We start from the raw sequence: 57,671 nt of genomic DNA, 5'->3' as shown, positions 1-57,671 counted from the left end.
TTTGGAGCCTTCGAAATCTCTCGGTTTCATGTGAGCAGCTAGGCAAGTTGGGATCAGATCAGCTTTGGTTTCTGAATTTGCTTCTTGTATTGCGCGAAGCATTTTGATTTCTTCAGCTACAGTTAGCCCGTAGCCGCTTTTCACTTCAATGGTGGTAACTCCTTCGCTGAGATGTCGATTTGCATTTGTAACGGTTCTTTCTGCAAGTTTTTCCTGGCTTAAATTTCTGGTTTGAATAACGGTATCCCAAATTCCGCCACCGGCTTCGGCGATTTCCAAATAGGATTTCCCTGCATTTCGCATTGCAAAATCCTGTGCCCGACTTCCTCCAAAACAAATATGTGTATGACAATCTATCCATCCGGGGAGAGCTACAAAATCTCCTTTCAACTCAATTACCTCGGTATTTAAAGTTTGTGCTTTTGCCAACAAATCATTGTAATTGCCAACTTCCAGAATCTTTTCATCTTCAATCAGAATCCCTGCATTTTCCAGAATTTCCAATTGCTCATCTTTCAACGCTCCCTTTAGTGGGACTTTATCAAGCGTGAGTAGCTGGGTAATTGGGCCGATTAGTTTATACATGATTAGTTAGTGTAGGATTGATTTTGGAAAAGAATATTGAAGTACAATTTATTGAGCTTTCAACTGAATGACCTAAACACTAAAAAGCTCACTCCATTCGGTCTGGTATTGTAAACCTTCCTCTTTGGCTACTTGATTTGCGATTTCGATCAACTCACCACTTTGTATCATCTCGATTGACGCTTCCATGTCTTCAGTCATCACTCGATCATTGATGACAGGCGTGATGCTTTTTCTTACATGGGCATGAATAGCTGTCATTACCTTTCCAGATTTCAGAGGAGCATGGAAATCCATCGCCTGGGCAGCATAAAACAACTCAATTCCTAAGATTTTCTCCACATTCCCAATGACTTGCAAAGCTTTTCTTGCACCAATCGAACCCATACTCACGTGATCTTCCTGACCAAGTGACGTTGGAATGCTGTCTGCAGAAGCAGGAAAGCAAAGTCCTTTATTTTCCGAAGCCAAAGCAGCTGTAGTGTATTGTGGAATCATCAAACCTGAGTTGAGACCAGTTTCTTTCATCAGCAATTTTGGCACTCCTGGAGTATCTCCTCCAAGAGAAAGATAGATTCGTCTATCTGAAATGTTTCCCAATTCCGAAGCAGCAAGGCAGGCATAATCTAAGGGCAACGCGATTGGCTGTCCATGGAAACTACCTCCGGAAATCGTGTGATCTTCGCTGAACACAACGGGATTGTCGGTTACGGAATTGATCTCAGTTTCGATGGCATCTTTCAGGTGAAGCCAGGCATTTCGGGAAGCGCCGTGAACCTGTGGCATGCAGCGTAAAGAATACGGATCCTGAACCCTGGCACAATTCAAATGCGAATTGACTATTTCCGAACCATGTAGCAAATTCAGAATAGTCTGCGCTACATGTTTATTTCCTGCAAATGGCCTCAATTGATGCAATTCAGGAGAGAAAGGTTTGATCGAACCCATTAAGCCTTCGATCATCATAGCTCCAGTGATATCTGCGTGGACGAGCAAATTATGCAAGCGGTCCACGACTTTCACTCCGTAGGCAGCCATAAATTGGGTGCCGTTGATTAGCGCCAGACCTTCTTTTGGTCCGAGAGAAAGAGGTGATATTCCCAGCTTTTCAAATACAATTGAGGTGCGATGAATTTCTCCCTCGAAATGTACTTTTCCTGAACCTAGTAGTGGCAAAAATAAATGGGAGAGTGGGGCCAAATCTCCAGATGCACCCACTGAGCCTTGGATTGGAACGACAGGTATGACGTCATTCTCGAGCATCCAACCCATTCTCTCTAGGGTCTCCAATTTAATCCCCGAAAATCCCTGAGCCAAAGCCTGAAGTTTCAGCACCAGCATCAGTTTGGAGATTTCTATAGGAACTGGCTCACCCAAACCAACAGCGTGACTTTTTAAGAGGTTTTCCTGCAAAGTCTGCGTGTCAGCAGCTGAAATTTTGCTGGTACATAGTGGGCCGAAACCCGTGTTAATTCCATATACAGCTTTTTCACCTTTGGCAATGTTAGCCACAGCTACCGCAGATGCTTGGACTTTGTCACGAGTCTCAGGGCTTAATGCTCCTTTGATCTCTTTTCTAGCGAGTTGCAAAGCTGTGCCTACTGTCAGTTGGTCTTGGCCGTATTGGAAAGTATTCATAACTATTTGGGTCTCAATTCTAGGGTCTTGCCAAAGGTACCTAGCATTAATGATAAGTTTTGATATCAATTATGTCATGATTTGATACCTTTAAGGCATCATGGAATTAAGACATTTAAGTTATTTCAAAGCAGTTGCTGAGGAGTTGAATTTCCGAAAGGCAGCCGAGCGACTATTTATTTCCCAACCAGGTTTGAGTAGACAAATTAAGAACCTGGAGGAAATGCTGGAGGTGAAACTCTTTGAACGTGATCAAAAGCATGTGGAGCTCACAGCTGCAGGATCATTTTTCAAAAATGAAGTTGACTTCGTTCTAAATCATCTGGATCTCACGAGAAGCCAATTAAAATTGATTGCCGCAGGGAAAATCGGGGAGCTGAGAATTGGGTTTTTAGGCTCTGCTTCCAATCAGGTTTTACCGGATTTACTAGCCAAGTTGAATGCAGATCAGCCTTTGATCAGCACTAGTTTGGAAGAGTTGAGCAATTCTGTTCAGGTGGAAATGATCGAAAAGGACAAGTTGGATTTGGGGTTTGTACGGTTGGCTTCTGTGCCAAGTGATCTCGAAATGAAGGTTGTTCTGAGAGATAGTTTTTCGCTGGTAGTGCCAAAAAATCATCCGCTTCAGGAACGAGATTTTATTTCGGTAAATCAGTTTAAGGATGAGTCATTTGTACTTTTTTCCTCTGATTACAGCAATCTCTATTACGAGCAGATCATTGGTATTTGTCGAGATGCAGGCTTTTCTCCCAAGATCAGGCATAAGTCCGTTCATGCGCTGACGATCTTCAAGTTGGTAGAAAATGGGATGGGCGTGGCGATAGTTCCTACTTCCTTGAAGGAAGGATATGAATTGAATGTGCGATTTATGGAGATTCCGAATATTTTGCAGTTCACGGAGCTTTCTGCTATCTGGAAAGGAGAGAATCGCAATCCGGCATTGAAGCAGGTTTTGCCACTGCTGTAGAAAAAGGGAATTAGTGTTTTCCTGAGTAATAATTTTAGCAAATTCGACTATGCGGGTAATTCAAAAGAATGAGAATGGGAAAGGATGAAAACAGTGCTGACAGGCTGACCCAAACTTTATTACTAATTTATTTGATCGTCTTGGGTTGGATCATTTTGCTTAAGCTAGGAGTGCAATTTTCTTATTTGGAAGAGAGGAAAATCAACCTGATCCCTTTTGCAAATGGCTATTATAGCATAATGGAAACCGCTTTGAATGTGGTGATTTTTATTCCACTGGGAATTTATGCGGGAATCTTATTTAGAAAACGGACTTTTGGATTTAATCTACTTTTCTTTTTTCTGACAAGTTTGATGTTAGAAGGACTTCAGTATGTATTTAAATTTGGGACATTTGATATCACTGATTTATTGACAAATACAACTGGTGGAATCATTGGATATTTGCTGATTTTGGCGTTTCAAAAATTTATCATCGACCCTCTAAAGGCGCAGAAGTACATTAATATTATTGCAGCTATTGGTACATTTCTTATTGTTTTGCTCCTCGTCCTTCTCAAATTAAATCTATTGCCAATAAGATATCAATAAGGCTTAATCAGTTTTACTGGTCCCTTTAGATCTTCTAATAGCGATTTTTAGGTTTGGTAAATTCAAGAGATTTAGTTACAAAACGCTTATTTTTAGCTCTTTAACAAAATGTCGGGTGAATGTCGGGTCAAAACCGACCTTGTTTCGGCTTAAGTCACAATCCAATCCGAGAAATTGCCATGGTAAATCAAAAACTATTCACAATGAAGCAACCAGAACTTGGCAAAAAAATCTCTGAAATGAGAAAGGCAAAAGGACTGACTCAGGAGGAGTTGGTAGAACTATGCAACCTAAATGTACGGACCATCCAGCGCATCGAGGCAGGGGAGGTAACTCCACGGAGTTATACTATTAAAGCATTATTTGAGGCTTTGGGAATCCAATTGGATGAAAAAATAAACGTCCCAAGTGAAAATGTTTCCACACTACCGGAATCTTTCAAAAAGCTGTTATATCTCTGTTTTGGAGCAGGTTTATTATACATGATTAGCTCTATTGTTGAGTTTCCCATGGATTACAGCATATTCGAAGGAAATAAAGATATAGACCTAAACTTATACTTTGGATTAAAATTGGCATCCCTGATTTTCTTTTCAGGTTTCATGTTAGCATTTTATAAGATTGCTGATTTCTTCAATAATTTTATGCTCAAAATTGCTGCTTGGATAATGATTTTGGTAAATGCAGCAGGTGTTAGCGTAGAAGTCTATTTTGCGATGATTGAAGATTTACCAAATTTTTTATTCATAATTCCATATGTTATTTCAACTGGTGCAGTATTTATAATATTCGGGATTAGTTTTTTACAATTTAAGTCACCTTTAAAATCAATAGCAGTCCCAATTGGTGTTTTAGGAATTGTAACCGGTGTCTTATTTGTAACTGTTATTGGAGCAGTTTTAGGTATAATAACCCAATTGGTATTCGAAATAGGCTTATTGTATTTCTTGTTTTGGTTTGTTAATAAATCTGGGAGAAGTTCTTCTCCCGATTCTAGTTTTACTGCTGAATTGCAGTCTTGATTGTTTTCGTTTCCATAGTAGGGCCATTTTTGTCGGTATTCAGAATTTAAAAAAGGGTATTTATTTCTTTTTTATAGACTAGATTGCTAGCGTTTTCTTACCCTATTTGAAATATATGAAAACCTTAAAGAGTACTTTGATTCTAGTTGTTACAATATGCTTTTTGGCTTCCTGCACTTCATCTAGCGAGGTGGCTCCTACGCCTGTGACACCCAACAACATTATCTTGACGATTGTGCAATTAGGAAATGGAGAAGTTAAAGCTACTTTTTCAGCTACTAATGCAAGTTTTTTTAAAATTAGTTTTGGCCTGCCTGGCGAGATCCCACAAAGGGTAGATGGTAACTCAGCCAATTACACTTACAAAGAAAAAGGTGATTATAAAATTACTCTTCAGGCTCATGCCACTGAGTTGATATATGTGGTGGATACTAAAGTGGTGAATATGAATGCAGTTGCTTTGGGTTTAGATCCAAATGCAGGGTATACCAGTCCAGAGTCTTATGCAGGGTATAAATTAACTTGGGCAGATGAATTCAATTCCTCCTCAATTTCCGAAAATTGGACTTTCGAACTTGGTGATGGCTGTCCTGAATTATGTGGTTGGGGAAATGAAGAATTAGAATACTACAAAAAAGAGAATACCTCCCTAGCTGATGGAAAGCTTATCATTACAGCAAAGCAAGAAAGTGAAGGAGGAAAAAGTTATACTTCATCCAGGATGATAACAAAGGGAAAGCAATCTTTCACTTATGGTCGAATTGATATACGTGCGATCTTACCTAAAGGACAAGGCCTTTGGCCTGCTCTATGGATGCTTGGTGCTAATATCGATGAGGTGAGCTGGCCTAAATGTGGAGAAATCGATATCATGGAAATGATCGGCGGATCCACTGAAGATCGTGATAGAACTACTCATGGCACTGTACATTGGGACAATGGAGGAAGCTATGCGAATTATGGAGGAAGTACGAAACTAGCTTCAGGTATTTTCAATGACGAATTTCATGTGTTTTCCATTGATTGGGATTCTGAGAAAATCGTTTGGCTTCTTGATGGTGAAGCGTTTCATGTAATTGATATTCGTCCAGCTGGTTTGGATGAATTCCACAAGCCAATGTTCTTTATTTTCAATGTCGCTGTAGGAGGGAAATGGCCGGGTAGACCTGATGGTTCTACTGTTTTCCCACAAGAAATGAAAGTAGATTATGTTCGTGTTTTTCAGAAAGAATAGTTGATTTTACTTTACACTTAAGGTTTCTGTAACCCTTACTTTGATCAGTTTTAATAGGTCGGCATTACTTTTACTTTCCGTTTCGATTTCCAGGATTTTCGGATGAATACTCGGGGAGTAAAAATCTTCTAAAGCCAGTTCCAACTCATTCTGATTGATCACTTTCACATAGAAAAAGCCAAACTCAGTTGCCAGGTGCTGTGCAGATAAATTCTGTTTGGTTTCGAAATACTCTTCTAATTCAGGCTGATTTGCCGGCCCTTCGATCATTCGAAAAATCCCACCTGCATGATTATTCAGCAAAATTATCCGAAGGTTTGGCATCGCGTAATTATGCCAAAAAGCATTGCGATCATAGAAGAAAGCCATGTCGCCAGTAATAAGCGTGACGGTATCCTTGGTTGTAAAGGTGCAACCGACAGCAGTGGAATTTGATCCATCGATGCCAGAAGTTCCACGGTTACAGCTTATTTCTTGTTCTCTTTTTCCCAGCAAATTCAAGTATCGCACCGCCATACTATTGGCTACATGAATTTTGGAAAGTGAAGGAGTTTTGCTTAGGCAAAATGCCAAAGCAGAATATTCGCCGAATTCACTTGTTTTGAATACTTCTGCAAGTGCTGACTGAGTCTTTTGCTCCAATTCTATCCAGCTATTTTGGAAGTCTTGATTCTGAGGTTTAAGCGCTATTGCAAGCCAATTGAAAAATGAAACTGGACTACTTGGTATCGTCCGAGAAAGTCTTTGAAATGTGTCTTTTGCTTTCCCGTCTTCCTGCACATGCCAGTGTGACGCTTGAGTCTTTCGCAGAAATAGTTTCAGTGATTTTGAAATCACCGACTTCCCAAATGAAATAATCAATTCAGGCTCTAGTTCTTGACTCAGAGCCGGGTTTCCTAACCAGTGATCGTGTAGCGAAATTGTTTGATCTGACTGCAAATTACTAATCGTGTCAGTGACAATGACCACTTTTTTCTCTTTCGAAAGCTTATCTAAAACAGCTTGAAGAACCTCGTTTGGTTTCTGCTGCCCTGCGACTATTAGAATCTTGCTGAAGGACTGAAGGCGATTATTGAGTCTGATCAAACTTTCCTCAGAAAGCTGAACAGAAGAATGTTCCTGATTGAAAACTTTCGGATTCCCAGGGAATTCTATTTTTTCACCATGCTCAGGATAGAACGGCTCCCGAAGTGGAATATTGATATGGACTGGGCCAGCTGGAAATTGCTTGGAGAGATTAATAGCCTCATTCACGACCCGTGATGAGTGCCAAAGCTGATCAGAATTGCGTGTAGAATCGGGCAATTGAAAGCTTCCCTTCACATGCTTTCCGTAAACTTCTGGCTGGAAAATCGTTTGTCCGTCGTATTGATCGATCCATTCAGTAGGTCGGTCTGCGGTTAAAATCAATAGAGGGATTTGCTGGAAAAATGCTTCAGCTACAGCTGGGTAGTAATTCAAAGCTGCTGATCCGCTGGTGCAAACCAAAGCCACAGGTTCTTCCATTTGCTGAGCCATACCCAAGGCCATGAATGCGGCCGAACGCTCGTCAGAGATAGTTCTAGTGTGGATGTGAGGGTGTCTGGCAAAGGCAAGCGTCAATGGAGCGCAGCGTGAGCCGGGAGAAAGAATAGCATTTTGGATGCCCTTTTTGGCGCAAATCGCCACTAAATCAACAACTGATTGAAGTATCAAGCGCTTGGGTTTTGAATGAATTTACCGATGATTTCACACTTGAGTTCTGTTTCTTCCCATTCTTTTTCAGGATCAGAATCCTCAGTCACGCCAGCTCCGGCGTAAAGTGTTGCTTCGTTGTCATGAAGGCTCGCTGTTCTCAAATTGACATAAATAGAAGTGCTGCCCTGAATATTCACTGGCCCAAGAAATCCTGAGAAAAATGAGCGGTCAAAGCCTTCAAATTCCTGAAGAAAATCATGTGCTTCGCGCCTAGGCATTCCACAAACAGCAGAGGTTGGATGAAGGAGACCTAGCATGATAGATCCAAGTTCTGGAAAGCCAGTTTCCTTCATGTTGATTCTGAAATCAGATCGCAGGTGCAGAAGATTGCCGGCAAGTACTGTTTTCGGACCATGTTCCTCGTATTCTCGAAGGCGTATTTTCTTGAAGCAGGAAACGATGTAACGACTTACTAAGGCTTGCTCTTCTATTTCTTTCTGAGTCCAAGCCACTGATTTGAGCGGATTGTCTCCTGTTGCTTTTTGAGTACCAGCTAGAGACATGGTGTAAAACGTATCACCTTTGGTTTCTATCAAAGTCTCCGGCGAAGCACCTATCCAAGTGCCTACATGAGGCAAATGGAAGAAGTTAATAAATGCATTCGGATATGCGTCCATCATACTCAATAGGGTACAGCTTAAGCTGAAACTTGAAGGAATTGAGATGGTTTTTGTTCGGGCAGGAACTACTTTTTCGAGTTGATTTTCTTTAATGGCTTTTATGCCTTCTTTGACTAGCTGGATGAAGTGAGCTTTGTCCTCACTCAGTTTGGAGGTTTGTACTTTGCAGACCAATGTTTGATTAATCAGTAATTCCCGGATTTCTGCTGGAGAAAGCCTTTCCTGATTTTTCAATTGAACTTTAGCCCACTCAGGAAGTTCATCTGTGTCCAGTGGCCTGTCAAGCTCAAAGGAAAAGTACTTGTTAGCCTTTATGAAATAGGCTTTTTTATCTGCTTGGTCAGCGAAAGGATGAACAATAAACCCTGGTTCAAGACTTTCAATGGATAAATCAACTTTAATCGGCTCAGATGTGTCATCTAAAACAATTTCAACGGTATTGGATTTTGGCTTTCGCCAGATGGCAAATGAACCACCAGAAGTCAAACCTAGTTGAAGCAGGAGTTGAAGAATTTCTGTTTTCGTATGATTCGTAGCTACGTTGGTATGCATTACTTTTTGTCTAAAATCGCCATGGTGATTCTGCTTATGCAGCAGAGTTGACCTTGCTCATTTGTGATTTTTATTTCCCAAACCTGTGTGCTTTTTCCGATATGAATAGGAGATGTAGTTCCTGTTACCAATCCTGATTTAACACCTTTCAGATGATTTGCGTTGATTTCAAGACCTACACAAATTTGTTTATTTAGGTCAATCGTAAGTGAAGATGCTACACTTCCCAGTGTCTCAGCAAGTACTACATTTGCTCCTCCGTGTAACAAACCCATCGGCTGTTTTGTTCTCTCGTCTACCGGCATGGTTGCGATCAGATGATTATCTCCGATTTCGGTAAATACAATTCCCAGATGTGCAGTCATTGTATTATTACCGTTCTGGTTGATTTGATCCAATGAAGGCTTTTGGGAGAATACCATGAAATTTAAAGTAAATGAGTTTTCTTTGGGGTGCAGACAAAAATAGATAATCTTGAATCGAAAAAAAATTTACCTCGTAAGACACGGACAAACTGATTTTAACCTGAAAGGCGTAGTGCAGGGGAGTGGAATCGATGCTCCGATCAATGAAAACGGTAGAAAGCAGGCTGCGGCTTTTTTTGAAGCGTACAAAAATATTCCATTTGATCAGGCGTATTACACAGGACTTCAACGGACCAAACAATCAATACAGTCTTTTTTGGACTTAGGTATTCCTGCTATTTCTACTACGGACCTTAACGAGATCTCCTGGGGAGATTATGAAGGGCTCCCGATGTCACCTGAAGAAAGTCAGTATTATCAGCACATGCTGGACCAATGGCAAAAAGGGAATCTCGATTATTGTATAGCAGGGGGAGAAAGCCCTAATATAGTGGCTAAGCGAATGCAAAGGGGAATTGATGCGATAATATCCGGACCGGGCGATACGATTTTAGTTTGTATGCACGGGCGTGCGATGCGTATATTTTTGAGCTTGATTATGAAGCAAGACTTGTGTCACATGGATATGTTTGAACACAGAAATCTTTGCCTGTATCTACTCGAACAAAAAGAAGAGGGGACTTTTGAATTGTTAAAAAGAAACGATACCGAGCATCTTAAGGAGCTGGGGTAGGGCGTTTATCGTTTTTATTTTTTTGCTGACTTGCTTCAAAAGCGATTAAGTAGTTGTCCAAGGACTTTTTGTTGGCGGTCATATCCACTAGTCGGAAGGCGATTTCCTGCAGTTTCATCTCTTCACCTTTTTCGAGTGACACTAGAAATTGGCCGAGAAAACAGGCGTCAAATTCGCATTCTGGAATATTAATAATCATCGCAAGCTCAGAATTGCCAGCATATGACCTTATTTTGAAAGCAGAAGAAAATTGGGACTGTATGTCTTTCAGTGAGGTATTAAGCGATTTTAATTCCTTTGATTTGAACAAGACCAAAAAAGTTTTGGATTCAGTCTCAGCTGCAAAAGCAGAAAGAGAGAGAAATAGAACAATAGTTAGAATTCCAAGACTTTTCATAGCTCTCAATATAGAAAAATTAATACGTTGAAAGCAAAAAAATATATAAAAAGAAACCCCGAACTGAATGTCCGAGGTTTCTTTTTATATATAAACTCGTATGATCTTCTTTCTTAAGCTTGGGTGGCTTTAGTAGCCTTAGTAGCTCTTTTTTTCTTTGGAGCTACTTCTTCTACTACCTCATCTTCAACTCCAGCGAGGATTCTACCGCAATGCTCACAAACAATCAGTTTTTTCTTCTCACGAATGTCAGCCTGTCTTTGTGGCGGAACAGTGTTAAAGCATCCACCGCAAGCACCTCTTTTAACCATTACCACTGCTAGGCCATTTTTGGCATTAGCTCTGATTTTGGTGTATGATTTTAGAAGACGTTCGTCAACTTTCTTTGTGGCTTTTTCACGATCAGTGCTAAGTTTCGCTTCATCAGATTCGCTTTCAGAGACAATCGAAGTTAATTCGCTGTTTTTCTGTTCTAAATCTTTTTGACGATCTTTTTTCACTGCACTTAATTCCTCCAAGTCCACTTTTTTGGTATCAATTCGATATCCAGCTTCAGTGATCTTTTTCTTCGCAACCTGAATCTCTAGATCCTGAAGTTCAAGTTCCTTGGTGATAGCATCATATTCGCGGTTGTTGCGAACATTCATCTGCTGCTCCTGGTACTTTTTGATCAGTTTCTCAGAGTCCTTGATGCTTTCTTTAAGCGCCTTTATTTCGTTATCAAAAGAATCTATTTCACTTTGAAATTTCTCCAATCGAGTTTCATATCCAGCTATTTCATCTTCTAAGTCCTGAACCTCTTCTGGAAGAGCTCCGCGAACCTTAATGATGGCGTCTAGTTTTGAATCTAAAAGTTGAAGGTTGTGAATAGCTTCGAGTTTCTGTGCTACTGTACTTTCCATGTACTATCGGTAGGATGTGGGATTTGTAACTACTTTTGTCAAATAGAGTGCAATATTAGGAAAATTTTGTGACAATAACTCCCGGAGTAGTTCTTTTGTAAAAATTTCACTCTCATAATGTCCGATGTCACAGAGAATTAATGCTCCATCGGCATCAAAAAACTCGTGGTATTTCACGTCTGCGGTCACAAAGACATCTGCCTCTGCACGAATAGCGTCTCCAAGCAGGAAAATACCTGCCCCACCACAAACAGCTACTTTATTTATTTTTCGTGGAATAATTGATGTGTGCTTGATCACTTCCAGATTCATTTTGGCTTTCAGATGATCCAAAAATTCTTCACCATCCATTTCTTGCGTAAGTGTACCAATCATACCTGCACCCACTTCTTGGTTTTCATTTTCAAGGCTTTGCACGTAAAACGCTACCTCCTCGTAAGAATGGGCTTCACGCATTTTGCGTAATACTTTTGGGAGTACATGATTGGCAACTAAAACCTCTACTCGGATCTCTTGTTCTTCTTGAGCTTTGCTTCGCTCACCTAATGTAGGGTTTGCTTTTGCCGAAGGCGTAAAAGTTCCTGTGCCTTTTAACTGGAACGAACAATCTGAGTATTCACCAATTTGGCCTGCGCCAGCAGCATAGACCGCCTGAAGGACCTTGTCTTTCTCTGGTTCTGGCACAAAAAACACCAGCTTGCTGAGTAATTGTTTTTTTGGCTTTAAAATTTTAGTGTTTAGAAGACCCAATCGATCTGAAATTCGCTTATTCACTCCGTGTGCTACGTGGTCCAGATTGGTGTGAATAGCATAGATCGCGATATCATTTTTGATCGCTTTGATGATCGTTCGCTCCACATAATTTTTCCCTGTGAGGCTCTTCAGTCCTTTAAAAACTATAGGATGATGAGCTACGATCATGTTGGCGCCTAGTTCTATAGCTTCTTCTACGGTAGCTTCTATACAGTCAAGTGAGCATACAATCCCCGACACTTCGGAATTGCTGTTTCCTGTAATCAAAGTAGCGTTGTCGTACGACTCCTGATAGGATGGAGGGGCGATTTGCTCCAAGTAGGAAATCACATCGCTAATCTTGTATCCCATAATTTTTCTGTTTATTTGATCAAAAATACTAATTCTGGAATGCTCTGGTACGCTTTTTTGCTTTATCCTTTTGCTTTATTGTATGATTTGGTCACGAGACTTCGAAATTGGTTTTTCGATTTGGGCTGGCTGAAAAGTACGTCATCTAAGATACCAAGTATCGTAGTAGGGAATCTGAGTGTAGGAGGGACAGGGAAAACTCCCATGGTGGAATTTTTGATTCGTATGCAGCACAAAGAGTATCGTGTGGCCACGCTGAGTAGAGGATATGGTCGAAAAACCAAAGGATTTCTAGAAGCTGGTCCACAGGTTTCCCCCGACCAGATAGGTGATGAGCCATTTCAGATTTATCAAAAGTTTGGTCAAGAGATTTCCGTGTTCGTAGGGGAAGATCGGGTAAATGCACTAGAGAAGATATCCCTAATTTCAGATGCTCCGGAGCTGATTATTTTAGATGATGCCTTTCAGCATCGCTACGTGAAGGGTGATTTGAATATTCTTTTGACTACTTATCAGAAACCTTTTTATTCTGATTTTTTGCTGCCCATGGGTAGACTCAGAGAAAATAGAGCTGGAGCAAAAAGAGCTGATCTGATCATCGTTACCAAATGCCCCGAAGATCTAGGCACACCACAGAAAGCTAAAATAAAAGGACTAGTAGCTACTTATAGTAAAGCCAATACACCTGTGTTGTTTTCATCTATTTCTTATGGGGAACCAACGCCATTGGACGATTCGTTTTCTTTTTCGTCTAAAATTATACTGCTTACAGGCCTCGCAAACGATCAACCGCTGATAGAATATGTAAGTGGGAATTTCGAGCTAGTAGAGGTGATGAGCTATCCGGATCATCATGAGTATTCTGAGGCTGATTTCGATAGAGTACGGAGTACAATGAAGCAACATGCATCGCAGAATCCCGTTGTTGTTACGACCGAAAAAGATGCAGTGAAAGTTAAATCCAACGCGCCCAAAGGATTTCTGGAAGAAATTCCGATTTTTGTGCTTGCTATAGAAGTGAAATTTTCACCAGCTGATGAGTTAGCTTTGGCACAATTAATCAATCAAAAGGTCTATAAAAAGGACAATATCTAAGTGAATAAACGGTTTCTCGGTTTCTTATTTTTCCTCACGATTGCGAGTGTCCAATTCGCTTTTGCACAGCGTACTATTCCCAGAACTGGCCAAAATACAAATCAGCAAGGAAATAGGGAAGTGACTGACCCAGATGAAGAAGAGGAAGGCATAGTGGGGAGAAGATCCCTATTGGATGACAGTACGAAGATGGTTTATGGGCCTAAAACCAGTTTGTACTTCTATGAGAAAGACATCAAGCGAAATAACCTGATTCTCTATCCTCAGGACACGGCTCTGACTAATTTTCACAACTATGATCCAGTAGGTAAAAGCAATTGGAAATATCAGGATTTAGGGAATATAGGAAGCGCTACTAAGTCAATCTACTATGAAATCCCTGATGTCATAGGTGCTAGATCTGGATTCTCCGCCTATGATTTGTATTATCACGCACCGGAGAACAACAAGTATTTCGATACCAAATCTCCCTTCACTGAGATGTCAGCTTTCTTCGGAGGAGGACAACGAAACATGCTGGATTTGGCATTTGCCCGAAACATTAATTCTAGATGGAATGTAGGGTTTAATTTGCATACGATAAAAGCACGAAAGACACTGAATCCAGTGGCTAGGGATGATAATATGGTGTCACAAACTTCCTATTCCCTTCATACTAATTACCGTTCGGAAAACGGGAAATATTGGTTTTTGGGTAATTTTTCCCGGATGCTACATAAGGTCAATGAAATAGGGGGTATCATTCCTCCGGGGGTTGATAGCACTTCGGTGTATTTTACCTACGAAGATGCTAAAGTGTGGCTGAGTAATACGCAAGCGAGTGATTTGAGACAAGAATACAGGTTCTATCACGAGTATAGCGTTAGGGATGAGTTGCAGATCTATCATATTTTTGATCAAAAGAATAAGGACTTCACTTTAACTGCGCCTTTGACAAGAAGTGATTCCCTTTTCTATCCAAGCACTAGACTTAATGATCAGCTGGATACCACAAGGAATTACAGTGATTTCAAAGAGTGGGGAAACGAAGTTGGCTTTAAGGGCAGTTTCAAGGGATTCTATTATAATGCTCACGCAAAATTTAGGGCAGGTAGGATGAAAAGCACTTTTTATCCAGATAAAAATAACTTCAACGAGGTTTATTTGGGTGGAGAGTTGATAGGTAAAATTTCTGACAAGTGGTCAATCAGTGCCGATGGGGAATATTTGATTCCTGGAGCATTCAAGCTACATGGGTTGTTTATTTCTCCTTGGCTTGAGGTGGATTATACGAAGGCTGTTTACAAACCTACTGCTATGCAGCAAATGTATTATGGCAATCACTACCAGTGGGATAATGATTTTGGTAACATAGGAGTGGATCAGATTCGCGGAGTATTTAAACTCGATTTTAATAAAATCCAGCTTCGCCCTTCTGTGACAATCAATAGAGTGAATAATTACGTTTATTTCAACGAAGAGCGTAAAGTAGAGCAAGCTAGTGGAGAGGCATTTATGTTGATTCCTGGGCTGAAAGCCAAAGTGCGTATCGGGCGGAAATTCCAGTGGGATACTGAGGTGATATACACTCAGATTTCAGGTGAGGCAAGTGATAAATTTAGAATTCCTAAATTCTATGGAAACACCAAGTTTTACTTTGATAGTCCAATGTTCAATGAGAATGTCTATGTTCAACTTGGATTGGATATCCGCTATCATTCCGATTATTTTGCGGAAGCTTATTTCCCATCTACTCAGCAGTTTTACCTTCAGAATAGCTTTAATGTCTATGCATATCCTGTAGCTGATATTTTCCTTGATTTCCGTATCAATCGAACTCGTGTATTGCTCAAATACAATCACCTCAATAGTGGTTTGATGAATAAGGAAGGATATTTTATAACTCCAGATTACACAGGCTACAAGTCATTCATCGATCTGGGAATCACCTGGTATTTATTTGATTAATGATGAGTTGGGAGGAAAGTACAAGACAGAAGATGTTGCATTTGAAACTGCCGACCGATCCACGGTGGGCCAGTATAGCAGAGATGCAATTGGGGGATGTGTTGACCGATCATGCTTACTGTGAGCAAAAAGCAGCTTCTTCATGCATCAGCATCATTGTGAGATTCAATGATAAAGAGGAAGTGGTGAATACGCTTACGCCAATTGTTGCAGAAGAGTGGGGACATTTTGAGCGAGTGCTTGAGCAGCTTCGTAAGCGAGGCCTGAAGCTAGGATTTGTTAGAAAGGATGAATATGCTCTTCAACTTAAGAATTTTTCAAAAAAAGGTGGAAGTAGAATTCAACAGCTGACGGAACAATTGCTGATGAATGCCTTGATTGAAGCAAGAAGTTGTGAGCGATTTAAGTTGCTCTCAACTCAATTGGAAGATCCAGAGCTACAAAAGTTTTACTATGAGTTGATGGTTTCGGAGGCTGGACATTTCGTGACTTTTATAGAGCTAGCCAAAAAATATGAAGATCCTCAGGTAGTGACTAAGAGGTGGCAGGAATGGTTAGACTTTGAGGCAGAAGTGATGAAGAACCTAGAAGTTCGAGGTGATAGAATTCATTGAGGGGATCTTAAATTTTCTTACTGAATAGTCATTTTCCTCGTAATTATTTATACTTGACTTATCTAGCTGCGATTGCGCAAGAAAGTCGTTCTAATATGAACACACTATGAATTTGATCGAAAATGTACGGGAGGCTGTCCGCTCCGTAAAAGTAAATTTGTTGAGGACAATCCTGACGGGTGCCATCATTGCAATTGGTATCTCATCACTTGTAGGTATGCTGACAGCTATTGATGGGATCAAAGCTCAAATAGCAGATAGTTTCTCAGGTTTGGGAGCTAACTCATTCGACATAAGAAATAAGGGATTTAGTGGAGGTAGAGCAATTCAGGATGGTAAGTCAGAGAAAACTTATCCTAAGCTTACTTTTCGGGAAGTGATGAACTTCAAGGAGAAATATAATAGTGTAGGAATTTCAACTGTATTTGTTTCCGTGACAGGGAATGCAGAGATCAAGAGAGGCTCTAAAACTACCAATCCAAATGTACGAGTAAGAGGTGGTGATGATAATTATTTGAACATTAAAGCTATGACGCTTGAGTCAGGTAGGAATTTCAGTAGCATGGAAATTCAAAATGGTTATAATGTATGCATCATAGGGAAAGAACTTGGAACTACGCTTTTTGAAGCAAGTGAAGATCCTTTGAATCAAAAAATCACTGTTTTAGGTAGACCTTATACTATTGTAGGGATACTTGAAGAGCAAGGAGGAGTAGGTCAGGATTCGGGTGCGGATAGACAGATTTTGGTTCCGATAGAAAACGCCAGTCGTTTGGATAAAAGAGGAAATTTTAGTTATAGCATTACCGGTGTAGCTTCGGGCCCTGAGCGAATAGATTATGAAATGGGACAGGCGATAGGAATGATGAGAGAAATCCGTCAAGATCGAGTGGCACAAGACGATTCATTTGACTTGACCAAAAGTGAGTCTGTAGCAGAAAGTTTGGAAGAAGTAGCAGGATATCTTAGAATGGGAGGTTTTGGTATAGGATTTATTACGCTGCTAGGAGCTTCCATTGGTTTGATGAACATTATGCTAGTTTCCGTAACTGAGCGTACTAGAGAGATCGGTATCCGTAAGGCACTAGGAGCTACACCGCTTAGAATCAGACAGCAGTTTCTTATGGAAGCCATTATGATCTGTATTATAGGAGGGGCTATGGGAGTGCTCTTGGGTATTTCCATAGGCAACATTATAGCACTAGTCATTGGAGTAGGCGGTTTCCTAATTCCTTGGCTTTGGATGCTAATAGCCTTTGTGATTTGTATTGTGGTAGGTTTGATGTCTGGATATTTTCCAGCATACAAAGCATCCAAGTTGGATCCAATCGAATCCTTGAGGTACGAGTAAATCAATAAATTTTCAAAAATTCAAAAGCCTTAGATACTTGTATCTGAGGCTTTTTGATGTTTAGTGATCCTGATATAGTCTTAAAAAAATCTTTGGGCTCTAGGTATTACTTCAAAGGTTTTAAAAGTGGACCAGTTAATCTTTATTTTTCGACTATGAAATCGAATCAATTTGACGCTATAGTAGTAGGATCAGGTATTAGTGGAGGTTGGGCAGCAAAGGAGCTTTGTGAAAAAGGATTGAAAACCTTGGTGTTAGAAAGAGGGAGAGATGTCGTGCATTTGAAAGATTATCCCACGATGACTTCAGCTCCCTGGGAAATGCCACATCGCAATCAAATCCCAAGAGCAGACAAACTTGAGAATCCAGTGGTCAATAGATGCTATGCCTACAAGGAGGATACAGCGCATTTTTTTGTCAAAGATTCCGAGCATCCTTATGTGCAGGAAAAGCCATTTGATTGGGTCCGGGGATATCAAGTGGGTGGCAAATCTCTGATCTGGGCACGACAAACTCAGCGCTGGAGCAAATATGATTTTGAAGGGCCAGGCCGAGATGGCTTTGCCGTGGATTGGCCAATTCGTTATGCTGATGTTGCTCCCTGGTATAGTTATGTAGAGCGTTTTGTGGGAATAAGCGGGAGTTATGAAGGGTTGGAGACACTTCCTGATGGGGAGTTTTTGAAAGCTTGGGAAATGAACTGTGTGGAGAAGGAGATCCAACAGAGAATCAAGGCAGCCTATGATGATCGCGATGTGATTATTGGTCGTTGTGCTCATCTCACCGAACCTAAGGAAGTTCATCTAGAGCAAGGCCGTGGTCAATGTATGGCAAGAAACCAATGCTATAGAGGATGTCCTTTTGGAGGCTATTTCAGTTCCAATTCTTCTACTTTGCCTACAGCTGCCAAGACGGGAAATTTGACAATTCGACCTGATTCTGTGGTTCATTCGCTTATTTATGATGATCAAAAAGGCAAGGTCACAGGAGTGAGAGTTGTAGATAGAGTCAGTAAGGAATCATCAGAATATTTTTCGGAAGTGATTTTTTTAAATGCTTCTGCACTCAATACTAATTTGATTTTACTGAACAGTACTTCCAAGCGCTTTCCCAATGGTCTGGGAAATGACTCAGGTGTTTTGGGGAAATATATTGCATTTCATAACTATAGAGGATCAATCAACGCCAGTTATGAAGGTTTTGACGATAAGTTTTATTTCGGAAGAAGACCTACCGCAGTGATGATGCCGAACTTCCGAAATGTTAAAAAGCAGGAGATGGACTTCATGCGTGGATATATGACTTTTTATTCGGCTGGACGTGCTGGAGTGGGGCATGCAGATACGCCATTTGGCGCAGAATTTAAGGAAGCAAATTCAAAACCAGGACCTTGGTCAGTTTACATGATGATGCAGGGAGAAACAATTCCTAAGGAAACTAACCATGTCACATTAAGTCCAGATCAGCAAGATGAATGGGGAGTACCTTTACTTCAGATTAATGTAGGCTACGATGAAAACGATGAGAAAATCCTGAATGACTTTCATGAGCAAGGAGTAGAAATGCTGACAAAAGCAGGGTGTGTGAATATCCGAAAAGGTGATAGTAAACAATCACCTGGTTTAGATATACATGAGATGGGCGGAGTGAGAATGGGGAGAGATCCTAAGACTTCCTTGCTCAATGGATTTAACCAAATGCATTTGGCTCCAAATGTATTTGTCACTGACGGTGCATGCATGACGTCCACTGGAACTCAAAATCCATCCATTACCTACATGGCTTTGACTGCAAGAGCGGTAGATTATGTTGTGAAGGAAATGAAGAAAGGAAATTTGAAATAGTAGGTTTTTACTTTCGATTTATGTGTTCTTATATTTTGGCACGAAGCTGTCTGTTCAAAGAAGAGAGTGTTTCCAGAAGCTTTTTCCATTAATTACTGCAGGTCATTATACTCTTTTCAGCACCAAAACTGTTCGGTTTGGGACATACAGCTTTAGACACTGATGCTCATCAGTAAAGAAGTTTACTGTTAGATCCAGACGGTCAAATCCACTGAATTTCTTTTCATCGGAATTAAGCAAAATCATATATTCCCCGGCATTTTTGACATGAACAGGTAAACCGAAAAATGACTCAGTAGGATGGAAGGAGAACACGAAAATCAATCCGCTTCTTTCGTATGCCAAAATCTTTTTATCAGGATCCAGATGGAGTTGCTCAGCAGGAGCAGAGGCCAGAAGCTGGTAGTCCGTTGCTAGCTTAATAATTACCTTGTCCCAAGCGTCCAGCTGTCCGTAGCGAAGTAATGGGTCGTCGACTAGGGACCATTGTCGACGGGCATATTGATGACTCCAGTCATTTCCTTCTCTAGGGAAATCCACCCAGTCAGGATGACCAAATTCGTTTCCAATGAAATTCAAATACCCTTCTCCGCCCAGCGTGAGTGTGATCAATCGGATTAGTTTATGCAGCGCAATCCCACGGTCTACCACCAGATTTTGCTGAAGGAGAGACATGGAGAAATACATATCTTCTTTCATCAGACGAAAAGCAAGTGTTTGATCACCTACTAATGCTTGATCATGGCTTTCGGCATAGCCTATAGATCTTTCTGCTTGAGGTCGATTAGTTAATTGATGCCAAAGCTCAAACATGTCCCACTCCTCGTCTTGCTTATGTTTAAGGGTCTTAATCCAAAAATCAGGGACTCCCATAGCCATTCGGAAGTCAAATCCAATTCCTCCATCTTCGATAGGTCTGGCAAGCCCAGGCATCCCGCTCATATCCTCTGCAATAGAAATATTCAGAGGTTTAAGACTATGAATTAATGTGTTTGCAAGCTGCAAGTATAGCACAGCATCTTCATCTACATTTTCATCAAAATACAGGTCAACGGAATCAAAATCCATGAATAACCCATGATGATGATACATAATGGAAGTCACGCCGTCGAAGCGAAATCCATCAAAATGGAATTCTTCCAGCCAATAGCGAATATTTGAAAGCAAAAATTGCTGTACTTCCCGCTTGGCATAATCAAAGACTTTTGAATCCCAGGCTTCATGGTAGCCTTTGTCTCCGGGATGGAAATATTGGTTTTCGCTACCGTCAAACTCATTTAATCCTTCGTTTACATTTTTGATGGCATGTGAATGTACAATGTCCATTACCACTGCAATACCCATCTCATGCGCTTTGTTGATCATGGATTTGAGTTCCTCAGGAGTGCCAAATCTCGAGGTGGGAGCAAAGAAGTTAGAAACATGATAGCCGAATGAGCCATAATATGGATGTTCCATTACAGCCATGAGTTGTATGGTATTGTATCCAGCAGCTTTGATTCTAGGAAGAGTTAGTTCTTCGAATTCTTGATAAGTGCCAACTCCCAATTTCTCTTGTGACATTCCCACATGGCACTCATAAATTAATGGCTGTTTCAGGCTATTTTTTGTAGTGAAAGATTCATCCGTCCATTGGAAATCCTTAGCAAACCAAAGTTGTCCAGCGACATCATGTGTTTTTTCATCCTGAATCACTCTTCTTATATAAGCAGGGATTCTATCCAAAGCGCCATTATCGGCGATGACATGGACTTTCACCTTACTGCCATGGAGGAAACTGTCTTTGTATTGCTCAAAAGGCAAGAAAATCTCCCAGTCGCCACGACCACTTTTTTTCATGGGATGTGAGCTTCGGTCCCAGTCGTTGAAATCACCTAAAAAGTAGAGTCGCTTGGCTGCAGGAGCCCATTCCCGATATACCCAGCCTTTTCTCCAAGCTTCATAATGTATCCCGTAGAAATTGTGGACTGAGGCATATTCGAGGATGTTTCCACTGAAATCATCGATTTCTAGCATTGCTTCCTTATACCGATCAAACCTCCGTTGAATTTGTGGTTCGTATTGGGCAAGCCAAGGTTCCTGTCGAACTAAAGCGATTTTTTGTGAATCTTCCACTTATTTTTTTTTTAGCTGATTTGAATTTAGAAAAATGTGGGAGGAAAATACCAAAGCAAGACTTTTGAATTGCCTTTCTTTCGTTTCTCCAAAAAGAAACAGCCCGAAGAAGTTTGTCTCCGGGCTGTTAGGTGTTTACTATATAGTAGTGTTTTAGTGCTTTTCGAATGCAAATTCCGGCTCTAATACTTCCACATTGCCTTTATCATTGATCTGATCTAGGGTGACTTGCTTCAATTCATTGATCAGCATAGGGTCGTACTTGGCAGCTACACGGATGTAGTTTTCGGTAAAGCCATGGATTTTCCCATCCTCAACATCTTCTTCGAAAAGAACGGTAAAGGTTTGACCGAGATTCTCAGTGTAGAATTTTCTTCTCTTTTTCTCAGAAAGAATTCGAAGCATTTTAGAGCGCTCGTTTCTCTTTTTCATTGGAACTACCTCGTCCATCTCAGCTGCTCTGGTATTTGCTCGCTCAGAATAGGTAAATACATGTAAGTAAGAAATGTCTAGCTCATTCAAGAAATTATATGTTTCGAGGAAAAGCTCATCCGTCTCACCTGGAAATCCGACGATCACATCTACTCCTATACATGCATGAGGCATGAGTGTTTTGATTTTCGTCACGCGGTCTACATACAGCTCACGAAGATATCTTCTGCCCATTTTTCTCAAAATAGTGTTGGAACCAGATTGAAGAGGTACGTGGAAATGTGGAACGAACCGTTTGGATTGCGCAGCAAAGCTGATGATCTCGTTAGTGAGCAAGTTTGGCTCAATAGAAGATATTCTCAGTCTATTGATACCTTCTACTTCGTCAAGTGCATACACCAAGTCTGCGAATCTTTCAATTCTCTTCCCGTCGACAATTCCGAAGTCACCGATATTTACGCCCGTCAGTACGATCTCTTTTACGCCAGTGGCGGCTATCTCGTGGGCTGATTGTACTACACTTTCTATAGTGTTACTTCGGCTTTTGCCTCTAGCAAGGGGAATAGTACAGAAGGCACATCCATAATTACAGCCATCCTGAACTTTCAGAAAAGTACGTGTTCTGTCATTAATAGAGTAGGCGTTATTAAATACCGTAGCTTCCTGAATCTCCGATGCCAAGACTTTTGTTTCCTGAGCTTTTGCGAAATCATCCAAAAGTTCAATCAAACGGAATTTTTCTGCTGCTCCCAGTACGGCATCTACCCCTTCGATTTCGGAAATTTCTTTAGGCTTTAACTGAGCATAACATCCTATAATGGTGACGTATGAGTTAGGGGAAATTTTTTTAGCTTCCTTTACAATCTTCTTACACTTCTTATCTGCATTCTCTGTTACTGAGCAGGTGTTGATAATGAAAATGTCGGGGTTTTCCTGAAAATCGACTTTCAGATACCCTTTTTCTTCAAACTGGCGACTGATAGTGGAGGTTTCGGAGAAATTTAGCTTACATCCTAGTGTATAAAAGGCTACTTTTTTCACAATTACGCTTCTGACAATGAGATTGCAAAGGTAATTAATCTTCGCATGTTTTCAATTCTCCAATTTTCCTTCGGTATTCACCTAGTTTGCCCGATATTGGCGCGTTTTTACTATGAATTATTGAAAAAAGTGTAATTTTTTAGAAAATCGAGGTCAAAAATGACTCAAAAGCATTTTCGAATACATATTTTTCTATTTTTGTGTGTATAAATTTAAACCACATATTGTAGAAATGGCAACACTCAGACAACAAGCCCTAGCAATGGTGCAGTCAAGACAGCGAGTAACTGTTACGGCACCATCCAACAAAATCTCAGACTTTTTTGGTGTAAACACTTTTGGAACAGCTCAAATGAGAGTGTCTTTGGCACCTTCAGCTTACAAAAGAGTGATGGAAGCTATCGATAAAGGAAGCAAGATTGATAGTTCAACTGCAGAAGAAGTAGCTTCCGCTGTAAAAACTTGGGCATTATCCAAAGGGGTTACACATTATACTCACTGGTTTCAGCCGCTAACTGGATCAACAGCTGAGAAACATGATTCATTTTTCGATGCCTTTAGTGGTTTAGAGAAATTCAAAGGAAGTGCACTTGTACAGCAAGAACCAGATGCATCTTCTTTCCCTAATGGTGGTATCCGCTCAACTTTTGAGGCTAGAGGTTATACTGCATGGGATCCTACTTCTCCGATTTTTATATTTGAAAACACACTTTGTATCCCTACCATATTTGTGTCTTACACAGGTGAGGCATTGGATTACAAAACGCCATTGTTGAAATCAGTAGAAGCAATCAATGAAGCAGCGGTAGCTATCTGTCAATTATTTGATAGAAATGTTAGAAAAATCACTCCTTCTTTAGGTATAGAGCAAGAATATTTTGTGATCGATAAAGCTCTATTCACGGCAAGACCAGATTTGGTAATGGGTGGAAGAACTGTTTTCGGACACAGCCCTGCAAGAGGTCAGCAATTGGATGATCACTATTTCGGATCAATTCCTACTAGAGTAAAGGATTTCATGGTTGACTTCGAAAACGAAGCGCTCAAATTGGGAATTCCTGTAATGACAAGACATAATGAAGTTGCTCCTGGTCAGTTTGAAGTTGCTCCTTTGTTCGAAGAAATAAACAAAGCAACAGATCACAACCAATTGTTGATGGATGTGATGGATAAAGTAGCTGAAAGACATGACTTGAAAGTCCTTCTTCATGAGAAGCCATTTGCAGGTGTAAATGGTAGTGGTAAGCATAATAACTGGTCTTTGATTACAGACACAGGGGTTAACTTATTCCAGCCAAGTAATTCTGCAAGAGAAAACCTACAATTCCTTACCTTCTTAGTAGCAACTGTAAAAGCTGTCTACGATAACGCTGACCTTCTGAGAGCAAGTATCGCTTCTGCGGGTAATGATCACCGTCTAGGTGCTAACGAAGCGCCTCCAGCAATTATCTCTGTATTCTTAGGAGCTACACTTACTGAAGTTTTGAATGAGCTTGAGAAAAATGGCAACATCAAAATCGAGAAAGGTGACAACATGTATATGAAATTGGGTATCTCAAAGATTCCTGAAATCATCCTTGATAATACTGATAGAAACAGAACTTCTCCTTTTGCTTTCACAGGTAACAAATTCGAATTCCGTGCGGTAGGTTCTCAGGCGAATGTGGCTGGGCCAATGACTGTATTGAATGTAATTGTTGCAGATGTGTTGGTAGAAATGGCTAAAGACATTGAGAAAGAAATGACTGCCGGTAAAGAGAAGAAGATTGCAATCGTAAACGTATTGAGAAAATACATCAAGGATAGCAAGAAAGTAAGGTTCGAAGGCGATGGCTACTCTGATGAGTGGGCAGCAGAAGCACAGAAAAGAGGTTTGTCTAATTTGAAATCAACACCTTCTGCATTGGATGTGTATTCTACTAAAGCTACAAAAGAGCTTTTCGAAAAACACAATGTAATGAATGGAATAGAAGTTCATGCTCGTCACGAAATCATGCTTGAAAGCTTCATGAAGAAGATTCAAATTGAAGGTCGTGTGATGGGAGATTTGGCATTGAATCATATTATTCCAACTGCTATTCTATACCAAAACAAAATCATCCAAAATGCAAATGGATTGAAAGGTCTAGGTTTGGATAATACTGCTGCAGTAGAGACGATCAAAGAAGTATCTAAGCATATTGAATCTTTGAAATCTAATATCACTGCGATGGTAGAAGCTCGTAAGAAACTTAACAAAGAAGAAGACATCGTTAAAATGGCGAAAGGCTACCAGACTGATGTCAAAGAAGCTTACTTCGAGAAAATCAGATATGCAGTAGATAAACTGGAGCTTTTGGTTGACGATGAGTCTTGGCCATTAGTGAAGTATAGAGAAATGCTTTTCCTTAGATAGGATTTTCCATTTTTAACATCGAAAGCCGTCCCATTGGGGACGGCTTTTTTTATTGTAAAGTTGTCTCGTCCTGAAAATGCGTTACACAAACCACTCCGTCCATTTTGTCGATTACCTGTTGAGGGTTTATTAGGTGCATAGGTTCAAGTTAAACTTGAATTACGGTAATTTTTAATCTTCAAAAAATACTTTTCCAAAAAAATAAGATAACCGGAGTGTATTTGTTGGTATATCTAGGAATAATTGAGTGTTTTGGTCTTGTTTTCATAAAATAATTTAAAGTCAAGAAGATTGTGGAAGGATTTATTTTCAGAATGAAATAAGTATTTTTGAGAAACGTATTACTGAAAACAATATGAATTTAATAGACATTGATGCCGATCTGGGCAAAGAAGAGGTATTCAGAAAAGTTGAAGACTTTTTGAATGAAAAAGGATTTAGGATCTCCAAAGTGGACCAGACGAGGCCTTGGGGAGGGTTTTTCGTGTTGGATGAAAGTCAGATCCGGGAGTTTAGAGCTATGTTCTTCGAGGATGTTACCCTTTCCGAAGAGCAGCTAGAGCAGAAGTTGAGTCCCAAATTTTTATTGGTAGCTCCGGGTGCTCGCCTTTCTTGGCAATATCATTTTCGAAGAGCAGAACTTTGGAAATTAATTAACGGCGAATCTGGAATAGTACGAAGCGAAACTGATGCGCTCGGCACATTGGAAAAAATGCTGTTGAATGAGACAGTATCATTGAAGCAAGGTGAACGCCACCGCTTGGTAGGCTTAAATACTTGGGGTATCGTAGCGGAAATATGGATGCATGTGGATCCTGAAAATCCTTCCAATGAAGAGGACATTGTGAGAGTGGAAGATGACTATTCTAGGAAATAAAAAAAAGCTCGGGTTTAAGCCCGAGCTAAAAAAGATTAAAATTTGTCGTCCGTAGCTCAATCACCCTTAAATAAACTATTTAGTTAAAAAAAATCCTACAGGACTAGCTGAAATAGTGATTGAATATAATTGTAATTAAGTGAAAATCAAAATACTGTGTTTAAGTAGTGTGTGCGGTAACACGAAATACTTTTTATGCTAAGTCAATCTTTTTAGCGATCTCTTCTGCTTCTGCAGATAGTCGGTCTGCTTCTTTTCTATTCACTTGTGATGCTTTATGTACTTCAGCCAATTTTTTGGAATAAGCTTCCTGAAGTTTTTCCTTTTCTGATTTCTTTTTAAATAATCCGAACATAAGAGTTTTAAGAAATTAACCTGTGAAGTTGGAAAATTGTTATGCTTTAGTTGAAATTGAGAAGGCTTGAAATGGTTTCTTCTTGTATCTCATCGTCTTTATAATTGATCAAATCCTCTAATCGCCCAGCAGGATTGTAATATCTCCAAGGTCCTTCTTTTCTTCCATCTTTCATCCGGCCTTCGGACGCTTTTCTGCCGTTTTCATGGTAAAAGATCCATGTACCATCAGCTTTTCCGGAGTTGTAATTTCCCTCAGATTCTTTCTTGCCATTTACATAGTAAGTGATTCTAGTTCCGTTACTGTCCTTCAAAGTGCCTTTGTCCAGAATTTCACTTCCGTCATAGGATTTGTATTCGCTTACATTCATTAGTCGTCCATTGTCCCAGAATTCTTCTTGAGTAAGTTGCTTATTATCATAGAATAGCCCCCAAATACCATCTTCAAAACCAATGTTATAACTCCCGACAGATTTAAGTTGTCCTCCATCGTAATAATAAACCCATTGTCCGTTTTCCAGACCGAGCGTATACTCTCCTTCAGCTACTAGGATTCCTATTTTATTGAAATATTTCCAAAGACCAGTTTTGAGGTCATTTCTATATTCACCGATTGAGTAAATTTCTCCATCAGGAAAAAAACTTTTCCAAATGCCCGTCTTCATACCATTTTGATATACACCGGAAACTGAAATTTGTCCAGTGCTGTGATATTCTACATAATCGCCAACGGGCACGCCCAGATCGTAAGTTTTGCGCTTGGCAATTGACTTGTTAGGAAAATATTCTTCCCATGTTCCTACCGCAATTCCGTTCTCATATTTCTCTATTCTTGCAAGTCGTTGATTCTCGTAGAAATACCTCCAGGTACCGATTCTCTTACCATTTTCATCGAAAAACTCTTCAGATTCTTTTGATTTGGTACCGGGGAAATAGCGTATCCATTCCCCTATTTTTTTACCATTTTTATAATTTCCCTCTTCCACCACTAGGTTTGGATAGGTAAGTCTTTTAAATGCGCCTTCCAGTTCTCCATTTTTGTATACGGCCTCGGTGATCAGTACACCCTCTTGATCGTACTCTAGAAAGGGGCCTTCTCTTACTCCGTTAACATAAAATTCTCTTAGTGCCAGTTCGCCGAATTCATAGTACTGCAACCACTGACCAGTTTTCTTGCTGTTTTCGTACTGGCCTTCCACATAAATCTGTGACGGATCAATGTAATCTGGAACACCCGTTTTACCATAATATTCTATATATCTACCTACGAGTGTAGAATCCTGAAAAACCATCTCTTGCTTCAAGGCACCTTCGGCATCGTATAATTTCGATGTGCCGAAAAGTATACCTTCTCTATATTCGGCTACCATTTTTCTTTTTCCATCTGGATAAAAACTGCTCCAGGTGCCATTCCTTAGCCCGTTCTTGAAAGATCCTTCAGTGAGTAAAGTGTTGGTCTTAGGGTTGTAGTATTTCCATAATCCTTCTCTTACTGCATTAGTAATAACTCCAGTAGCCATCAATGTAGAGTCCGAATTGTACTGGCGAACCACCGCGCTTTCTTGCGCAAACAGTGGAGTGCTGAGAAGAATTAATGCGATTAGGATGTATTTCATATAGTTTTAGTTTCGAATTGACTCAGGGGGTTTTCTGAATCCGTCAAAAAGAGAATCTGAATAGTGTACGAATGTTCTCGATTCCTGTTTAAAAATAAGTTAATTCCAGCTTTATCCCATTTTTTAGCATAATAAGAATATCAATTTTTTTAGTTCATCCAAAATCTTATCCTCAATAGCGATTTTTTCTCCTGAAATCTGAATGGGTTTATGCCATTGATAAAAGGTAGATTTTTTAAAATCCCCAGATGTCGGGGAATTAGTGAATGCTCCTTTACGTAGTGTTTCTGGGTATTCCCAAGGAGTAGGGGATAGATCAAACGCCCAATCGTTTTTGCGTAGCTGCTCAAAAGGAGCTTTAGGATGGTTTTTGCCTAATAAGATAAAAAGAAATAGTCCATGACCAAACCAGTTTAATACCCGGATATTCAACCCTTCCTTCCTGTCAAAGTCTCTGATCAAATCCAATACTTGATAAGGATATCCTAAGAGATCATTTCCCTTTGAAAGTTTAGCCCCCAGACTAGCAGGATGGATTTGTTTGAGACTTTCAGGGTCAACTGAATTCCCTACCTCTCCTAAAATCTCCCAAAATATAGCTTTAAGGCTGTTTTGACGTGGAATGATTTCCTTGTTTAGCCAAAGTTCAATATCTACATGAGTTGATTTTTCAGGCATTTACCATTGAAGTAAAGCGGAAGCCCAAGTGAATCCAGAGCCAAATGCAGCAAGGCAAATTAAATCACCTTCCTTTATTTTTCCTTGTTCCCAAGCTTCACTTAGTGCAATGGGGATCGTAGCAGCTGTTGTATTTCCTTTGGTCATGATATTGTTAAATACCTTTTCATCAGGAAGGCCTAACTGCTTTTGAATGTATTGGCTGATTCTGAGATTAGCTTGATGCGGAACGAGTAAATCTATAGCAGATTGGTCGAGCTGATTTGCGTCAAGTGCTTCCTTGATCACTTCCATAAATCTCACTACTGCATGCTTGAAAACGGCATTTCCGTTCATCTTTAAGAAAAAACTACCTGATTCGATGAGCTCTGGAGATAGCCTGACTTCCCGACTACTTCCTGGGTCTTTACAATACAATTCTTCTGCATGCTCGCCTTGAGAGTGAAGATGTGTAGATAGAATTCCCGGTTGATCTGATTCTACAGCCCCGAGTACTGCGGCACCTGCTCCATCTGCGAAAATCACAGAGCTTGAGCGCCCTTCATCACTTTTGTCTAAAGCAGAAGACTGAATCTCAGCGCCGACCACGAGTATTTTTTTGTACATCCCAGTTTTGATAAACTGATCTGCGATGGATAGGGCATAAATAAATCCGGAACAGGCATTACGAATATCTAGCGCACCAATGGTTCCCATGCCCAATTCTCGCTGAAGTAATACTCCATTTCCAGGGATAAAATAGTCAGGAGTAATGGTAGCAAACACGATGAAGTCTATTTCTTCAGGTTTAACTCCAGCACGTTCTAGGGCCATTTCAGAGGCATACTTTGACATACTTGTCACCGTATCCACTCCAGGTGTAAACCAATGTCTAGATTCTATTCCAGTTCTTTCGACGATCCATTCGTTATTCGTGTTCATCATCTCGGAGAGCTCATTGTTTGTCACAATTCGCTCAGGTACATAATGACCAACTCCTAGGATTCTGGATTTTTGCATGTCAATTTGGGTTGTCTTAAAATTGACTCACAATATCGCGAGATCAATTTACTCTAGCAAAAAGGACAAGGATTAGAGTATGAATTATCCAAAGAGCGTGTAATTTCCGTGCTGATCCATAGGTGAGGTCTTGCGGATGATGGCTGGGCTGTCATTCTGTACTGAATTAACTAACGGTGAAACAGTAAAGCCCATCATGGAATCAGCCGAATAGGGTTTGAGCAAGGGTAAAAGATCCTCTTCTTCCGTGTATTTGTCTAACCATTTTTTTTCGGATTCCCGAGTCAGAATCACAGGCATTCTGTCATGAATGTCAGAAACCACAGAATTTGGAGTGGTCGTAAGTATCAAAAAAGTATGTTGAGTTTCTCCATTTACAGACTCATATTCTTCCCATATTCCTGCAAAAGAAAATAGTTCATCTTCGCGTAGAGTGAATCTATAAGGGACGGAGGTTTTTTTGCCAAGGCGCTTCCATTCGTAGAATCCATCCGCAGGAATGATGCAACGCCGTTGTCTGAAAGCTGTTTTGAAGGATATTTTTTCATTGACAGTTTCCGCTTTTGCATTGATGAGCTTTTGAGCTACAGGTCTGTTTTTCCCGAATTCAGGAGTGATGCCCCAGTAGAAATATGAAAAACCCTTGGGGCTCTGCGACGTGATCACAGGCACTAGCTGTGTAGGAGCGATATTGTATCGGGGCTTCAAATCGGTAAACATTTCTGCCTGAAATCGCTCTTCGAGTTCTTCTTTACTTTTGCTTAAGGAATATCGTCCGCACATAATTTTATATCGCTGTAATTGGCAGGAAGTTAGATAACAGCGCTTATAAATTCAACTGATCTTTGTTCTGAATAATAAGGTTTTTCAGAATTTGAAGGACTGAATCCTACATGACCACCATGTTTTGGGAATTCGAAGTATACCTGATCCAACTTTTTAGCTAGCGTCCGGGGAAAGCATTTTTCGCTTAAAAATGGGTCATTCAGGGCATTTAAGACCAGTGAGGGAACTTTGATTTGATCCAGAAAGTATAAGGAAGAATTCACTTCGTAGTATTCCTCTGCATCAGCGAAGCCATGAAGAGGGCCGGTGAAAAAATCATCGAAATCAGCCAAAGTTTTAATGTTTCTCAAGGTCTCTACCGGGATTTGACCTGGATGAGCGTCAGATTTTTCTATTACTTTCTTTTTTAGGCTTCGCAAAAAGCGCTTGGAATACAAGGTGTTTGTGGTTTCAGATATTTTTCTGGATGAACTTCCTAAATGTAAAGGGACAGAAATCGCTACACCTCTATTAATTTTAGAAAGACTATTTCCTTTTTCTCCCAAGTATTTTAAAGTCAGATTTCCACCCAAACTAAAACCAACTAGATTAATTTCTTCATAGGAATCATACCCATGCTTCACGACCAAATCTAAATCGTAGGTAGCCCCAGAATGATAGAAAATAACCTGCTTATTCATCTCATCGCTACAGCTTCTAAAATTCCAGGTAAGTACGTCATAGCCATTTTTCAGAAAAGAATTTACCATCCCAAGCATGTAAGCGCGAGTGCTATTGCCTTCCAGTCCGTGACTGATAATGACTAATTTGGACTTGTTTTGGCGATACCAGTCCAGATCAAGAAAATCTCCATCGGAAGTTAAAATTCTCTCTGTGACGGGAATAGGCGCAACAACTTTTCTAAAAAGTGAGGGGTAAATTGTCTCTAAGTGTCCGCTAAACAACCACTTGGGTCTGGTGTAGATGTTGTTTTCTAGTAAAGGCATATCAGAGGGATATGGTTTGAGGGCTGAAATGCTTGGGGAAATTACTAGTTTTAAATTTGATTAAAGCCATTATAAAAACTATTTTTGGACACTTTAAAAACGAATTAGCGCGGAATAACCTATGGCCGAAATAATAAGAATGCCTAAAATGAGCGATACCATGGAAGAAGGTGTGATTGCTGCATGGTTGAAGAAAGTTGGAGATTCAGTGAAACCGGGTGACATCCTGGCTGAAGTAGAGACCGACAAAGCAACGATGGAGCTTGAATCCTACGACGAGGGTGTGCTTTTATATATTGGAGTGAAAGAAAAAGATTCTGTACCTGTGAATGGTGTAATAGCTGTGATCGGTGAGAAGGGTGAGGATTACCAGCACTTACTTGATGGTGGTGATGCTCCAGCTGAAGAAAAGAAAGAAGAAGCTCCCAAAGCTGAAGAGAAGAGGGCTGAACCTGCAAAATCTGAAGCTCCAGCAGAGAAAATTGACGTCTCAAATATCAATGCTATTGTAATCACAATGCCTAAGATGTCTGATACCATGCAAGAGGGAACGATTGCAACTTGGTTGAAGAAGGTGGGCGATGACGTGAAGTCTGGCGAAATCATAGCAGAAGTAGAAACCGATAAAGCGACTATGGAACTGGAGTCTTATGACGACGGAACCTTGCTATATATAGGAGTTGAAGCAGGAGACGCTGTAGCCGTTGATGGTGTGATCGCTGTGATTGGTGAAAAAGGAGCAGATTATGAGACACTTCTGAAAGCTCAAAAATCTGAATCTTCTGAAGCTCCGGCCGAGGCTAACCCTGAACCAGCTGCTGAAGCCAAAAAAGAAGAAGCTCCTAAAGCTTCGGCTGCACCAGCTGCAAGTAGCGCTCCTGCGACTACCGCTGATGGTGATAGATTGAAAGCATCCCCTTTGGCTAAGAAAATGGCTGAGGATAAAGGTATAGATATCCGTGCCGTGAATGGTTCTGGAGATGGCGGTAGAATCGTGAAGAGAGATGTAGAGAACTTTGTTCCTGCCGCTGCTCCTCAAGCTGCAGCTTCTGCAGTTGTTGCTCCAGGTGTTGGAGTGGAGAGCTTCAAAGAAGAGAAGGTCTCTCAGATGAGAAAAGTGATTGCGAAGAGACTTGCAGAAAGCAAATTTGGCGCACCACACTTCTATGTGACCATGGAAATCAACATGGACAAAGCGATAGAAGCTAGAAAAAGCATGAATGAAATCTCTCCAGTGAAGATTTCCTTTAACGATATGGTGATCAAGGCAACAGCATCAGCTTTGCGTCAGCATCCTAAAGTGAACTCTAGCTGGCTAGGAGATAAGATCAGATATAATGACCATATCCATATCGGAATGGCAGTAGCAGTGGATGAGGGACTTTTGGTTCCAGTGATCAGATTTGCTGATAGCCTTTCACTTTCTCAGATTTCTACTCAGGCGAAAAGCCTAGGTGGAAGAGCAAAAACTAAAGAGCTACAGCCAAAGGATTGGGAAGGAAATACTTTCACAATCTCTAATTTGGGAATGTTCGGAGTGGACGAGTTCACTGCGATCATCAACCCACCAGATGCGTGTATCCTAGCAGTAGGAGGTATCAAGGAAACTGTAATCGTGAAAGATGGCCAGATGAAAATCGGTAATCTGATGAAGGTGACTTTGTCTTGTGATCACAGAGTGGTAGATGGCTCTATAGGAGCTGCATTCTTGATTACCTTGAAAAGCTTACTCGAAGATCCAGTCAGAATACTGGTTTAAGAATATAATGAACTGCCAAAAAGTCCTGATTTCAGGACTTTTTGCTTTTTGTACGTTTATTGGTAAGTATCCACCCACACAATAACCAAGCACATGACAAAAATTAAATCAACAACTGTAGTTGCGATCAGGCATAATGGAGAAGTAGTGATAGGAGCAGATGGCCAGGCGACTTTAGGAAATACAATAGCGAAAAGCTCTGTAAAGAAATTGAGAATTTTGCAAGGAGGTAAAATCGTCACCGGTTTTGCAGGATCTACGGCAGATGCCTTTACACTTTTGGATAAATTTGAAGAGAAGCTAGGTGCCTTTGGGAATAATATGAAGCGCTCTGCAGTGGAGTTGGCTAAGGAATGGAGAACAGATCGTATGCTTTCTAAATTGGAAGCCATGATGATCGTCGCCGATAAGGATGATATTTTGATTATTTCTGGAAATGGAGATGTGATCGAACCAGATTTGAATATTGCTTCTATCGGGTCTGGTAGCATGTATGCTCAGTCAGCCGCTAGAGCGATGAAGCAATTTGCTCCACATATGACTGCTGAAGAAATGGTGAGAGAAAGCCTTAACATCGCTGCTGATATATGTATCTATACCAATCATAACTTGGTAATTGAACGAGTAACAGGCTAATTCATAGCAAAATCATAATGCCGAACCGAAGCTAATACCTTCGGTTTTTTTATTTTTTCAGCCACAGAGTGCACGGAGGAATACACAGAGGGGCACAGCTTTTAGTATTATTTAATTTTAGATTGGGCTGAAAGCCCTAGATACCATAGCCCCGCCAGTAGGGCTGGGGTCAATGAAATTGTATGAGTGATTGAGCTCTGAAAGAGCGGAATAGGTATTAAATTTTTTACCGTGGTCTGTGTCGCACAGATCACTATATAAGCGGTGCCCTCACAAATGTTTTTCATGTTTTTCTAAACCTGTTGTGGCACTTGACTGTTACCCATTTATATAAAGAGATGCTATGGAAACTACCACTGTTAAGAAAACTACTAAGAAGGATTACAGAAAGCTGATTTTAGAAGGGTTTAAGAATCATGTGCTTGAGCATGGTGATTTGCCCAAGTCGGTATTCAAGTTTGCCAAGGATTTGAAAATGAAAGAGGAGGATTTCTATACCTATTTCACTTCTTTCGAAGCAATAAAGTCCACCATACTTGTTGATATTTTTGAGGAAACTCTAGCTGATATAAGCAAGCAGGGAGTTTTTGAAGGCTATTCAGCCCGGGAGAAATTTCTCAGTTTTCTCTTCACTTGGATAGAAGTGTTGAAAAAGAACAGATCCTATCTGCTGAGTTTATATGAAAGCAAAGCGAAGTCTTTTGTCTCCTTGCCAAAGGAATCTGCAGAATTCAAGGAGAAGTTTAAAGCCTTTGCCAATGAGATAATTTTGGAAGGTAAAGAGACAGAAGAAATTGCCACTCGGCCTGTGATCTCAGATAGATACGACGAGGCGCTTTGGATTCAAGTTGGATTTGTGTTTAGGTATTGGCTAGATGATAGATCTCCAAGATTTGAAAAAACAGATGCTGCTATAGAGAAGTCTGTGAATCTAGGATTTGACCTAATGGGAAAAAGTGCGCTGGATTCATTTCTTGACTTCGCAAAATTCATGTATCAGTCTAAATAAACCATGACATACAACTTAGACGAGCAACAGGCAATCCCTGTCTCGAAAGTGCAGCGTGCTGCCAAATTCATCTCTACAGGAGCAAAAGTAGGAGGGAATTACATGAAGCATTACGCCAAAAAAATGGTGAATCCTGGAATGGATAAGGAGGAGCTTCACATGAATAATGCTACGGATATTTATTCTTCCCTTAGCCAGCTGAAAGGCTCTGCGCTCAAAGTGGCTCAGATGATGTCAATGGATAAGAATCTTTTGCCAAGAGCCTATCAGGATAAATTCACCATGGCGCAGTATTCGGCACCGCCTTTATCTTACCCTTTGGTGGTGAAGACTTTCCAGAAATATTTCAGCAAAACGCCAGATCAGGTCTTTGATACATTTACCAGATCAGCCGTGAATGCAGCATCCATAGGGCAAGTTCACCAAGCTACTTTGGGCGGGAAAACATTGGCTGTTAAAATCCAATATCCAGGAATTGCTGATTCGGTGAGTTCCGATTTGAGACTCGTACGTCCTTTTGCTTTGCGTTTATTGAATATGAATGAAAAGGAACTGGATCATTACATGTCCGAAGTGGAGGAAAAGCTGCTGGAAGAAACGGATTATGTGCTGGAAGTACAGCGATCTAGAGAGATTTCAGGTATGTGCAGTCATATCGCAAATTTGAAATTCCCAACTTATTACGATGAACTAAGTGCAGAGCGGATCATCACGATGGATTGGATTGAAGGAGCGCATATGAAGGAATGGCTGCAAAACAATCCAAGCCAGAAATCTAGAAATCAGATTGGCCAGGCGCTTTGGGATTTTTACCATCATCAAGTTCATAATCTCAAGCAGGTTCATGCAGATCCTCATCCTGGGAATTTCATAATTCAGGAAAATGATCAATTGGGGATCATCGATTTCGGCTGTGTGAAAGTGATTCCAGAGGACTTCTACCAAGGATATTTTGCTTTGATCAAAAAGGATTTGTTGATCAACAGCAATGAACTGGATCAGGTGTTCTTTGACCTGGAGTTTATTTCGGACAAGGATACGCCAGATGAACAAGAGTATTTTAAATCTGTCTTTAAGGAAATGATTTCTCTTTTAGGAAAGCCTTTTCATTCAGATAAGTTTGACTTTTCGGATGATGGATTCTTCGAGCGGATTTTCGAATTGGGAGATCGTATTTCTAATGACAAGCAATTCAAAAAGTCCAATCAGGCTCGTGGATCAAAACATGGTCTATATGTAAACAGAACCTATTTTGGTTTGTATAATCTGCTAAATCAGCTCCAAGCTGAAGTGGTGACTACGAAGCCGGAGTGGCTGGAGTAATTTCAAAACAATTTGTTATAGTTTCCAAAAAGTGTAACTTTTGGATGATTAATTCTGTTTCAAATTGAGAATCATATCTGAGCATAAGTTGACTGATTTTGCAGATAAGCACCCTGATGCTAAAACTGCAATTGAAAGATGGGTCAAAATCGTAAAGGAATTAAAGTTGAATAATTTGAATGAAATCAAATTGATCTTTGGCTCGGCTGATATTCTGGCTAACAACAGAGTGATATTTAATATTGGAGGAAATAAGTATAGATTGATTACTGGTATTCACATAGCGAAAGCAGATAAACGAGATATTGTCTATACAATTTGGATTGGTACTCATGCAGAATATGATAAAATTGATGCCACAATAAAATAAATGAATTTGATATGGAAGTATTAGAGAAACCATCGCTCAAGATCATTGGGAATGAAATTGAATACCACAATGCACTTGATTTAATTAAGACTCTATTTGGAATAGGAACTGCTATTGATGAAGAGGATGAAAATTACTTAGAAGTACTTTCTGTTTTAATTGAAAAATATGAAGAGGAAAGAGGTTACAAAATCGATACTTCTCAAGTAGATGCCATTGATGTTTTGGATTACTATTTGACTGAAAATAATCTTCAACAGAAAGATCTAGTACCTGTTTTAGGTCCAGCCAGCAGAGTTTCTGAAATAATGAATCGAAAAAGAAGCCTAAGTCTAAAGCAAATCAAAAAGCTGAATCAAGCTTATCATATTCCAGTAGCATTGCTGCTAGATTAAATCAAAAAAGGGAAGCAAAACGCTTCCCTTTTTTAATGAATTATTTTGCCGAGTAAGTGACCCGGTAGATCACTCCAGCCATATCGTCGGAGATCAACAAACTTCCATCTTTCATTTCCTGTACATCGACAGGACGTCCCCAAGCTTCTTGGGTTTCCTCATTCAACCATCCTGAAGCAAACTCTTTTTCTCCTGTTGCACTAGAACCATCCACTGTAAGTGATGTTACTACGTAGCCAGATTTTTTGCTTCTATTCCATGAACCGTGCTTGGCAATGATCACTTGGTTTTTGTATTCCGCAGGGAACATACTGCCCTCGTAGAATCTCATTCCTAAAGGAGCGACATGCGCGCCCATTTTGGCAGCTGGAGCTACATAATCACTCGCAGGTCCACCTTTATCACCAAACTCAGGATCTTTTACCGTTCCCTCATGCCAGTATGGATAACCGAAGTGTTGGCCTGCTTCAGTGATATGGTTCAATTCACAGTTTGGAACATCGTCACCAAGCATATCGCGACCATTGTCAGTAAACCACATCTCTCCAGTCTTTGGATCCCAATCAAAACCTACTGAATTTCTCACTCCGTGAACATAAACCTCAGGAGTAGGATTTGGGGAATCAACATCAATGCGTGTTATGGATGCGAAGATTTCCTCCTCTGGGTCACAAATATTACAAGGAGCTCCAACTGGCACATACAGCATTCCGTCAGGACCAAAAGCAATGAACTTCCAGCCGTGATGTGTTTCTGTTGGATAGCCGTCGTAAACAACTTCAAATGTTGGATTGTTCAGATTGTTCTTGATGTCTTTGAATCGAATGATTCTGCTCACCTCAGCCACATAGAGATCACCGTCTTTGTATGCAACTCCATTAGGCATTTGAAGATCCTCAGCCAAAGTAAATTTAGTGTCAGCTTTCCCGTCACCATCTTCATCAATGACTGCATAGACGTTTCCTTCCTGTCTACTTCCGACGTAAACAATCCCATCTTCAGAGATTGTCATCTCGCGGGCATTCGGAATGTCTGCTGCCCACACTTCTATTTTGAAATTTTCAGGAAGCTTGATATTATCGAGTTGTACCTCTGCTTTTGCGGTACTAATATCTGTTTTGTTTGGGCTGTTTGGTGTTTTAAGTGTTTGAGCCTCAGATTTTTGTTTTTGTTCGCAGCCAAATGAGAATAGTGTGATTCCTAGTACTAGCGCGATTGAAGATTTGGATAGATATTTCATAATTGGTTGTTTCATTTGTGATATAAAGTTAAGAAACATTCAGAATGTTTGGGATTGAAAAGGTTATGAGCGGGTTAATGGTTAATTTTGCGGAATGTTATCGATTAGCAACCTTTCTTACTTCATCGGAGGGCGTCCTCTTTATGAAAACGCCAATTTACACATCAAGCCTAAAGACAAGATTGGCCTTGTTGGTCAAAACGGTACAGGTAAGTCCACCTTATTGAAAATTATCAACGGAGATTTTCAGCCTAGTTCCGGAGAAGTCCAAAAAGCTAAAGATTGTACTATTGGATTTTTGAACCAGGATTTACTTTCCTATCAGTCTGACGATAGTATTTTGAATGTCGCTTTGGCAGCTTTCAAGGAAACTTTGGAGCTTCAGGATGAGATCGATGAAATCTTGAAAAAGATGGAAACCGATTACTCAGATGAGATCATCAATAGACTGGCTTTTCTTCAGGAAAGATTTGAAGCAAATGAGGGCTATACGATCAAAGCTAAGGCTGAGGAAGTTCTGGAAGGAATAGGTTTCAAATCTGCGGATTTGAATAAGCCGCTCCGGACTTTTTCCGGAGGATGGAGAATGCGGGTGATGCTTGCCAAGCTTTTGCTTGAAAAGCCATCCTTACTTATGCTCGATGAGCCTACCAACCACTTGGATCTTCCTTCCATCGAATGGGTGGAGAACTACATGAAGAACTACGAAGGTGCGGTCATCGTTGTTTCCCACGATCAGACTTTTTTGGATAATTGCATCAGTAGTACCGTAGAAGTAGCGAGCAATTCCTTGACGCTGTATTCTGGCAACTACTCTTTTTATAAAGAAGAGAAGGTAGAGCGGATGGAAATCCAGCAGAATGCCTACGAGAATCAGCAGCAGATGATCAAGCAAACGGAGAAGTTCATAGAGCGTTTTCGTGCGAAGGCGACTAAGTCCAATCAGGTTCAGTCAAGGATCAAAGCATTAGATAGATTGGATCGCGTGCATGAAGTCGTAAGTGATGAGGTTTCTGTGAATTTCAAATTCAAATTCACCAAGCAGTCAGGCCGTGATGTGATCACATTGGATAATATCTCCAAAGCTTACGGAGATAATGTGATTTTGAAAAATACCACTGCCCGAATCGAACGAGGAGATAAAATTGCCTTGATCGGAGCAAATGGAAAAGGTAAATCAACGCTGCTAAGAATCATCGATGGTTCCGAGAAGAATATAGCAGGAAGATCTGAAGGCTATAACGTCAACAAATCTTTCTTTGCGCAGCATCAGTTGGAAGCATTGACGCTCGATAATGAGATCATTCAAGAAATGGCTCAGGCTGGCAGTGCGAAATCTGAAATGGAGCTTCGTGGAGTATTAGGATGCTTTTTGTTTAGCAATGAAGAAGTTTTCAAAAAGATCAAAGTACTATCAGGGGGTGAGAAATCCAGAGTTGCCTTGGCAAAAACCTTGATTTCAGAATCTAACTTTCTGCTACTCGATGAGCCTACCAACCACTTGGACTTTCAGTCAGTGAATATTTTGATTCAGGCGCTTCAGCAGTATGAAGGGACTTTTGTGACAGTATCTCACGACAGACACTTCATCAGAGGAGTGGCAAATAAGATCTGGTACATAGAGAATCATGAGATCAAGGAGTATCTGGGAACTTACGCTGAATATGAAGCTTGGCGTGAAAATCAAGTAGCAGTAGCGCCAGTAGTTCAAAAGGCAGAGAAAAAAGAGCAGCCAAAAGTTAAGGCTCCGGTAAATAATCCTGAAGCACAGCAAGCGAAGAAAGATCTTCGTAAGCTTGAGGAGGAATTGGAGCGAGTGGAGAAGGAAGTGGAAAAGCTCGAAGAGAAGAAGTTGGGATTGGAGCGAAAAATGGCGGATCCAGAATTGTATTCCCGTGAAGAGGAAGCTCAGGATATTCAGGAAAACTATCAAGGTCTTCAGGCTAAGCTTCAAACATTCAATGAACAATGGGAGAATTTAGTAGATAAAATTTCCAATCTACAGGAAGTCCTTTCTTGATAAATTTTAGAATTGGTCTTCATTTTGCCTATTTTTCAGAATGAAGACCAAATTCCTTTTTTTAAGTTTTTTACTGATTAGCTCAGCTAGTTTCTCACTTTTTGCGCAGCAACTGGAGGATAAAGTATTCAAAGACCATATACAGTCTGTTCGCTTGTTTCCCGCGGGAGGAACGTTTGATGCTTCCATTGATGCTCCAGTTGTTCCACTGCAATCGGGAACACCTCTAGTACTATTGTTTGACGATCTGGCGTATGATCCGGAATTATATACAGCCAAGTTGATTCATTGTGATGCAGATTGGCAGCAGTCTCAGTTGAAGAACAATGATTTTCTCCGCTCCTTCAATGAGTTTAATATTCAGAATTATGATTATTCGGTCAATACTCGAATACCCTACATTCATTATCGATTTGAACTTCCTGCGGTCACCAAGTCAGGGAATTATATAGTGAAGGTATATAGTCAGAGAGATGAGTCAAATGTGATTTTGACCAAGAGATTTATGGTTTATGAGGAGGTTTTTAATGTGGGAGCATCGATCGTGCCCCCTTCACAAACGGCTGCCCGGCAAAATTCCCAACAAATAAACCTCGTAGTGAATTATTCGGCAGGAGAAGTGACCAATCCTGATGGGCAGATAAAAGTGCTCATTCGTCAAAATCAACGCTGGGACAATGCGAAGTTTTTGTCTAAGCCTACGTTTATGAATGAGAGCTCGAAGATACTTCGATATGAGTCTTTTGATGGGGGGAATACCTTCGATGCTGGTAATGAATTTCGATTTGTTGATTTGAGATTCATTCGTGCGAATGGCGTAAACATAGCGAATATGCGCGTGGAGCCAGATGTGATATTTGCAGACGGGAATATTAATAAGCCTAGGCCGGAGACAGCATATTCACAGTACTTGGATCTAAATGGACAGTATTTGATAGAAACCAAAGATCGGCCTGGAGGGGATATGGAAGTGGAAAGCGAATATATGCTAATGACTTTTAGACTAGCTGTGGAACAAACCTCTGAACCTATTTATCTGATTGGATCTTTGACGAATTGGGGAAAAGCAGCGGAGGCGAAGATGGAATGGGATCCAAAAATGGGAGTTTACACTACATCACTTTTGGTAAAGCAAGGCTGGTATGATTACCAATATGCATTTTTAGTGGACGGTAAATTCGAACCTCAGGATTTTGAAGGAAGCTATTTTGAAACTGAGAATGAATACGAGGTGCTGGTTTACTTCAGAAATCTAGGCTCACGATATGATCAGCTTGTCGGGTATGTTTACCTGCATCCGAATAGAAGGAGGTTGTAGGTTTTAATTGAAACCGCAGTGGACGCAGAGGATAACGCAGAGCGCACGGTTTTAATTTTTGGATATAAGGGCTGAAAGCCCAGAATAACTTAGCTCAGCTCGATAGGGCTGGGGTTAAAGAATCGAATTCAATCAATAGCTCTGAAAGAGCGGAATAGTACTTTTATCTCCGTTTGCGATTCTATGGGGGGATTTTGGATGCAACCAACAACCAACAACCAACAACCAATAACTTTTACCTAAATCGACTCCCCATGCTGTGAGATATCCAATCCCACTTCTTCGTATTCTTCCCGTACTCTTAGCGTCACAAACTTATTTAAAAGGAAGAAAATCGCATAGGCCATTCCAAAGGAGAAAATGGATACGCCTACTAATACGAGCATGTGTGATCCGAAAATTGCCCAGCCACCATGAAGTAAGCTAGAACCTTCTTTGCCTGCGAAAATCGCGGTTAGGATCATTCCCATGATTCCGCCTATCCCGTGACAAGCAAAAACATCTAAGGTGTCATCTATTTTCTTCAAAAACTTGGCATTCATAGCCAGATTAGAAACGATCGCACCAGCTGCGCCAAAGAAGAAACTTTCCGGAACTGTGATATATCCAGCAGCCGGGGTGATGACTACAAGCCCTACTACCGCACCGATACAAGCTTGCAAAGCCGAGATTTTCCTTCCCTGAATTCTGTCAAATAAAACCCAAGTCATCATCGCTGTGGCTGAACTGATAGTCGTTGTAGCAAAAGCTAAGGCCGCAGTGGCATTAGCTCCGAAAGATGAACCTGCATTGAATCCAAACCAGCCAAACCAAAGCATTCCGGTTCCTAAGAGTACATAAGTGATATTCGAAGGTTCGTGGTTAGGCTTGTTTCTTTTTCCCAGAAATAGAGCGCCTGCTAAGGACGCAAGGCCTGCGCTGATGTGAACTACTGTTCCGCCGGCAAAATCAAGTACACCAAAATAGGAGCCGATTAATCCATTTGGATGCCAGACCATATGTGCGAGTGGCGCATAGACTAATATGCAGAAGATCCCTATAAAAAATAGATAGCCTATAAATCTAACGCGCTCCGCGAAAGACCCTGTGATGATTGCAGGTGTGATCACTGCGAATTTCATCTGAAATAAAGCGAATAAGATAAATGGAATGGTGGGTCCTAGTGTTTTGTGAGGTAATTCAGCTACCTGATCAAAGAATAGGTACTGAAATGGGTTTCCGAAAAGACCGTATTTGACGCCATCAATGGTGATGCCTATGGGATCACCAAAAGCAATACTGAAACCAACTACTACCCAAAGCATGGTCACAACTCCCAAGGAAATGAAACTTTGAAGCATGGTAGAAATGAGGTTTTTCTTACCAACCATCCCTCCATAGAACAAGGAAAGTCCAGGTGTCATCAGCAAAACCAAGCAGGATGCAGTAAGTAGCCAGGCAATATCAGCGTATGCCAAATCAGCCTCAGTTCCAAAATTTTCAAGTATAGGCTGGCTGTGTTTCCAAAATAATCCCACAACTGGAGCCGCAATAGTAATTAGAAAAGCTACTTTCCACTTGAATTTCATTCCACTTTTTTTCATGACCCAAAAGTAAAATAATAAATGTTTTATTCTGTGTTATTTAATTATTACAGAATAAAAAATTAATCGTTTCGAATTAATGATTATAAAGTAGGGTGATAGAATGGTCTTGATTTGATTTTGTAACCAAGTAAAATACAGGCTTTTATCCAGTAGTTTCCAAATTAGCCTTGACGGCCTGATACGAGATTGGAATTTGTTCCCCTTTAGCTATTCAATTGAAGGAATTATATTGGATGCTAATCAAATAGCATTGAAGTCCCCGAATCGTATAGATTTTTCCAGCTTGGATATATGATTACGGGATTCAAGTTTTAACTTAAGTGAAACAAAAGAATTAGCAGATGAAGTTTTTTGAGTTTGTCCCCGTAGGAAGGAAGTTATTTTTCCTTTTGACTCTTAGTATATTAGGAGCTTGCACGCAGGAAGAATCTGTTTCCACCATCTCCACTGAGCCTTATGCAAACCCTCAATGGATTGATTTGACCTATGCTTTTGATTCAACGACTTTATACTGGCCTAATAATCCGGATGGATTTCAGCACAGAGTGGATGCTGAAGGCGTGACAGATTTGGGCTATTATTATTCTTCTTATACGATTTTAACTCCCGAGCATGGCGGTACGCACTTGGATGCGCCCATACATTTTTATGAAAAAGGGGAAACTGTAGATGAACTTCCGCTTTCCAAATTGACGGGAGAGGCAGTGGTGATAGATGTCAGTGCCTTGGCTTTGGAAGACAGGGATTACTTGATCGATTCAGTGGCTATTTTGAGTTGGGAAGCAGAGCATGGAAAAATTCCTGTGCAGGCGATGGTTTTATTCCGTACTGGATATGGAAAGTTTTATCCTGATAGAGAGTCTTATTTTGGCACTGCTAAAACAGGCGCTGAGGCAATTCCAGAACTTCATTTTCCAGGAATACAGCCTGAAACTGCCGCTTGGTTAGCAAAGTCCCGTAATGTGAAAGCAGTGGGTTTGGATACGCCAAGTTTGGATTATGGACAATCAAAAGATTTCGCCGCGCATCAGGCTTTGATGGGAAATCAGATCCCAGGTTTTGAAAATGTGGCCAATTTGGATCTATTGCCGGCAAAGGGTATTTATGTCATTGCGCTTCCTATGAAAATCAAGGGAGGGAGTGGAGGTCCGCTTCGGATCATTGCTACGATAAAGGAATAGGGATTTGAATCCCAAAGTGATTAATCCTTAGCTAATCTACTCACTATTATTCCCGATTGGGATTTATTTCCAGCCAAGTAATCACTGAGTGTTTTTTCAGAAATTTCCACTTTCATATTTTTCGAGGAGGCATGAAGCAGGTGAATTCTGCCATTTTTCTCAATCGCAAAACCCGTATGAACTATGTCCAGGTTAGGCATAGAGGTAGTAATGGCAATGATATCCCCCGATTTTATGGATTTTTCCAGCGTAGCTATTTCAGCTTTCGGGATGTAGAAATAGCTTCTCTCTTTGATGGCTGATTCCGTAGTTTTGATCTGAGCTAAGTTACTTGGATCAGCAAGCTGGGCATAGAACCTCGGGTTTTCAGACATGAAAGAAGGAGTATTGGGATAAGGAGATCCACCGATGTCTTGAGTGATATCTCTCAGAATTCCCTTATGCTGATTTTCAAAGATCCAATCGGAAAAGTAATGCAAACGAGAAGGGTAACCTGCATTGATTCCATCCCTATAGCGGATATATGCTAATTCTCTTTCAAAAGCTTCAAAGTTGAATTCTTCTCCCTTGGTGAGCCTAGTAAGCGTAATCACCGTTTCTACAAAAGTGGTACAGTCCACCCCTTGAAGATTAATGACAAGTTTTTCCGCCCCGGGAAGTTCCAGCGTTTTCTCTACGTAGGGAGTTTCGAGAAACCATTGGCCTATCTCAATATTTATCCCATTGGAGGTTTTGTCAGAATAGTCCTGCTCAGAAAGCCTTGCTAGATAGCTTTCAAGTTTTTCATGGCTTTCAAGGGTGCAAACGGTTTGGGATGAAGCACAAAATGTAATCCAACAGAAAGTTAAAGTGAGAAAAAGTTTCAAGATAGAGTTCGTTTGAATGAGTTTAAAGCTACTTCATTTTTAAATAAATCGAAATAGAAATGAAAACTAGGATGTCTTAAGGTATCTTCAAATCCAATAAGAATATTCAATTAACACAAGTAAAGTTGCTTAGGTGAATACCGAAAGCCTTGCTCACAAAACTTTTTTCTTTCCAATATGAGTTCTACTTCCATCAAAATCCCTTTTACCCTACTTCTCCTAATTCTTTTGCAAACCATCGCCTTTGCGCAGAAGGACTTCTATGTCTCCCCACTTGGAAATGATGAAAACTTGGGGAGTATAGAGTCACCGTTTATCACTCTCGGACATGCTAAAGAAGTCATCAAAGCTTATAAAATAGAAAAACCAGATGAGGAGGTAACGCTGGTTCTGAAGGGTGGGATATATTATCTCAGTGAATCACTAGTCTTTGGTTCGAAGGAATCTGGAAGTGTTGAGAGGCCTTATACAATTCGTGCGGCTGAGGGAGAGAAAGTGATACTGAGTGGAGGAATGCCACTGGAATTGAAATGGAAGCGCTTTAAGGGTAATCTTTTGGTAGCAAAAATTCCAGCGGACGTGGACTTTTCTTCACTTTATATCAATGGCAAAAAGCAAATCCGAGCTAGGTATCCAAACTATCAAGAGGGAGTAAATCCCTTCAATGGCTTTGCAGAAGATGCACTTTCAAAAGAAAGAATTGCAAGTTGGGAAAATCCAGGGGGAGGCTATATTCATGCCCTTCATAAGGGCAGATGGGGTGGAATGCACTATTTGATTACTGGAAAAATTGGTAGAGATAGTTTGGCTTTTGTCGGAGGATGGCAGAATAATCGGGAAAGCGGATTGCATCCGAAATACAGATTCGTAGAAAATATTTTCGAAGAACTGGACAGTCCGAAAGAATGGTTTCTAGATACTAAAAAAGGGGTACTTTATTTTTATCCTGAAGAAGGGTTAGCAATCGAAAATATCCAAAAAGTAGAAGTTGGTTTTTTGGAAAACCTGATCTCATTTAAGGGGGATGCTGAAAATCCTGTCAAGTACATTAAAATTCAGGATATCACTTTTATCCAAAGTTCTCCCACATTCATGAAAACTGAGGAACCTTTGTTACGAAGTGATTGGACGATTTATAGAAATGGAGCGATTCTTTTAGATGGAACGGAGAACATTTCCATAGAAAACAGCAAATTTCAGGACCTAGGAGGCAATGCGATTTTTGTCAGTAATTATAATAGGAATACTACGATAAAGAGAAATTTGATTGAGGAAATAGGAGGGAGTGCCATCAGTTTTGTAGGTAATCCAGACGCCGTTCGTTCTCCCTCTTTCAATTATCATGAGTTTGTTCCAGAGGAAGATATTGATACTATTCCGGGCCCTAAGACTGAGAATTACCCGGCTAATTCACTCGTTGTGGATAATCTAATACGGAATATTGGTACCATAGAAAAGCAAGTTGCGGGTGTTCAGATCGAAATGGCGATGGATCTGCATATCGTCCACAATACCATTTATAATGTGCCGAGAGCAGGGATCAATATTGGTGATGGAGCTTGGGGAGGACATATTATTGAATACAATGATGTATTCAATACCGTGATGGAAACTGGCGATCATGGGGCGTTTAACTCGTGGGGAAGAGATAGGTTTTGGCATCCGAATAGGCAAACTATGGATGAGCTGACGGCGAAGCATCCGGAATGGATAAAGCTTGACGCCATCAAAACCACCATTATCCGAAATAACAGATTTCACTGTGATCATGGTTGGGATATAGATTTGGATGATGGATCGAGCAATTATGAGATTTATAATAATCTGGCTCTAAGCGGAGGAATCAAATTGCGAGAGGGATTTTATAGAACTGTTTACAATAATATTATGGTGAACAATGGCTTTCATCCGCATGTCTGGTTTAAGGAAAGTCATGATGTTTTCACTCGGAATATTGTGATGACGTCGCACAAGCAAATCGGTGTGAACTTTTGGGGAGATAAGGTCGATGAGAATTTTTTCACTTCTGAGGCTGATCTTGATAAAAGCAGGGAGTTTGGAGTAGAAAGAAGCGGTGAATTTGGTGATCCTATGTTTGTGAATCCTGAAGCAGGAGATTTTAGCGTTCAGGAAGATTCTCTTGCGATCCAAACTGTGGGGTTTGTGAACTTCGATATGGATAAATTTGGGGTCACTTCTCCAGAATTGAAGAAGATGGCTGACTCTCCGGGAATTCCTTTTCTCTTACTGGAAAATGAAGAGAATAAGGTAGAAATCCGTGAATGGCATGGATTCAAGGTGAAAAATATGGAGAGCCTTGGAGAGCAATCTGCAGCTGGATTAAATGAAATTACCGGAGTAATAGTTCTAGAAGTACCGAATCAGTACGATACTAGCGCTCCCAATTCATTAAGAGTTGGCGATGTTATTTTGGAATGCTGGGATGAGAAAGTGAGTGATTTTATATCGCTTAGCAAAGTAGAAAAGGGCAACAATTGGAAAGGTCATACCGAGTTGAAAGTTTGGAGAAATCAAGCCTTGATCTCAGTCGTTATTCTATAGAACTGTACCCCTTTCTATGAGAAGGGTATAGTCAAAATCATTATCTCATAAGCTTCTGTTTTTCGGATTTCTATGTTGTTTTATCCTTTTGACTCAGATAGTTTTTAGCCAAATCACCCGCTTGTATTTTTATTCACTAGGTAAATTGGCTAAAATCATAGCTAAAATCAGGACTTGATTTGTCACTGGATCGGCGATCATTGAATTTCTCGATTCTCATTTCTCCTAGTTATTTACTACTTTTGCGCCAATAATGGATATGCAAAAAATAAGGAATTTCTGTATCATCGCCCATATTGATCATGGGAAGAGTACATTGGCGGATAGATTACTACAGCAGACTGATACTGTCGCAGATCGCGATATGCAGGCTCAGTTGTTGGATAATATGGATTTGGAGCGTGAGCGTGGTATCACGATCAAATCTCATGCGATCCAAATGAAATATACTCATGAAGGTGAGGAATATACCCTCAATTTGATAGATACCCCAGGTCACGTGGATTTTTCATACGAGGTTTCCCGGTCGATTGCTGCCTGTGAAGGCGCTTTGCTGATCGTGGATGCTTCTCAGGGTGTGGAAGCGCAGACTATTTCCAATTTATATTTGGCACTTGGCCACGATCTGGAAATCATTCCAGTTCTGAATAAAATTGACCTTCCTGGAGCCGATCCAGAAGCAGTTGCCGATGAGGTGATTGATCTGATCGGTTGTGATAGAGAAGATATTATTTTGGCCTCCGGCAAAACAGGTATAGGCATTGAAGATATTTTGAAAGCGGTAATCAATAGAATCCCTGCCCCTAAAGGAGATCCGGATGCACCGCTTCAAGCGATGATTTTTGATTCGGTTTACAATCCATTCCGTGGAGTTGAGGTTATTTTCAGGATTTTCAATGGAACTTTCAGTAAAGGCGACAAGATCAAATTTGTCAATACTGGCAAGGAATACGAGGCGGATGAGATCGGAATTTTGGGCTTGAACCAAATTCCTCAACAAACCATGAGTGCCGGTAACGTAGGTTACCTGATCTCTGGGGTGAAAGTCGCCAAGGAAATCAAAGTGGGTGATACGATCACGCACATCAAGAGACCTTGTGATAAAGCAATTCAGGGTTTTGAAAACGTAAAACCAATGGTTTTCGCGGGTATTTATCCTGTAGAAACCACGGACTATGAGGAACTTCGTTATTCTATGGAGAAACTCCAATTGAATGATGCTTCGTTAGTTTGGGAACCTGAAACTTCCATGGCTTTGGGCTTTGGATTCCGTTGCGGATTCTTGGGGATGCTTCACATGGAGATTATCCAGGAGCGTCTGGAGCGTGAGTTTGACATGACTGTGATCACTACGGTTCCGTCGGTTCAGTTCAAAGCGCTGATGACTAACGATACATACCAACTCATTAATGCGCCTTCAGACATGCCTGATCCTACGAGGATGAAGCACATCGAGGAGCCTTATGTGAAAGCTTCCATCATCACTGCGGCAGAATATGTGGGCGCGGTGATTACACTTTGTATGGACAAGCGTGGACAGATCAAAAACCAGGTTTACCTGACTTCGGAACGAGTTGAATTAACTTTCGATATGCCGCTGGCAGAGATTGTTTTTGACTTCTTCGATAAATTAAAAACCATTTCCAGAGGCTATGCTTCTTTGGATTATGAATTGAAAGGATACGAAATCTCTCAAATGGTGAGATTGGATGTGATGCTAAACGGAGAGCCAGTAGATGCGCTTTCTGCGGTAGTTCACAGAGATAAAGCATACGATTGGGGCAGAAGACTTTGCGAGAAACTGAAGGAATTGGTTCCACGTCAAATGTTTGAAATCGCCATCCAAGCAGCAATCGGACAGAAAATCATCGCAAGAGAAACAGTAAAGGCTTTGCGTAAAAACGTATTGGCGAAGTGTTATGGTGGTGATATTTCCCGTAAGCGTAAACTTCTCGAAAAGCAGAAAAAAGGTAAGAAGCGAATGAGACAAGTCGGAAACGTAGAGGTTCCTCAGGAGGCGTTTATGGCGGTACTTAAACTTGATTAATTCGTTATCCTAAAACTTCGATATTCATTATTCGACGTTCTTCATTCGAGATTAAATTTACGAATTACGATTTGGGATTTACGAGATTAAATTGTACCTCGATCCTCAATTTTCATAGGCAAGTTTTTAGATTTAGTTCTAAATAAATGCCATATGAAACAGGAAATGATCAGGAGGACCAAGCAATTCGCTATTGATGTTTGGAGATTGTGTTCTAAGTTGCCGCATACTAGAGAGTTTAATAGTTATGTAAATCAGCTGATCAGAAGTTCCAGTTCTGTTGCAGCAAATTATCGAGCAGTTGGACGGGCAAAATCAAAAGCTGATTTTATCAATAAATTGAAAATAGTGGAGGAAGAAGCAGATGAGAGTCAGTTCTTTCTTGAAGTGATAGATGAAATAAATACTGATCTGGAATTATCACCCGAGATCAAAAGATTAATTAAAGAAGCAGATGAGCTAGTAGCTATCGTAGTTGCTAGTATTAAAACAGCAAGATCCTCTTAATTCTGAAATAGAATTTAAGGATCGTTATATAATTCAAGGATTGGAGTTCCTGAGGATCTCGTAAATCGTAATTCGTAAATCAAAAGATCAAATGGCAATTCTCATCGACGGAAAAAAAACATCCTCTGAAATCAAATCTGAAATCGCTATCCGTGTAGCGGAAATAAAAGCTGAGGGAGGCAAAACTCCCCATTTGGCAGCTATTCTCGTGGGAAGTGATGGAGCAAGCCAAACCTATGTAAATGCGAAGGTGAAAGCATGTGAGGAATGTGGTTTTGAATCTACTTTGGTGAGACTGGAGGATAATGTCTCTGAAGAAGAACTTTTGAAAGTGGTCGCTGAAATCAATGAGAATCCGGATATAGATGGATTGATCGTGCAGCTTCCTTTGCCTAAGCATATCTCTGTAGAAAAAGTAACAGATAAGATCAAGCCTGAGAAAGACGTGGATGGATTTACTCCTGCAAACGTTGGACGTATGGCGCTAAACTGGCCCGCTTACGTTGCTGCAACTCCTTACGGGATCATAGAATTGCTGAAGAGATATGATATCCAGACCTCAGGCAAGCATTGCGTGGTAATTGGTAGATCTCATATCGTGGGAAGTCCGATGAGTATCCTGATGGCTAGAAATGGCTATCCTGGAAATGCAACAGTGACCTTGACACATAGCCGAACTGCCAATCTTCCGGAAATCGCTAAAACCGCGGATATTCTGATCGTAGCTTTGGGCAAACCTCATTTCGTAACAGCCGATATGGTAAAGCCAGGCGCTGTGGTCATCGATGTAGGAATTCATAGAATCGAAGACGCTAGCAAGAAGTCAGGATTCAAGTTGGTAGGAGATGTGAAGTTTGACGAGGTATCTGAAATCGCCTCTGCGATCACGCCAGTACCGGGTGGAGTAGGGCCGATGACGATTGCTTCTTTGCTCTATAACACGCTGTTATCCGCAGAAAAGAAAGTTTACGGGTAATTCCCAAGAAAATAATCGTAAAAGGTTTACATCGGGTTTGCTTGGAATAGGCAAGTCTGATACTTTTGCAGACTGTTAACCGCGCACGTGGTGAAACTGGTAGACACGCCAGCTTGAGGGGCTGGTGCTTTAAGTAGTGTGGAAGTTCGAATCTTCTCGTGCGCACAAGGAAGCTCTGAAGCAATTCAGGGCTTTTTTTATGTCCTTTGTGGTTTTCAAAACCTCGAAGGTCTTGTTATTTTTTTACCGCAAAGGCACAAAGATCGCAAAGTGGTGACTTCGGTCATTTCGGCCAGAGGGAGAAATCTCTTCTAAAGTATCGTCAAGCGAGTGCCAAAGGTGGAACTAATCTCATTTTTCGTAAAAAAAATCTCCCGCAAAGGAGCAATGGCGCAAAAGATTGTGATATTGTATTATTCACGGTCCAACCAAAAATAATGTGAAGGATGGTGATAATAGCTTTGTGGTAATTCCAAAAAAAATATTTCTAAATGTTTTCGTTGAGGAGGGAGAAAGGCTTCTGGATTATATATGAAAATGTAAAAAAGAACATATAGTTCCTCTTTAGGGATATTTAAAATTAATGTGTTTAAATGGTTGTTAGGGATATTTTTTATTGAGAAAATATGTCCTAAAATTGATAATAACTGGTTTAATGAGTTTTTAACATTGGAATATTCCACGTTATCCAAATTTCTTATTGTTCGAAAAAAGAATTCTTGTTTTGCCAAAATTTGATCAGCATCGGGTCTTCTTGAGGAAATATGGCCTCCATAACCATCAGGTTCAATCTTTAATCCAATTTGATTAAAATCAGCAAAGAGTAGAATATATGTTTTTTTCAACATATCAACTGGTCCACTATTTCTAAAGTGAGTGAGCAAGTTGAAAAATGTAGATTCAAAGGATTGAATCTGAAATTGCTTGTTTTGGAGTATAAGTTGCTCTTTTTGTCCTTCAATTTCTTTCCTAGTGTCCCTAAGTTCTATTTGATTAATTCTAATTTCTTGTTGAGTATATAGCAATTGTTGTCGTTGTCCTAAAAAAGCTACATAGACAAATAGGATTCCAGAAATAGCACCAAAAGGAGAAGCGACGCCACCTATGTAACCTCCGAAATCTGCTAAAGTCAAAAAACTATCAAATACGATGAAATTAAAAATAGCAGCTATTGGGAATGGGATAAATGCCATAAATGCTAAAAATATTGCCCATTTTCGAAATTTTGAAATTTCGCTTTCAAGACCATCATATTGAATCTTTAAATCCTTTTCTAATTCCATAGTCTAAACTAATCATAATGTTATTCTTTAGGAATTTAGCAAGTAAAAAAATATGAGCCTTCTGCCTGCATCATCTCAACTGAAATTGCTTTTGTTTTCGTTGCCCTTCATTACTAAAATGACTAACAAGTTTTCCGACTCATGATTTGACTTGATTATTTTCCACCAACGGCCTCTTTTCTCCCTTATATTTTCCTTACATTTTCGGGCTAATTACAGACTTATGACACGATTATTCGCTTCGGCTATCTTTTGCCTTGCTCTTTTTGCTACTCAGTTTTCATTTGCTCAGGAGGCTCAATTTCCTCTCGTTAAGGGCTTTGGGGGAATATTTGAAGTTCCCGATGCGACCGAAAGGCCGGATGGAAGCTTGGATTATTATATCTTAGTGGACATGTCCACGGCTGCCGAGGACAATGCTGAGATCAGTCGCTGGGTGGACAATGTGGCTCGTATGATGAATCTTCATGGTCTTGCTGGTGTTTCTAAGGACCGTATGCATGTGAAAGTAGTGGTTCATGGTGGAGCTATTGCCACAGTAATGAACAATGAAGTCTATCAGAAGCGATACAACTCCGATAATCCAAACATCGCTGTTTACAAAGCGCTGGAGGCTGCCGGAGTAGAAATACTGGTTTGCGGTCAGTCCATGCGAGCCAGAACTTTAGAAAAAGCTGATTTGTACGATGGTGCTCATGTGGCACTTTCGGCCTTGACTACGGTGACTACGTATGCACCTAAAGGCTATACCATCCTGAAGTTTTAATCCCCACTTGGAATAGTTATTGGTTCTTGGGGTAATGTGTTTTTCATGAAGAGAAAATCCCCAAGTTCCAGTACAGCCGGAAAAGTCGTTACCGGCTTTTTTATAGCCGCTATTTTCCTGATCGGAATGGCTGGGTTGACTTACTATACCCAGAATCGGCTTCTAGAAACCATGAAGGAGCTGGCTGAGCCTAATCAGAAACTCAATCTGCTGAATAAGCTACAGTCTGAGATCATCCAAATCACCCAACTGGATCATTCTGGAATTGATGCGGACTTTAGAGTTCAGGATTCAAGCGTCGTTTCCCTCAAGGAAAAGCTTCAGGAATTAAGCTCCCTTGCCGAGGATTCCCTGGAAAACACCTACATAGAAAGCGTGCAGACTAATCTGGATACCCTTATCGTCGGATATGTGAATCTGTATGAGGTAAAGACAAATTTGGCGAATCGGAATTTCACTCAGGAAGCGCTGAATAAGGTCGAGCTGGGAATTCGCCGACGGGCAGCCAGTCTGGAATTAAAGCCCATTGAGAAGATCAATCCTAAGGATTACCTTTTTAACGAACTGGAGCAGGAGATTTCTTCCCGTCAGGAGGCGAAGGCAAATAATGAATTGCCAATGGCAATTATAACCAAAGAGGAGGACAAGTCTATTGCGTATTTGCGCGATTTGCAAAAGCAAAACCTCCGTGATTCCAACCTGCCGGAGGGGCAGACACTGGATAGTGTCCTGTATAATATCAAGGGTGTAATCAACCGAGTCAATCGAGAGGAGTCTTTTCAAAGACAAAAGCTGGCGAAAATGGAGGCTGATTTATCTATCAGTCAAAGTAAGATCATCACCACCATTCAAAACCTGGTAAGTACGCTTCAGCAGCGCGCACTGGAGAAATCGAATAGTCAAAATGACTCTGCCTATAAGCTAACCTACGACATGACTTACTTTCTGATCATGATTGTATTCTTAGCGGTGATAGGAGCTGCTGTGATGGTGTATTCCATTTTGAAAGAAATCAAAGTGACGAAGCGCTATCAGGAAAATCTTGAGATTTCCAGACTCAAATCAGAGCAGCTGGCGAGATCAAAGCAGGAGTTTTTGGCGAATATGAGTCATGAGATACGGAATCCTCTTCATGTGATTCAAGGGTACAGATCTGTTTTGGAGAAATCCGAACTGGATTCCAGCCAACAATCTCACCTAAGAATGATAGGCTTTGCATCGGACACGCTTATGGAAATCGTGGATGAAGTTTTGGATTTCTCTAAACTGGAAGCTGGTAAATTGAAGTTGGAAGCTCATCCTTTTGATCCAGAATCACTTTTTTCCTCCTTGCAGAATTTCTTTGAGTTACAGGCAGCCGAAAAGAAGCTAGCGTTTGATTGGTCCTTGGATTTGCCAGAGAATAAATGGCTGATAGGAGATCAATTGAGATTAAAGCAAATACTGAATAATTTACTGACCAATGCCTTCAAATTTACTTCAGAGGGTTCAATTCGAGTAAATGTGGGGTGGGTAGAAGGTCTGCTAACTGTAGAAATACTGGACACTGGGATAGGGATGTCTGAGGAGGTTCTCGAAAAAGTGTTCCGGGAATTTGATCAGGCAGACACGTCCATTTCCAGAAAATATGGAGGGACGGGGCTTGGTTTGGCGATCGTTCAGCGCCTGGTTTCTTTAATGGGTGGAGAGATCATTGCGTCTAGTGTAGAGCATGAAGGCACTACGATGCTGGTGAAGTTGCCAATGGCGGCCACTGAATCCCAGCTCGCTGAATTTAACCCCGATGAAATCGTTTCTCTGGATCTTTCTGGGCTGAAAATTCTGCTTGTAGACGACGATAAAGTAGGTATCAGATACCTGGAAACTATACTGAGTTATTTTGGTGCTTCGATTATCGCATACCCTGGAGGCTCCAACTTCAGAGATGAGTTTGTGGAGGTAGATTTCGACTTGGCGATTTTGGACATACAGATGCCGGAATTTTCTGGCTTTGATGTTGTGAAACAGCTAAGGTCAATCGACAAGTATAAGGAAATGCCTATTCTGGCAATGACGGCAAACGTCTTTGTAGAAGAGCGAGAAAAAATGGTAGAAAGCGGCTTTACCGAAATAGTTTTCAAGCCTTTCCAAGAGCGCGTGTTGATTGAAATTTTGGGGAAATTCTTCCCAAATCATGCAGTGAAAGACTTACCGATGAATCAAAAAATAAGTGAATCTGATAGTACGCTGTTTCAGCTAAAGGACTTGGCTCGTTTCTGCATGGGAGATGAATTGCTTCTGCAGGATATCGTGCGAGAATTGGTGGTGGAGACCCGAAAGGATCTTGAAAGAATAAAGAATGCGAGGTTGAAGGATGACTTCGACGAAGTGCTAGAGATCTGCCATCAGTTGGGTAGCCGTCTGGGACAAATCAAAAGTTCTGCTGGCCAAACTGCCCGAAAGGTGGAGAATAGCCTGAAAATTGGCAATAAAAATGGCCTCGGCGATACGCTGAATCAGTTAGATGAGGAAATCCGCATCCTGCTGTCAGCACTTACCGAGACCATTGACAAAACAGTAACCGTTTAGAATTAATCCAGTCCGTATTTTTCCATTTTGCTATAAAGCGTTTTACGGTCCATATTTAGAATCCTGGCCGTTTTGGACTTGTTGAATTTGGTGTCCATCAATACTTTTTGAATCAGCTCCTTTTCCTGTTCTACCCATTGGGATTTATAATCTTTCGGAGAAGGTAAATCAGCTTGTCTGGAATACGAGTTTGAGCTTGAATTGGCTCCGGAAAAACTCGTGGATGGCTCATATAGGTCTGCTGGAAGAGCTTCCTTCTCTACATGCGAACCTGCAGAAAGGAGAACTGCACGCTTGATGATGTTTCGCAATTCCCGCAAGTTGCCTGGCCAATCGTATCCCAGGAATATCTCCCAAACTTCAGGCGAGAAGCCTTTGACACTCTTGACTAATCGTTCATTGCTTTCTTCAAGGAATTGATCTGCAAAATCTTCCAGATCGTCTTTTCTATTTCGAAGAGGAATAGCGCTTAGAGTAAACTCATTGAGTCTGTGATATAAGTCTTCCCGGAAATGTCCATCTCCAGCCTGTACGATTAGATTGTCATTCGTGGCGGCAATAATCCTTACATCAATTTGGATTTCTTTATTTCCACCGATTTTGCGGATAGTCCTTTCCTGAATCGCTCTAAGAAGCTGTATTTGAACTTCATAGCCGAGGTTTCCTATTTCATCCAGAAAAATGGTTCCGCCATTTGCCATTTCGAAGTGGCCCGTTTTGTTTTCCAGAGCTCCTGTAAAAGCGCCTTTGACGTGGCCGAATAATTCACTTCCCGCTAGTTCTTTGGGCAAAGCCCCACAGTCAATTGCTATAAATGGTCCATCCTTTCGGGCAGACAAATCATGAATTCTTCTGGAGATAAACTCTTTTCCTGTTCCGGTTTCACCCATTACCAGCACGCTGAGATCTGTAGGAGAAACCAGTTGAATGTGCTTTTCGAGTTTTTCTGCTTCCACTGAGTTACCTATTAAGTAGCTGCTTTGAAACTTAGCTTTAGGAGCCGAAGGGGCTGCTATAGGTTCTGCCGAAGCGAGCTCAGGTATTTTGGTTGATAGAGATTCTTTTACAGTTGCCAATAACTCATCAGGATTGATGGGCTTGGTGATGTATTCGAAAGCGCCAAGCTTCATGGCTTTGATAGCAATCCGAATATCCGAATAGTGGGTGATCAGAATTACCTGCGTTTGTGGGTAATTGATTTTTGACCATTGAAGTAATTCCATTCCGGTACCATCAGGTAATCTGAAGTCGGCAATGATTAAATCGAATTTAGAATTGCTAAAAAGTTGCTGAGCTTCTTTGACTTTGATGGCAGTTTGAACTGAAAATCCATTTTTCTCCAAGAAGGTTTTTACAATCCTGGAATAAGTCAGATCATCCTCTACTAATAATATATGCTTCATGAATTACTTTCTTTATAGAGCTAATTAACAAAAAAAGCACCAGACAAGTGTCCGGCGCCTTTTACTTAGGAGATTGAGCAACTATTTTTTGATTTCTCTGTTTTGGCTATCGTTTTTTTTGGTGATTTTATTCTTCGTTTTTCAGTTTAGAATCACTAGTGTCCGACTAAAGTAAGAATTTCTCAGAGAGGTTGAAAAGAACTTAATCAGAGGAGATTTTTGGGTGAAATTGGAATGTAAGCCCACTAGGTTGGAAATAGGGCCGTTTGGTTGGCTTTCA

48 protein-coding genes and 1 tRNA gene (1 of these 49 running past the window's edge) are annotated in these 57,671 nt (G+C 40.6%); 28 read left to right on the top strand and 21 right to left on the bottom strand.

Translation table 11 applies throughout. The annotated features are described in order from the left end of the window. Positions 1-585 carry the 5' portion of an imidazolonepropionase gene (hutI, locus tag ESV85_RS17975; protein ID WP_146920064.1) on the bottom strand. It extends 648 nt beyond the left edge of the window, so the window shows 585 of its 1,233 coding nt (coding positions 1-585); it begins with the start codon at positions 583-585; the stop codon falls past the left edge of the window. A 72-nt stretch (positions 586-657) separates the two neighbouring features. Then, positions 658-2,223 carry a histidine ammonia-lyase gene (gene hutH, locus ESV85_RS17970; RefSeq protein WP_146920062.1) on the bottom strand — a complete coding sequence of 522 codons (1,566 nt, stop codon included), beginning with the start codon at positions 2,221-2,223 and terminating at the stop codon, positions 658-660. Between the two features lie 100 nt (positions 2,224-2,323). Between hutH and ESV85_RS17965 the strand changes: the two genes are divergently transcribed. From ESV85_RS17965 to ESV85_RS17950, 4 genes are all read left to right on the top strand, one after another. Further along, a complete protein-coding gene (locus ESV85_RS17965; RefSeq protein ID WP_146920060.1) occupies positions 2,324-3,190 on the top strand; it encodes a LysR family transcriptional regulator in 867 nt (288 codons plus the stop codon). A 68-nt stretch (positions 3,191-3,258) separates the two neighbouring features. Next, positions 3,259-3,780 carry a VanZ family protein gene (locus tag ESV85_RS17960; RefSeq protein ID WP_146920058.1) on the top strand — a complete coding sequence of 174 codons (522 nt, stop codon included), beginning with the start codon at positions 3,259-3,261 and terminating at the stop codon, positions 3,778-3,780. Between the two features lie 179 nt (positions 3,781-3,959). Further along, positions 3,960-4,802 carry a helix-turn-helix domain-containing protein gene (locus tag ESV85_RS17955; protein WP_191322050.1) on the top strand — a complete coding sequence of 281 codons (843 nt, stop codon included), beginning with the start codon at positions 3,960-3,962 and terminating at the stop codon, positions 4,800-4,802. Between the two features lie 115 nt (positions 4,803-4,917). Beyond that, positions 4,918-6,036, top strand: coding sequence for a family 16 glycosylhydrolase (locus ESV85_RS17950; RefSeq protein ID WP_146920054.1), 1,119 nt, complete (start codon positions 4,918-4,920; stop codon positions 6,034-6,036). 6 nt (positions 6,037-6,042) lie between these two features. Here the strand turns inward: ESV85_RS17950 and menD are convergent, their stop codons facing one another. From menD to ESV85_RS17935, 3 genes are read right to left on the bottom strand one after another with little or no spacing between them, the layout of a single operon-like run. Beyond that, complete coding sequence (gene menD, locus ESV85_RS17945) at positions 6,043-7,731, bottom strand: 2-succinyl-5-enolpyruvyl-6-hydroxy-3-cyclohexene-1-carboxylic-acid synthase (protein WP_146920052.1); 1,689 nt, start codon at positions 7,729-7,731, stop codon at positions 6,043-6,045. Continuing rightward, positions 7,728-8,945 (bottom strand): chorismate-binding protein, encoded by a 1,218-nt coding sequence (locus ESV85_RS17940; RefSeq protein WP_146920050.1) that lies wholly within the window; start codon positions 8,943-8,945, stop codon positions 7,728-7,730. Before ESV85_RS17940 ends, menD begins: the two co-directional genes overlap by 4 nt. Beyond that, entirely contained in the window at positions 8,945-9,367 is a 423-nt protein-coding gene (locus ESV85_RS17935; RefSeq protein ID WP_146920048.1) for a hotdog fold thioesterase, read from the bottom strand. The genes ESV85_RS17940 and ESV85_RS17935 overlap by 1 nt, the downstream gene beginning before the upstream one ends. Before the next feature lie 52 nt (positions 9,368-9,419). On the opposite strand from ESV85_RS17935, the gene ESV85_RS17930 reads away from it, so the two are divergent. Then, a complete protein-coding gene (locus ESV85_RS17930) occupies positions 9,420-10,043 on the top strand; it encodes a histidine phosphatase family protein (protein ID WP_146920046.1) in 624 nt (207 codons plus the stop codon). Here the strand turns inward: ESV85_RS17930 and ESV85_RS17925 are convergent. The 3 genes from ESV85_RS17925 to ESV85_RS17915 form a co-directional block, all read right to left on the bottom strand. Next, complete coding sequence (locus ESV85_RS17925) at positions 10,027-10,440, bottom strand: hypothetical protein (RefSeq protein WP_146920044.1); 414 nt, start codon at positions 10,438-10,440, stop codon at positions 10,027-10,029. The two genes, ESV85_RS17930 and ESV85_RS17925, sit on opposite strands and share 17 nt — an antisense overlap. 113 nt (positions 10,441-10,553) lie before the next feature. Continuing rightward, a complete protein-coding gene (locus ESV85_RS17920; RefSeq protein ID WP_146920042.1) occupies positions 10,554-11,342 on the bottom strand; it encodes a zinc ribbon domain-containing protein in 789 nt (262 codons plus the stop codon). A 3-nt stretch (positions 11,343-11,345) separates the two neighbouring features. Continuing rightward, complete coding sequence (locus ESV85_RS17915; protein ID WP_146920041.1) at positions 11,346-12,446, bottom strand: Nif3-like dinuclear metal center hexameric protein; 1,101 nt, start codon at positions 12,444-12,446, stop codon at positions 11,346-11,348. Between the two features lie 39 nt (positions 12,447-12,485). Here ESV85_RS17915 and lpxK point away from each other — a divergent pair, with 39 nt between their 5' ends. The 5 genes from lpxK to ESV85_RS17890 all read left to right on the top strand — a co-directional run bounded on the left by lpxK (position 12,486) and on the right by ESV85_RS17890 (position 19,297). Next, on the top strand, positions 12,486-13,541 hold the full coding sequence (lpxK, locus tag ESV85_RS17910; protein WP_146920039.1) for a tetraacyldisaccharide 4'-kinase: 1,056 nt from the start codon (positions 12,486-12,488) through the stop codon (positions 13,539-13,541). After that, on the top strand, positions 13,542-15,488 hold the full coding sequence (locus tag ESV85_RS17905; protein WP_223276038.1) for a putative porin: 1,947 nt from the start codon (positions 13,542-13,544) through the stop codon (positions 15,486-15,488). A 2-nt stretch (positions 15,489-15,490) separates the two neighbouring features. Further along, the gene (locus tag ESV85_RS17900; protein WP_191322049.1) at positions 15,491-16,102 is read left to right on the top strand and encodes a tRNA-(ms[2]io[6]A)-hydroxylase; all 612 of its coding nucleotides are present in this window, start codon (positions 15,491-15,493) and stop codon (positions 16,100-16,102) included. A gap of 106 nt (positions 16,103-16,208) precedes the next feature. After that, the gene (locus ESV85_RS17895) at positions 16,209-17,453 is read left to right on the top strand and encodes an ABC transporter permease (RefSeq protein ID WP_146920037.1); all 1,245 of its coding nucleotides are present in this window, start codon (positions 16,209-16,211) and stop codon (positions 17,451-17,453) included. Between the two features lie 155 nt (positions 17,454-17,608). After that, positions 17,609-19,297, top strand: coding sequence for a GMC oxidoreductase (locus ESV85_RS17890; protein WP_146920036.1), 1,689 nt, complete (start codon positions 17,609-17,611; stop codon positions 19,295-19,297). Positions 19,298-19,402: 105 nt separating this feature from the next. Here the strand turns inward: ESV85_RS17890 and ESV85_RS17885 are convergent, their stop codons facing one another. Together ESV85_RS17885 and mtaB are read right to left on the bottom strand one after the other, a co-directional pair. Next, complete coding sequence (locus tag ESV85_RS17885; RefSeq protein WP_146920034.1) at positions 19,403-21,412, bottom strand: alpha-amylase family glycosyl hydrolase; 2,010 nt, start codon at positions 21,410-21,412, stop codon at positions 19,403-19,405. Positions 21,413-21,565: 153 nt separating this feature from the next. Then, positions 21,566-22,885: a tRNA (N(6)-L-threonylcarbamoyladenosine(37)-C(2))-methylthiotransferase MtaB gene (gene mtaB / locus ESV85_RS17880; RefSeq protein WP_146920032.1), complete on the bottom strand. Its 1,320-nt coding sequence runs from the start codon at positions 22,883-22,885 to the stop codon at positions 21,566-21,568. 232 nt (positions 22,886-23,117) lie between these two features. Here mtaB and ESV85_RS17875 point away from each other — a divergent pair, with 232 nt between their 5' ends. Together ESV85_RS17875 and ESV85_RS17870 are read left to right on the top strand one after the other, a co-directional pair. Beyond that, positions 23,118-25,280, top strand: a complete 2,163-nt coding sequence (locus ESV85_RS17875; protein WP_146920030.1) for a glutamine synthetase III — start codon at positions 23,118-23,120, stop codon at positions 25,278-25,280. Positions 25,281-25,635: 355 nt separating this feature from the next. Beyond that, positions 25,636-26,157 (top strand): phosphoheptose isomerase, encoded by a 522-nt coding sequence (locus ESV85_RS17870; RefSeq protein WP_146920028.1) that lies wholly within the window; start codon positions 25,636-25,638, stop codon positions 26,155-26,157. 193 nt (positions 26,158-26,350) lie between these two features. Here ESV85_RS17870 and ESV85_RS17865 read toward each other — a convergent pair whose 3' ends face one another. The 6 genes from ESV85_RS17865 to ESV85_RS17840 form a co-directional block, all read right to left on the bottom strand. After that, positions 26,351-26,512 (bottom strand): Lacal_2735 family protein, encoded by a 162-nt coding sequence (locus ESV85_RS17865; protein WP_146920026.1) that lies wholly within the window; start codon positions 26,510-26,512, stop codon positions 26,351-26,353. Positions 26,513-26,558: 46 nt separating this feature from the next. Continuing rightward, positions 26,559-28,127: a toxin-antitoxin system YwqK family antitoxin gene (locus ESV85_RS17860; RefSeq protein WP_146920024.1), complete on the bottom strand. Its 1,569-nt coding sequence runs from the start codon at positions 28,125-28,127 to the stop codon at positions 26,559-26,561. A 123-nt stretch (positions 28,128-28,250) separates the two neighbouring features. After that, positions 28,251-28,805 (bottom strand): hypothetical protein, encoded by a 555-nt coding sequence (locus ESV85_RS17855; RefSeq protein ID WP_146920022.1) that lies wholly within the window; start codon positions 28,803-28,805, stop codon positions 28,251-28,253. Then, complete coding sequence (locus ESV85_RS17850) at positions 28,806-29,804, bottom strand: 3-oxoacyl-ACP synthase III family protein (RefSeq protein ID WP_146920020.1); 999 nt, start codon at positions 29,802-29,804, stop codon at positions 28,806-28,808. Positions 29,805-29,888: 84 nt separating this feature from the next. Beyond that, positions 29,889-30,587: an SOS response-associated peptidase gene (locus ESV85_RS17845; RefSeq protein WP_146920019.1), complete on the bottom strand. Its 699-nt coding sequence runs from the start codon at positions 30,585-30,587 to the stop codon at positions 29,889-29,891. A gap of 29 nt (positions 30,588-30,616) precedes the next feature. Continuing rightward, a complete protein-coding gene (locus tag ESV85_RS17840) occupies positions 30,617-31,576 on the bottom strand; it encodes a YheT family hydrolase (RefSeq protein ID WP_146920017.1) in 960 nt (319 codons plus the stop codon). A gap of 121 nt (positions 31,577-31,697) precedes the next feature. On the opposite strand from ESV85_RS17840, the gene ESV85_RS17835 reads away from it, so the two are divergent. The 6 genes from ESV85_RS17835 (at position 31,698) to ESV85_RS17810 (ending at position 37,068) form a co-directional block, all read left to right on the top strand. Beyond that, complete coding sequence (locus ESV85_RS17835) at positions 31,698-33,335, top strand: pyruvate dehydrogenase complex dihydrolipoamide acetyltransferase (protein WP_146920015.1); 1,638 nt, start codon at positions 31,698-31,700, stop codon at positions 33,333-33,335. A 93-nt stretch (positions 33,336-33,428) separates the two neighbouring features. Further along, on the top strand, positions 33,429-33,971 hold the full coding sequence (hslV, locus tag ESV85_RS17830) for an ATP-dependent protease subunit HslV (protein ID WP_146920013.1): 543 nt from the start codon (positions 33,429-33,431) through the stop codon (positions 33,969-33,971). 343 nt (positions 33,972-34,314) lie between these two features. Further along, positions 34,315-34,980, top strand: a complete 666-nt coding sequence (locus tag ESV85_RS17825) for a TetR family transcriptional regulator C-terminal domain-containing protein (RefSeq protein ID WP_146920011.1) — start codon at positions 34,315-34,317, stop codon at positions 34,978-34,980. 3 nt (positions 34,981-34,983) lie between these two features. Beyond that, on the top strand, positions 34,984-36,303 hold the full coding sequence (locus tag ESV85_RS17820) for an ABC1 kinase family protein (RefSeq protein WP_146920009.1): 1,320 nt from the start codon (positions 34,984-34,986) through the stop codon (positions 36,301-36,303). 64 nt (positions 36,304-36,367) lie between these two features. Then, positions 36,368-36,673 carry a type II toxin-antitoxin system HigB family toxin gene (locus ESV85_RS17815; protein ID WP_146920007.1) on the top strand — a complete coding sequence of 102 codons (306 nt, stop codon included), beginning with the start codon at positions 36,368-36,370 and terminating at the stop codon, positions 36,671-36,673. Between the two features lie 11 nt (positions 36,674-36,684). Then, on the top strand, positions 36,685-37,068 hold the full coding sequence (locus tag ESV85_RS17810; protein ID WP_146920005.1) for a type II toxin-antitoxin system HigA family antitoxin: 384 nt from the start codon (positions 36,685-36,687) through the stop codon (positions 37,066-37,068). 40 nt (positions 37,069-37,108) lie between these two features. On the opposite strand, the gene ESV85_RS17805 is transcribed toward ESV85_RS17810, so the two are convergent. Then, positions 37,109-38,308: a PQQ-dependent sugar dehydrogenase gene (locus ESV85_RS17805; RefSeq protein ID WP_146920003.1), complete on the bottom strand. Its 1,200-nt coding sequence runs from the start codon at positions 38,306-38,308 to the stop codon at positions 37,109-37,111. 94 nt (positions 38,309-38,402) lie between these two features. Here ESV85_RS17805 and ESV85_RS17800 point away from each other — a divergent pair, with 94 nt between their 5' ends. After that, positions 38,403-40,328, top strand: a complete 1,926-nt coding sequence (locus tag ESV85_RS17800) for an ABC-F family ATP-binding cassette domain-containing protein (protein WP_146920001.1) — start codon at positions 38,403-38,405, stop codon at positions 40,326-40,328. A 40-nt stretch (positions 40,329-40,368) separates the two neighbouring features. After that, positions 40,369-41,646, top strand: a complete 1,278-nt coding sequence (locus ESV85_RS17795; protein WP_146919999.1) for a type IX secretion system plug protein domain-containing protein — start codon at positions 40,369-40,371, stop codon at positions 41,644-41,646. A gap of 239 nt (positions 41,647-41,885) precedes the next feature. On the opposite strand, the gene ESV85_RS17790 is transcribed toward ESV85_RS17795, so the two are convergent. Continuing rightward, complete coding sequence (locus ESV85_RS17790) at positions 41,886-43,229, bottom strand: ammonium transporter (RefSeq protein WP_223276037.1); 1,344 nt, start codon at positions 43,227-43,229, stop codon at positions 41,886-41,888. 344 nt (positions 43,230-43,573) lie between these two features. Here ESV85_RS17790 and ESV85_RS17785 point away from each other — a divergent pair, with 344 nt between their 5' ends. Further along, entirely contained in the window at positions 43,574-44,413 is an 840-nt protein-coding gene (locus ESV85_RS17785; RefSeq protein WP_146919997.1) for a cyclase family protein, read from the top strand. A gap of 20 nt (positions 44,414-44,433) precedes the next feature. Here ESV85_RS17785 and ESV85_RS17780 read toward each other — a convergent pair whose 3' ends face one another. Beyond that, positions 44,434-45,279, bottom strand: a complete 846-nt coding sequence (locus tag ESV85_RS17780; RefSeq protein WP_146919995.1) for an N-acetylmuramoyl-L-alanine amidase-like domain-containing protein — start codon at positions 45,277-45,279, stop codon at positions 44,434-44,436. 177 nt (positions 45,280-45,456) lie between these two features. Here ESV85_RS17780 and ESV85_RS17775 point away from each other — a divergent pair, with 177 nt between their 5' ends. From ESV85_RS17775 to ESV85_RS17755, 5 genes are all read left to right on the top strand, one after another. Beyond that, positions 45,457-47,841, top strand: coding sequence for a right-handed parallel beta-helix repeat-containing protein (locus ESV85_RS17775; RefSeq protein ID WP_146919993.1), 2,385 nt, complete (start codon positions 45,457-45,459; stop codon positions 47,839-47,841). Between the two features lie 253 nt (positions 47,842-48,094). Next, positions 48,095-49,888, top strand: a complete 1,794-nt coding sequence (lepA, locus tag ESV85_RS17770; protein ID WP_146919991.1) for a translation elongation factor 4 — start codon at positions 48,095-48,097, stop codon at positions 49,886-49,888. Positions 49,889-50,041: 153 nt separating this feature from the next. After that, a complete protein-coding gene (locus tag ESV85_RS17765; RefSeq protein ID WP_146919989.1) occupies positions 50,042-50,395 on the top strand; it encodes a four helix bundle protein in 354 nt (117 codons plus the stop codon). 91 nt (positions 50,396-50,486) lie between these two features. After that, positions 50,487-51,371: a bifunctional 5,10-methylenetetrahydrofolate dehydrogenase/5,10-methenyltetrahydrofolate cyclohydrolase gene (locus ESV85_RS17760; protein ID WP_146919988.1), complete on the top strand. Its 885-nt coding sequence runs from the start codon at positions 50,487-50,489 to the stop codon at positions 51,369-51,371. Positions 51,372-51,452: 81 nt separating this feature from the next. Next, positions 51,453-51,536: transfer RNA gene (locus tag ESV85_RS17755), tRNA-Leu, on the top strand. 248 nt (positions 51,537-51,784) lie between these two features. On the opposite strand, the gene ESV85_RS17750 is transcribed toward ESV85_RS17755, so the two are convergent. After that, entirely contained in the window at positions 51,785-52,654 is an 870-nt protein-coding gene (locus ESV85_RS17750) for an MFS transporter (RefSeq protein WP_146919986.1), read from the bottom strand. Between the two features lie 223 nt (positions 52,655-52,877). On the opposite strand from ESV85_RS17750, the gene ESV85_RS17745 reads away from it, so the two are divergent. Both ESV85_RS17745 and ESV85_RS17740 read left to right on the top strand, forming a co-directional pair. Further along, entirely contained in the window at positions 52,878-53,420 is a 543-nt protein-coding gene (locus ESV85_RS17745) for a DsrE family protein (RefSeq protein ID WP_146919984.1), read from the top strand. Between the two features lie 45 nt (positions 53,421-53,465). Beyond that, positions 53,466-55,988, top strand: a complete 2,523-nt coding sequence (locus tag ESV85_RS17740) for a hybrid sensor histidine kinase/response regulator (RefSeq protein ID WP_146919982.1) — start codon at positions 53,466-53,468, stop codon at positions 55,986-55,988. 2 nt (positions 55,989-55,990) lie between these two features. On the opposite strand, the gene ESV85_RS17735 is transcribed toward ESV85_RS17740, so the two are convergent. Further along, positions 55,991-57,391: a sigma-54-dependent transcriptional regulator gene (locus ESV85_RS17735; protein WP_146919980.1), complete on the bottom strand. Its 1,401-nt coding sequence runs from the start codon at positions 57,389-57,391 to the stop codon at positions 55,991-55,993. Positions 57,392-57,671 lie beyond the last annotated feature (280 nt).

Origin of the sequence: Algoriphagus aquimarinus (assembly GCF_007997215.1) — a bacterium.
GTDB lineage: Bacteria > Bacteroidota > Bacteroidia > Cytophagales > Cyclobacteriaceae > Algoriphagus > Algoriphagus aquimarinus_A.
This window is presented reverse-complemented; position numbering and strand designations above follow the sequence as displayed.

What these genes read in the sequence shown, in the direction of transcription:
- ESV85_RS17925 (WP_146920044.1), bottom strand. Translation starts at nt 10,440, where the DNA reads ATGAAAAGTCTTGGAATTCTAACTATTGTTCTATTTCTCTCTCTTTCT.
- ESV85_RS17895 (WP_146920037.1), top strand. Translation starts at nt 16,209, where the DNA reads ATGAATTTGATCGAAAATGTACGGGAGGCTGTCCGCTCCGTAAAAGTA.
- ESV85_RS17835 (WP_146920015.1), top strand. Translation starts at nt 31,698, where the DNA reads ATGGCCGAAATAATAAGAATGCCTAAAATGAGCGATACCATGGAAGAA.
- ESV85_RS17840 (WP_146920017.1), bottom strand. Translation starts at nt 31,576, where the DNA reads ATGCCTTTACTAGAAAACAACATCTACACCAGACCCAAGTGGTTGTTT.
- ESV85_RS17875 (WP_146920030.1), top strand. Translation starts at nt 23,118, where the DNA reads ATGGCAACACTCAGACAACAAGCCCTAGCAATGGTGCAGTCAAGACAG.
- lpxK (WP_146920039.1), top strand. Translation starts at nt 12,486, where the DNA reads ATGCTCTGGTACGCTTTTTTGCTTTATCCTTTTGCTTTATTGTATGAT.
- ESV85_RS17890 (WP_146920036.1), top strand. Translation starts at nt 17,609, where the DNA reads ATGAAATCGAATCAATTTGACGCTATAGTAGTAGGATCAGGTATTAGT.
- ESV85_RS17940 (WP_146920050.1), bottom strand. Translation starts at nt 8,945, where the DNA reads ATGCATACCAACGTAGCTACGAATCATACGAAAACAGAAATTCTTCAA.
- hutH (WP_146920062.1), bottom strand. Translation starts at nt 2,223, where the DNA reads ATGAATACTTTCCAATACGGCCAAGACCAACTGACAGTAGGCACAGCT.
- ESV85_RS17865 (WP_146920026.1), bottom strand. Translation starts at nt 26,512, where the DNA reads ATGTTCGGATTATTTAAAAAGAAATCAGAAAAGGAAAAACTTCAGGAA.
- ESV85_RS17960 (WP_146920058.1), top strand. Translation starts at nt 3,259, where the DNA reads ATGAGAATGGGAAAGGATGAAAACAGTGCTGACAGGCTGACCCAAACT.
- ESV85_RS17775 (WP_146919993.1), top strand. Translation starts at nt 45,457, where the DNA reads ATGAGTTCTACTTCCATCAAAATCCCTTTTACCCTACTTCTCCTAATT.
- ESV85_RS17915 (WP_146920041.1), bottom strand. Translation starts at nt 12,446, where the DNA reads ATGGGATACAAGATTAGCGATGTGATTTCCTACTTGGAGCAAATCGCC.
- hslV (WP_146920013.1), top strand. Translation starts at nt 33,429, where the DNA reads ATGACAAAAATTAAATCAACAACTGTAGTTGCGATCAGGCATAATGGA.
- ESV85_RS17740 (WP_146919982.1), top strand. Translation starts at nt 53,466, where the DNA reads ATGAAGAGAAAATCCCCAAGTTCCAGTACAGCCGGAAAAGTCGTTACC.
- ESV85_RS17745 (WP_146919984.1), top strand. Translation starts at nt 52,878, where the DNA reads ATGACACGATTATTCGCTTCGGCTATCTTTTGCCTTGCTCTTTTTGCT.
- ESV85_RS17795 (WP_146919999.1), top strand. Translation starts at nt 40,369, where the DNA reads ATGAAGACCAAATTCCTTTTTTTAAGTTTTTTACTGATTAGCTCAGCT.
- ESV85_RS17850 (WP_146920020.1), bottom strand. Translation starts at nt 29,804, where the DNA reads ATGCAAAAATCCAGAATCCTAGGAGTTGGTCATTATGTACCTGAGCGA.
- ESV85_RS17825 (WP_146920011.1), top strand. Translation starts at nt 34,315, where the DNA reads ATGGAAACTACCACTGTTAAGAAAACTACTAAGAAGGATTACAGAAAG.
- ESV85_RS17820 (WP_146920009.1), top strand. Translation starts at nt 34,984, where the DNA reads ATGACATACAACTTAGACGAGCAACAGGCAATCCCTGTCTCGAAAGTG.
- ESV85_RS17785 (WP_146919997.1), top strand. Translation starts at nt 43,574, where the DNA reads ATGAAGTTTTTTGAGTTTGTCCCCGTAGGAAGGAAGTTATTTTTCCTT.
- ESV85_RS17800 (WP_146920001.1), top strand. Translation starts at nt 38,403, where the DNA reads ATGTTATCGATTAGCAACCTTTCTTACTTCATCGGAGGGCGTCCTCTT.
- ESV85_RS17760 (WP_146919988.1), top strand. Translation starts at nt 50,487, where the DNA reads ATGGCAATTCTCATCGACGGAAAAAAAACATCCTCTGAAATCAAATCT.
- ESV85_RS17950 (WP_146920054.1), top strand. Translation starts at nt 4,918, where the DNA reads ATGAAAACCTTAAAGAGTACTTTGATTCTAGTTGTTACAATATGCTTT.
- ESV85_RS17855 (WP_146920022.1), bottom strand. Translation starts at nt 28,805, where the DNA reads ATGCCTGAAAAATCAACTCATGTAGATATTGAACTTTGGCTAAACAAG.
- ESV85_RS17750 (WP_146919986.1), bottom strand. Translation starts at nt 52,654, where the DNA reads ATGGAATTAGAAAAGGATTTAAAGATTCAATATGATGGTCTTGAAAGC.
- ESV85_RS17870 (WP_146920028.1), top strand. Translation starts at nt 25,636, where the DNA reads ATGAATTTAATAGACATTGATGCCGATCTGGGCAAAGAAGAGGTATTC.
- ESV85_RS17965 (WP_146920060.1), top strand. Translation starts at nt 2,324, where the DNA reads ATGGAATTAAGACATTTAAGTTATTTCAAAGCAGTTGCTGAGGAGTTG.
- lepA (WP_146919991.1), top strand. Translation starts at nt 48,095, where the DNA reads ATGGATATGCAAAAAATAAGGAATTTCTGTATCATCGCCCATATTGAT.
- ESV85_RS17900 (WP_191322049.1), top strand. Translation starts at nt 15,491, where the DNA reads ATGAGTTGGGAGGAAAGTACAAGACAGAAGATGTTGCATTTGAAACTG.
- ESV85_RS17810 (WP_146920005.1), top strand. Translation starts at nt 36,685, where the DNA reads ATGGAAGTATTAGAGAAACCATCGCTCAAGATCATTGGGAATGAAATT.
- ESV85_RS17955 (WP_191322050.1), top strand. Translation starts at nt 3,960, where the DNA reads ATGGTAAATCAAAAACTATTCACAATGAAGCAACCAGAACTTGGCAAA.
- ESV85_RS17935 (WP_146920048.1), bottom strand. Translation starts at nt 9,367, where the DNA reads ATGGTATTCTCCCAAAAGCCTTCATTGGATCAAATCAACCAGAACGGT.
- ESV85_RS17790 (WP_223276037.1), bottom strand. Translation starts at nt 43,229, where the DNA reads ATGAAAAAAAGTGGAATGAAATTCAAGTGGAAAGTAGCTTTTCTAATT.
- ESV85_RS17920 (WP_146920042.1), bottom strand. Translation starts at nt 11,342, where the DNA reads ATGGAAAGTACAGTAGCACAGAAACTCGAAGCTATTCACAACCTTCAA.
- ESV85_RS17735 (WP_146919980.1), bottom strand. Translation starts at nt 57,391, where the DNA reads ATGAAGCATATATTATTAGTAGAGGATGATCTGACTTATTCCAGGATT.
- ESV85_RS17860 (WP_146920024.1), bottom strand. Translation starts at nt 28,127, where the DNA reads ATGAAATACATCCTAATCGCATTAATTCTTCTCAGCACTCCACTGTTT.
- ESV85_RS17845 (WP_146920019.1), bottom strand. Translation starts at nt 30,587, where the DNA reads ATGTGCGGACGATATTCCTTAAGCAAAAGTAAAGAAGAACTCGAAGAG.
- ESV85_RS17765 (WP_146919989.1), top strand. Translation starts at nt 50,042, where the DNA reads ATGAAACAGGAAATGATCAGGAGGACCAAGCAATTCGCTATTGATGTT.
- ESV85_RS17805 (WP_146920003.1), bottom strand. Translation starts at nt 38,308, where the DNA reads ATGAAATATCTATCCAAATCTTCAATCGCGCTAGTACTAGGAATCACA.